This window comes from Brevibacillus sp. FW301-21C12A, from assembly GCF_058788915.1.
This window is the reverse complement of sequence record NZ_JBYTBG010000038.1, coordinates 1-47,044: the sequence shown is the minus strand read 5'-3', so window position 1 is coordinate 47,044 and position 47,044 is coordinate 1. Positions and strand designations below refer to the sequence as shown.

Annotated in this window: 41 protein-coding genes and 2 pseudogenes; 32 read left to right on the top strand and 11 right to left on the bottom strand. The window is 54.6% G+C overall.

Annotated features, from left to right (window positions below; all coding sequences use genetic code 11):
• Nucleotides 1-560 precede the first annotated feature (560 nt).
• The gene (locus AC3WQH_RS19885) at nucleotides 561-1,226 is read right to left on the bottom strand and encodes a response regulator (protein WP_005832629.1); all 666 of its coding nucleotides are present in this window, start codon (nucleotides 1,224-1,226) and stop codon (nucleotides 561-563) included.
• 185 nt (nucleotides 1,227-1,411) lie between these two features.
• Here AC3WQH_RS19885 and AC3WQH_RS19880 point away from each other — a divergent pair, with 185 nt between their 5' ends.
• Nucleotides 1,412-1,777, top strand: a complete 366-nt coding sequence (locus tag AC3WQH_RS19880; RefSeq protein WP_492332225.1) for a hypothetical protein — start codon at nucleotides 1,412-1,414, stop codon at nucleotides 1,775-1,777.
• Nucleotides 1,778-1,802: 25 nt separating this feature from the next.
• Here the strand turns inward: AC3WQH_RS19880 and AC3WQH_RS19875 are convergent, their stop codons facing one another.
• On the bottom strand, nucleotides 1,803-2,294 hold the full coding sequence (locus AC3WQH_RS19875; protein WP_005832633.1) for a MarR family winged helix-turn-helix transcriptional regulator: 492 nt from the start codon (nucleotides 2,292-2,294) through the stop codon (nucleotides 1,803-1,805).
• Nucleotides 2,295-2,451: 157 nt separating this feature from the next.
• On the opposite strand from AC3WQH_RS19875, the gene AC3WQH_RS19870 reads away from it, so the two are divergent.
• Nucleotides 2,452-2,880, top strand: coding sequence for an SgcJ/EcaC family oxidoreductase (locus AC3WQH_RS19870; RefSeq protein ID WP_007779438.1), 429 nt, complete (start codon nucleotides 2,452-2,454; stop codon nucleotides 2,878-2,880).
• Here the strand turns inward: AC3WQH_RS19870 and AC3WQH_RS19865 are convergent.
• The 3 genes and pseudogenes from AC3WQH_RS19865 to AC3WQH_RS19855 all read right to left on the bottom strand — a co-directional run bounded on the left by AC3WQH_RS19865 (nucleotide 2,828) and on the right by AC3WQH_RS19855 (nucleotide 5,372).
• Entirely contained in the window at nucleotides 2,828-3,178 is a 351-nt protein-coding gene (locus AC3WQH_RS19865) for an Ada metal-binding domain-containing protein (RefSeq protein ID WP_025847242.1), read from the bottom strand. The genes AC3WQH_RS19870 and AC3WQH_RS19865 overlap by 53 nt on opposite strands.
• An 87-nt stretch (nucleotides 3,179-3,265) precedes the next feature.
• On the bottom strand, nucleotides 3,266-4,384 hold the full coding sequence (locus AC3WQH_RS19860) for a deoxyribonuclease IV (protein ID WP_005832638.1): 1,119 nt from the start codon (nucleotides 4,382-4,384) through the stop codon (nucleotides 3,266-3,268).
• Between the two features lie 20 nt (nucleotides 4,385-4,404).
• A pseudogene (locus tag AC3WQH_RS19855) lies at nucleotides 4,405-5,372 on the bottom strand (DNA-3-methyladenine glycosylase family protein).
• 148 nt (nucleotides 5,373-5,520) lie between these two features.
• Here AC3WQH_RS19855 and AC3WQH_RS19850 point away from each other — a divergent pair.
• The 4 genes from AC3WQH_RS19850 (at nucleotide 5,521) to AC3WQH_RS19835 (ending at nucleotide 8,849) form a co-directional block, all read left to right on the top strand.
• Nucleotides 5,521-6,084 (top strand): bifunctional transcriptional activator/DNA repair enzyme AdaA, encoded by a 564-nt coding sequence (locus AC3WQH_RS19850; protein WP_026558543.1) that lies wholly within the window; start codon nucleotides 5,521-5,523, stop codon nucleotides 6,082-6,084.
• Between the two features lie 110 nt (nucleotides 6,085-6,194).
• A complete protein-coding gene (locus AC3WQH_RS19845; protein WP_026558544.1) occupies nucleotides 6,195-7,295 on the top strand; it encodes a threonine aldolase family protein in 1,101 nt (366 codons plus the stop codon).
• 119 nt (nucleotides 7,296-7,414) lie between these two features.
• Nucleotides 7,415-7,801 carry a VOC family protein gene (locus tag AC3WQH_RS19840; RefSeq protein ID WP_429782715.1) on the top strand — a complete coding sequence of 129 codons (387 nt, stop codon included), beginning with the start codon at nucleotides 7,415-7,417 and terminating at the stop codon, nucleotides 7,799-7,801.
• Nucleotides 7,802-7,910: 109 nt separating this feature from the next.
• Entirely contained in the window at nucleotides 7,911-8,849 is a 939-nt protein-coding gene (locus AC3WQH_RS19835; protein WP_025847233.1) for a coiled-coil domain-containing protein, read from the top strand.
• A gap of 69 nt (nucleotides 8,850-8,918) precedes the next feature.
• Here AC3WQH_RS19835 and AC3WQH_RS19830 read toward each other — a convergent pair whose 3' ends face one another.
• Nucleotides 8,919-10,013: a helix-turn-helix transcriptional regulator gene (locus tag AC3WQH_RS19830; protein WP_429777535.1), complete on the bottom strand. Its 1,095-nt coding sequence runs from the start codon at nucleotides 10,011-10,013 to the stop codon at nucleotides 8,919-8,921.
• Between the two features lie 403 nt (nucleotides 10,014-10,416).
• Here AC3WQH_RS19830 and AC3WQH_RS19825 point away from each other — a divergent pair, with 403 nt between their 5' ends.
• From AC3WQH_RS19825 to AC3WQH_RS19790, 8 genes and pseudogenes are all read left to right on the top strand, one after another.
• Complete coding sequence (locus tag AC3WQH_RS19825; RefSeq protein ID WP_492332224.1) at nucleotides 10,417-10,935, top strand: class I SAM-dependent methyltransferase; 519 nt, start codon at nucleotides 10,417-10,419, stop codon at nucleotides 10,933-10,935.
• Nucleotides 10,936-11,116: 181 nt separating this feature from the next.
• Nucleotides 11,117-11,834 (top strand): annotated as a pseudogene (locus AC3WQH_RS19820) (hypothetical protein).
• Between the two features lie 250 nt (nucleotides 11,835-12,084).
• On the top strand, nucleotides 12,085-12,744 hold the full coding sequence (locus AC3WQH_RS19815) for a nitroreductase family protein (RefSeq protein WP_005832654.1): 660 nt from the start codon (nucleotides 12,085-12,087) through the stop codon (nucleotides 12,742-12,744).
• Nucleotides 12,741-13,688 (top strand): ring-cleaving dioxygenase, encoded by a 948-nt coding sequence (locus tag AC3WQH_RS19810; RefSeq protein ID WP_492332223.1) that lies wholly within the window; start codon nucleotides 12,741-12,743, stop codon nucleotides 13,686-13,688. Before AC3WQH_RS19815 ends, AC3WQH_RS19810 begins: the two co-directional genes overlap by 4 nt.
• Nucleotides 13,688-14,299: an alpha/beta hydrolase gene (locus AC3WQH_RS19805; protein WP_005832657.1), complete on the top strand. Its 612-nt coding sequence runs from the start codon at nucleotides 13,688-13,690 to the stop codon at nucleotides 14,297-14,299. Before AC3WQH_RS19810 ends, AC3WQH_RS19805 begins: the two co-directional genes overlap by 1 nt.
• A gap of 462 nt (nucleotides 14,300-14,761) precedes the next feature.
• Nucleotides 14,762-15,442, top strand: coding sequence for a response regulator transcription factor (locus AC3WQH_RS19800; RefSeq protein ID WP_448792833.1), 681 nt, complete (start codon nucleotides 14,762-14,764; stop codon nucleotides 15,440-15,442).
• Nucleotides 15,439-16,833, top strand: a complete 1,395-nt coding sequence (locus AC3WQH_RS19795) for a sensor histidine kinase (protein WP_005832661.1) — start codon at nucleotides 15,439-15,441, stop codon at nucleotides 16,831-16,833. The genes AC3WQH_RS19800 and AC3WQH_RS19795 overlap by 4 nt, the downstream gene beginning before the upstream one ends.
• A 174-nt stretch (nucleotides 16,834-17,007) precedes the next feature.
• A complete protein-coding gene (locus tag AC3WQH_RS19790) occupies nucleotides 17,008-17,694 on the top strand; it encodes a sulfite exporter TauE/SafE family protein (RefSeq protein ID WP_007779401.1) in 687 nt (228 codons plus the stop codon).
• Between the two features lie 14 nt (nucleotides 17,695-17,708).
• Here the strand turns inward: AC3WQH_RS19790 and AC3WQH_RS19785 are convergent, their stop codons facing one another.
• The gene (locus tag AC3WQH_RS19785) at nucleotides 17,709-18,152 is read right to left on the bottom strand and encodes a FixH family protein (protein ID WP_492332222.1); all 444 of its coding nucleotides are present in this window, start codon (nucleotides 18,150-18,152) and stop codon (nucleotides 17,709-17,711) included.
• Between the two features lie 138 nt (nucleotides 18,153-18,290).
• On the opposite strand from AC3WQH_RS19785, the gene AC3WQH_RS19780 reads away from it, so the two are divergent.
• Complete coding sequence (locus tag AC3WQH_RS19780; protein ID WP_431809498.1) at nucleotides 18,291-20,477, top strand: heavy metal translocating P-type ATPase; 2,187 nt, start codon at nucleotides 18,291-18,293, stop codon at nucleotides 20,475-20,477.
• Nucleotides 20,478-20,490: 13 nt separating this feature from the next.
• On the opposite strand, the gene AC3WQH_RS19775 is transcribed toward AC3WQH_RS19780, so the two are convergent.
• Nucleotides 20,491-20,856: an ArsR/SmtB family transcription factor gene (locus AC3WQH_RS19775; protein WP_007779391.1), complete on the bottom strand. Its 366-nt coding sequence runs from the start codon at nucleotides 20,854-20,856 to the stop codon at nucleotides 20,491-20,493.
• A 276-nt stretch (nucleotides 20,857-21,132) separates the two neighbouring features.
• Between AC3WQH_RS19775 and AC3WQH_RS19770 the strand changes: the two genes are divergently transcribed.
• The 3 genes from AC3WQH_RS19770 (at nucleotide 21,133) to AC3WQH_RS19760 (ending at nucleotide 24,228) form a co-directional block, all read left to right on the top strand.
• Nucleotides 21,133-22,341, top strand: coding sequence for an NAD(P)/FAD-dependent oxidoreductase (locus AC3WQH_RS19770; protein ID WP_429782704.1), 1,209 nt, complete (start codon nucleotides 21,133-21,135; stop codon nucleotides 22,339-22,341).
• A gap of 40 nt (nucleotides 22,342-22,381) precedes the next feature.
• Entirely contained in the window at nucleotides 22,382-23,797 is a 1,416-nt protein-coding gene (locus AC3WQH_RS19765; RefSeq protein WP_492332221.1) for an MBL fold metallo-hydrolase, read from the top strand.
• A 134-nt stretch (nucleotides 23,798-23,931) separates the two neighbouring features.
• Nucleotides 23,932-24,228 carry a hypothetical protein gene (locus tag AC3WQH_RS19760; protein WP_005832674.1) on the top strand — a complete coding sequence of 99 codons (297 nt, stop codon included), beginning with the start codon at nucleotides 23,932-23,934 and terminating at the stop codon, nucleotides 24,226-24,228.
• Nucleotides 24,229-24,412: 184 nt separating this feature from the next.
• On the opposite strand, the gene AC3WQH_RS19755 is transcribed toward AC3WQH_RS19760, so the two are convergent.
• Nucleotides 24,413-24,955, bottom strand: coding sequence for a hypothetical protein (locus AC3WQH_RS19755; protein ID WP_025847200.1), 543 nt, complete (start codon nucleotides 24,953-24,955; stop codon nucleotides 24,413-24,415).
• Between the two features lie 67 nt (nucleotides 24,956-25,022).
• Entirely contained in the window at nucleotides 25,023-25,742 is a 720-nt protein-coding gene (locus tag AC3WQH_RS19750) for a hypothetical protein (protein ID WP_025847198.1), read from the bottom strand.
• Between the two features lie 738 nt (nucleotides 25,743-26,480).
• Between AC3WQH_RS19750 and AC3WQH_RS19745 the strand changes: the two genes are divergently transcribed.
• On the top strand, nucleotides 26,481-28,712 hold the full coding sequence (locus tag AC3WQH_RS19745; RefSeq protein WP_492332220.1) for a heavy metal translocating P-type ATPase: 2,232 nt from the start codon (nucleotides 26,481-26,483) through the stop codon (nucleotides 28,710-28,712).
• A gap of 90 nt (nucleotides 28,713-28,802) precedes the next feature.
• Here AC3WQH_RS19745 and AC3WQH_RS19740 read toward each other — a convergent pair whose 3' ends face one another.
• A complete protein-coding gene (locus AC3WQH_RS19740; RefSeq protein WP_122952420.1) occupies nucleotides 28,803-30,809 on the bottom strand; it encodes an ABC transporter ATP-binding protein in 2,007 nt (668 codons plus the stop codon).
• Between the two features lie 290 nt (nucleotides 30,810-31,099).
• Between AC3WQH_RS19740 and AC3WQH_RS19735 the strand changes: the two genes are divergently transcribed.
• The 13 genes from AC3WQH_RS19735 to AC3WQH_RS19675 all read left to right on the top strand — a co-directional run bounded on the left by AC3WQH_RS19735 (nucleotide 31,100) and on the right by AC3WQH_RS19675 (nucleotide 46,863).
• A complete protein-coding gene (locus tag AC3WQH_RS19735; protein WP_025847193.1) occupies nucleotides 31,100-31,999 on the top strand; it encodes a phosphotransferase family protein in 900 nt (299 codons plus the stop codon).
• Between the two features lie 45 nt (nucleotides 32,000-32,044).
• Nucleotides 32,045-33,241, top strand: a complete 1,197-nt coding sequence (locus AC3WQH_RS19730; protein ID WP_005832688.1) for a DUF3880 domain-containing protein — start codon at nucleotides 32,045-32,047, stop codon at nucleotides 33,239-33,241.
• Nucleotides 33,242-33,269: 28 nt separating this feature from the next.
• Entirely contained in the window at nucleotides 33,270-34,892 is a 1,623-nt protein-coding gene (locus tag AC3WQH_RS19725; protein ID WP_492332219.1) for a DUF3880 domain-containing protein, read from the top strand.
• Between the two features lie 234 nt (nucleotides 34,893-35,126).
• A complete protein-coding gene (locus AC3WQH_RS19720; RefSeq protein WP_492332218.1) occupies nucleotides 35,127-36,776 on the top strand; it encodes an ABC transporter substrate-binding protein in 1,650 nt (549 codons plus the stop codon).
• A 109-nt stretch (nucleotides 36,777-36,885) separates the two neighbouring features.
• Complete coding sequence (locus tag AC3WQH_RS19715) at nucleotides 36,886-37,893, top strand: iron-hydroxamate ABC transporter substrate-binding protein (RefSeq protein ID WP_309479543.1); 1,008 nt, start codon at nucleotides 36,886-36,888, stop codon at nucleotides 37,891-37,893.
• A 20-nt stretch (nucleotides 37,894-37,913) separates the two neighbouring features.
• Nucleotides 37,914-38,921 carry a FecCD family ABC transporter permease gene (locus tag AC3WQH_RS19710; protein WP_005832560.1) on the top strand — a complete coding sequence of 336 codons (1,008 nt, stop codon included), beginning with the start codon at nucleotides 37,914-37,916 and terminating at the stop codon, nucleotides 38,919-38,921.
• Nucleotides 38,914-39,933, top strand: a complete 1,020-nt coding sequence (locus tag AC3WQH_RS19705) for a FecCD family ABC transporter permease (RefSeq protein ID WP_007779360.1) — start codon at nucleotides 38,914-38,916, stop codon at nucleotides 39,931-39,933. The genes AC3WQH_RS19710 and AC3WQH_RS19705 overlap by 8 nt, the downstream gene beginning before the upstream one ends.
• A gap of 99 nt (nucleotides 39,934-40,032) precedes the next feature.
• Nucleotides 40,033-40,599 (top strand): nitroreductase family protein, encoded by a 567-nt coding sequence (locus AC3WQH_RS19700; protein WP_026558561.1) that lies wholly within the window; start codon nucleotides 40,033-40,035, stop codon nucleotides 40,597-40,599.
• Nucleotides 40,600-40,880: 281 nt separating this feature from the next.
• On the top strand, nucleotides 40,881-42,110 hold the full coding sequence (locus AC3WQH_RS19695) for an MFS transporter (RefSeq protein WP_007779357.1): 1,230 nt from the start codon (nucleotides 40,881-40,883) through the stop codon (nucleotides 42,108-42,110).
• A gap of 114 nt (nucleotides 42,111-42,224) precedes the next feature.
• A complete protein-coding gene (locus AC3WQH_RS19690) occupies nucleotides 42,225-42,617 on the top strand; it encodes an MmcQ/YjbR family DNA-binding protein (RefSeq protein WP_197187049.1) in 393 nt (130 codons plus the stop codon).
• A gap of 128 nt (nucleotides 42,618-42,745) precedes the next feature.
• Entirely contained in the window at nucleotides 42,746-44,128 is a 1,383-nt protein-coding gene (locus AC3WQH_RS19685) for a sigma-54 interaction domain-containing protein (RefSeq protein ID WP_492332217.1), read from the top strand.
• A 503-nt stretch (nucleotides 44,129-44,631) separates the two neighbouring features.
• Nucleotides 44,632-46,014, top strand: coding sequence for a GntP family permease (locus AC3WQH_RS19680; protein WP_005832570.1), 1,383 nt, complete (start codon nucleotides 44,632-44,634; stop codon nucleotides 46,012-46,014).
• A 63-nt stretch (nucleotides 46,015-46,077) separates the two neighbouring features.
• Entirely contained in the window at nucleotides 46,078-46,863 is a 786-nt protein-coding gene (locus AC3WQH_RS19675) for a 3-hydroxybutyrate dehydrogenase (protein ID WP_005832572.1), read from the top strand.
• Nucleotides 46,864-47,044: the final 181 nt, after the last annotated feature.

Here is a 47,044-nt window from a genome sequence, read left to right as displayed (position 1 = left end):
CTCAAGCTCCGTCTCTGCTATTCCTTCGCATTAATTCGCTTCTGCTTACGCAAGCATACAAAAAAGGCCCTCGCATTAGCGAAGGCTATGTGTTTCAACCAGATTTTTTAGCATTTTTAATATGTTTGCAGAGCAATTGCTGACTTCCGGCTATAAATGCCAATAGACTCCCCGACACAACGAGCAAAAGCAAAGCTACAACCATACCATTAAGTTCTTTAGTTGATGTAAATATTTTCTCTTGCAGCGGTTAACCGCTTGCTGGGATACGTAAAAATACAACAACCACTACAAGTTTTTTGGAGAAAAAAGCAAACGCATGTTCTGTTTTACCAGACTTTGGCGATGCAAACTTCTCTTTTTTGTCCTTTAGCAGAAAGTTTTATGTGCTAGAATTCGCTCATTCAATGCTCGTGCTACGTATTACGGCCAATATAAAAAAGCCTTTACATAGGGGCGAAGGCTTAGGACAAGGATTTACATTTGAGGTGGAACCCGGCTGTCTTTTGCTGTGACAAGCCGGGCTTTTACCTGTGCATCTGTTAAGAAAAGCTCTACTGCTAGACAAGCGGCTGGTTGTCTGTCTCTGCCAAGCGATGGCGGACGGCGTAGGAGGCGAGCTGTACCCTGTTTTCCAGTTGCAGCTTGTCCAAAATATTGCGGATGTGGTTTTTGACCGTATTTTCCCGGATCGACAAGGCATTGGCGATCTGCAGGTTCGTCTTCCCGTGCGCCACGTATTTCGCGATTTCCTGCTCCCGGTTGGTCAGCAGAGAGGGGGGAGGCTCGTCGCTCGTGGACGTGTCCATGAAAGGATAGAGCATTTTTCCGGCAAGCTTGCGCGAGTGGCGGGATTCACCGGAGATCAGCTCCTGCAAATACGATATCCAGTCCTCGTGGTTGGTGTTTTTCAGCAAGTAGCCTTGGGCGCCGTATTGGATTGCCGTAAACAGGTCGACAATGTCGTCGGAGACACTCAGCATGACGATTTTGATAAACGGGTATTGCGCTTTGATGATTCGGGTCGCTTCCAGTCCGTTGCACTGCGGCATGGAAATATCCATCAGGACGAGATCAGGCTGATGCAAGCGGCAAAGCTGGATTGCATGCTGGCCATCTCTTGCTTCGTCCACCAGTTCGAATATGGGATGCTCCGCGAGCACGCTTTTAATCGCCTCGCGCGCGTGCGGATGATCGTCTGCGATCAAAACCCGAAAAGGCATCATGGGCGATCCTTCTTTCTGAGCGTTTTTTGCATCAATAGGGATTGTTGCGGAAGGGGCACAGCCTTCTGCAAAGAATTGTAGAGGTGGCGACAACGATTGAGAATGACTCAACCTGACTATTCTGTTGCCTTTTTTTGAAGGATGTGTGAAAAGTGTCAACGATTTGGCGAGGAACGAGGGGGCGCGTGCTGCTAGCGTTGCTTGTCTTCTGCCTGCTCGCAATGGCGGCTCGCTTCGTCTACTTGCAGGCGGGGCCTGCGCTGCCTTTTTCCGGCAGCTCGGCAAGCGAGGTCAAGACGCTCCTGAACGGCTACGACGGCAAGCTCATCAAGCTGGCGACTGTGGAGGGCGTCGACTGGTACGGCGCACCCTCCGGGCAAGGCGCGGGGGCAGAAGCGATGAAGCGGGAAGTGGCGGCGGCTGGCTGGCGCTTTGTTCAGCAGGAAGGCTCGGGGTACTTTTTTGTGCGGGGCGCGGAGAAGATCGTTATCACGTTAGAGATGTGGACGGGGCGGTACGTGTTGTTTCGGATTCCGGCCAACACGCTGTAAGTCGTGAGGAAGCTGGCTCTCATTATCAAGAGCCGGCTTCTTTTTGTTTGTTCATTTCTTCCAAGGAAATGGCGTTGCAGCTTTTCAAAAAGTCGAGGATGACGCGCGTTTCCTGCTCGGTGTAACGGTCGAGCAGCGCAATCGTCTTGTGCAGGATCGAATCGAACAAAGGCGAGATGTTGTCCGGGCCATGATCGGTTGGCTTGACGACCACTTTTCTGCGGTCTTTCGGGTCTTTGGCCCGCACCACATAGCCTGCCTGCTCCAGACGGTCGATGACGTTGGTGACCGCGCCTGTCGTCAGTCCGGTCAATTCGGCAAGCTGTCCGGCTGTGACCGGACCAGACCTGTACAAAAAGTCCAGGCATTTGTGATCGGTGGCATTCAGGCCCAATTTTTCCGAGATCATTTGATGGAACATGACAGCGCGGGAGCTGTTTGTGCGAATTTCCTGGAGCAGCTCTTGCTGGATGGGGGTAAGGCTGAGTGCAGGGTGCTGGCGATCATCGCTTGACATAACTGGACCTCCGGTGTACGCTTCGAATATATCTTAATCAATTAAGATATATAATCAGTTAAGATAACTGGTTGATTAAGCTTTTTTCTGGACACAAGTATAACACAAAAAGCAAAGCGATTTTCCCCATCCTATAACGGAAAGGATTTGAGCAAAAATGAATCAGCGGGAAAAAGACGTGCACGACCTTCGCGAGGTGTTTGTTGCGCTGGTTGATGCCTGGAATCGGGGAGATGCCGCGGCGTACGGGGATTGTTTTACCGAAGATGCGGACTACGTGACGTTCATGGGGCAGCATCTGAAGGGAAGGGCGCAAATCGCCGAGGTGCATGGGTGGCTGTTTCACGGGCCGTTGAAAGGTTCGACATTGGAGTCGAGCGCTCTTGCTGAATGCAAGCCGCGGTTTCTTGCAGAAAACGTAGCTGTGGTGCACGCAACGGGCGAGGCCAGACTGGCGAATCCCGAACAGGACCCAAACGACAGAGACTCGATCAATACGAATGTGGTCGTCAAGCAACGTGGCGTGTGGAAAATTACGGCGTTTCACAATTGCCGGATTCAGGAGCTTCCGACAGGCCGGAGGTAGTGCGCTCCGCTTTCCACTGCGCATACTTTTCCGGCAAACAAACTGCGCACGGACGATAGCCCGCTGCCAGAGCCGTTTTTTCATCGGCAAAAAACACCCGCTGGGCCACATACCCGCCTTTGGCTATAGCCCGCAGAGCGGAGGGGCAATCGAGGCGTCCGTATATGTGGCGCCGCCGATATCCTCCCAGCGTACCGCGAGAGTAACTTTGGTTAGGGCGGCGGTCGGCCCCGAGAAGGGTGTAGGTTTTCAGGCCGTTCTGTTGGTGGCTTGCGCCGGGCTTTTCGCTGGCATGCATGCGGCTTCCTCCTGTTTTGGATTGTCATTTCGCCCTCGACAAAAGGAAGCCGCGCAGCCAGGTTGATGCTTTTTCGAGCAGGAGTATTTAGGAGAATTTCGGGATCGCGAACCAGGCGGTCAGGCGGTGGTTGAGCTGCTCTTCAGACAGCTCCGGGAACAGCCGTGCTTCCACTGCCATGTCGTACAGGCGCTCCATCGGCTCGCGGCTGTCCGCTTTTTTGGCTTTCGCGTCGTTTTTCAACAGCTCCCAGATGCCGACGACGTATTCGCGTCTGGTCACATCCTGTTTGCGGAAAAAGTAGTCCAGGCGCTCTACGTGGTCCATGAACTCGTCCCCGAACCGTTTTTCCACCTCGCCGCGCAGCAGCGCGATTTCTGCTTCGTACATCGGACGTTCTTTGCCTTTTTCTTTTCCGATCCACGGCGTTTCCAGCACGAGCGGCAAGTGGCGGATTTTCTCGTGGTTCACGATGTAGCTCATGGCGTCGAAGCCGATCAGTCCGGCACCGATGGGCGCGTGGCGGTCTTTTTGCGCTCCGCGGAAGTTTTTGCTGTCGTTTAGGTGGACGACGGTGAGGCGATCCAGCCCGATAATCCGGTCAAACTGCTCCAGGACGCCGTCAAAATCGTGGACGATATCATAGCCCGCATCGTGAATATGGCAAGTGTCCATGCAGACGGCGAGCTTGCTGTTGTCTTCCACTTTTTCGATGATCGCGGCGATTTCCTCGAAGCTGCGCCCGATCTCTGTTCCTTTGCCCGCCATCGTTTCCAGCGCGATTTTTACGTCGGTGTCTTTGACCCCGGCGAGCACTTCGTTCAAGCCTTCTGCGATTCGCGCAATGCCGTACTCCGCGTCCTTGTCCGTATAGGCGCCCGGGTGGAGCACGATGTTTTTGACGCCGATGTAGTCTGTCCGGCGAATTTCTTCCTGCAGGAAGCGGACGGCCAGCTCGAAGGTGTCTTCCTTGTAAGACCCCAGGTTGATGATGTACGGGGCATGGACGACGATTTCCTCGACGCCATTTTTGGCCATGACTTCCTTGCCCTCGGTGATGTATTGGTCTTCAATCGGTTTGCGCCGCGTGTTTTGCGGTGCTCCCGTGTAGATCATGAACGTGCTAGAGCCGTAGGAAGCGGCTTCCTCGGCGGCATTGAGCAGTCCTTTTCCGGAGAATGAGACGTGCGAGCCTATTTTCAGCATTCAGGTGGAACCTCCTTTGGTTAGTAAAGAAAACGCCATAAATAAAAGGTAGCGTATGACTCCCAGCTCGTCCAATGGCGGGACAGCGCAACGATTTCGGCTTTGGTCGGCTTTCTGTCCGTACCTTGTACGTATTTGATGGCATTGTGCAAGCCGACATCGTCAATGGGAAAAGCAGACGGCATCCTCAGACAGCGCATGAGGACGTAGTTGGCTGTCCACGGACCGATCCCGCGAATGTTGACCAGTGTTTTCTCTGCGTTTTGATAATCTCCTCCGTCCCATAATAGCTCCTTCGACAGTTTCCCTTCAACGATGAGTTGTGCTGCGCCGATCAAATACTCGCACTTTTTGGCAGTCATCCGCAGCACAGCGAGGTCTTGCACGGTCCGCTCTGCAATGGTTTCCGGAGCAGGAAACACCCAGTATGTTTTGCCTTCGCACACGACGGGCCGTCCGAAATTTTCCACGAGCCGCCGCTTTAATTTGTAGGCGTATGTCAGGTTGATCTGCTGTCCGAGAATCCCCAGCTCATCGCTTCAAACAGGTCGGGGATGCCCATGTTGCGCAGTCCGTAAAACGAATCGACTGCCCCTTTCAGCAGGGCGTCTTTTTGCGCCATGTCGTAAAAGGGAGCCAGATTCGTCCCCAGATCGAACCAGTCGTAGACGTACTCCGCGACCCGCGCGCGCACGTCTGCTGTGGGAGTGGCGTCGCCGAGAAAGCGAATGTGCAGGTGCGCATCTTCCTCTGCGCGAATTTCTACGACAGGCGTCTGGCCTGCGATCGGGATTGCTTTGTATAGGCGATCGTTTTCAATCTGATACAGGCACTCGTCTTTGGCGCGCGACAAATAATGCGGGTTTTGCGTAAAGGAAAAAGGTGTTGGCACGTGCAAGATGAATTCCTCTCTATTATCGACCCAAGCCCCGGCGGGTAGACCACGGCTCGGCAATTGTGCGGCTGTCTTTCTGCTTTTTTCCGTCATTAAAAAAGCCTCCCTTGTCAGTCTGGCGGCAACCTTCTTAGTTGTATAACAGGAAAGCTGGGCTGTCATTTCGTTATCTTGCTATTTTATTGGAATAGCCGTGCGGATGAGTCCGGCGGAGGATATACTGACGGTGGAGGTGGGCGAAATGGAGCTGGGTGTCACCGAAGAGAGATGGAAAGCGATCATCACCAACGATGCGTCCTATGACGACCAGTTTTTTTACGCAGTGAAAACGACCGGAATTTTTTGTCGGCCATCGTGCAAGTCGAAGCCGCCAAGATGGGGCAATGTCCGGATTTTTCAGCAGGCGAGCGAGGCGATTCGCGAAGAGTTTCGTCCGTGCAAAAGGTGCAAGCCTACGGGACAGCGTTTGCCCGATCGGGAATGGGTCGCGCAAATCACCAACTATATCGACGCTCACTACAGCGAAAAGCTGACGTTGGCCCACCTGGCAGACATGTGTCACGGCAGTCCCTATCATTTGCATCGGACATTCAAGCGGATCAAGGAAATGACCCCTGTGGAATACATTCAGCAAAAACGGATCGACAAGGCGAAGGAACTGCTGACGCGCTCTGGCAAGCCGATTGCCGCGATTTCTGCGGAGGTAGGCGTGCCGAATACGCCGTATTTTATCACGCTGTTCAAAAAAACAACGGGACAGACGCCGAGCGAATACCGCCAAAACCAACTGCACGGGAACCAATAATCAGCGGTAGGCTGCGAACAAGATGTGATATCTTGGAGAGAGAAGATCGTGCTGGCACGATCAGGCTGTTCGCAGTCTACTCAGTATGGAGAAAAAGGGGACCTGCCAACATGGGCGATCAAAAAACGCTGCTGCAAGCTTTCAATCAAACGACCTATCAAGTCGCAGGGCACAGCAAGAGGGACATCCGTCAATTGCAGCGCATTTTTCAAGAGGTGGACGGCGATCTGGCTGCGGATGTGTACGGATCGGGAGAAGTCATCGACAACTTTCAAAACAAGATGGCGAAATATTTGGGCAAAGAATCGGCCGTCTTTTTCCCGAGCGGCACGATGGCCCAGCAAATCGCCATGCGCATCTGGTGCGACGCGAAAGGAATCCGCAAAGTGGCCTACCACCCGCTCTGCCATCTGGAGATTCACGAGGAGGACGGGCTGCGGAAGCTGCATCAGATCGAGCCTGTGCTGCTTGCCGACAAAGACCGGGTGATCTCGCTTGCGGACGTTCTGGGCATGAACGAAGAGATCGCCTGCCTGCTGCTGGAACTGCCCCAGCGCGAGATCGGCGGACAGTTGCCGCCGTATGAAGAGCTGGAAGCGATCTCCCACTACTGTCGGGAAAAAGGCATTCGCCTGCACATGGATGGGGCGAGGCTTTTGGAAACGTTGCCGTACTACCAGAAAACAGCCGCCGAGGTCTGCGCCTTGTTCGACAGTGTCTACATTTCCATCTACAAAGGGATCGGCGGCATTGCCGGAGCGATTTTGGCAGGGGACGCCGCTTTCACGAAGGAAGCGATTGTCTGGAAAAGACGGCATGGCGGCGATTTAATCAGCCTGTATCCGTACATCATTCCGGCTGACGTCTGCTTCGAGGCGAGAAAGGACAAGTTCGCCGAGTATTACGAGCAGGCCAAGGAGCTTGCCGGATTGTACAACCAGTGCCACGGCATTTCCACGCGGCCGACTGTGCCGGTATCCAACATGTTTCACGTTCACATCAGCTTGCCCAAGGAGCGGTTGGAGCCTATCCTGCTCGCCGTGTGCGAGGAGACGGGAGTGGGGCTCTCGCATTATGTTCGGGAGGTAGACGAGGCTACCAGCTACTATGAGGTCAGCCTCGGCGACCGCTATGCGACGATCCCGAAGGAAAAGCTGCAAAACGTCTTTCAGGTGCTCGATCAGAAGTTAAGAGAGGCTTTGCAGGCGTAGCAGGGAGCGTTCATGAGCGAGCGAGGAATTTTTGGCAGTTGTACACGATGACAGGTAGGCAAGCGGCTTGAGTGGGGTACACTAGCGGAATAAACTTGAAAAAAAGCAGGAGGGCCACTATGCGAATCAGCTTGGCGAGTATTTTTGTAGACGATCAGAACAAGGCGCACAAGTTTTACACGGACGTCCTCGGGTTCGTGACCAAAATGGATATTCCAATGGGCGGGGGCAAATGGTTGACGGTGGTGTCTCCGGAAGACCCGGATGGTGTGCAACTCGTTTTGGAGCCAAACACGAATCCTGCGGCTTTGGCCTACCAAAAAGCCATTTTTGAGCAAAACATCCCGGCGACGGCGTTTGAAGTGAGCGACGTTCACAAGGAGTACGAGCGGCTGACCAAGCTCGGCGTCGTCTTTACGAAGGCGCCGACGGAAGCCGGAGACGTGACCTTGGCTGTATTGGACGATACGTGCGGCAATCTGATCCAAATTTATCAAATGTCTTGAGCAGGGCAGAGCGCCGATAAGGAAAAGGAACGGCCATTTTCCAAAAACTGAAACATTTGCACGTTGCTCCCGTATGAAAAAAGAAAGGGTTTGCAGGGGAGGGGTAGCCGTGTTTCAGGAATTGAACGGCCAGGTTGCACAAGTCAAAGCCCAACTGCGCCAAAAGCTTCATGCGGAGCACAATGTGAAGCTTTTGCAGGAGCAGTACAAAGAAGCCGTGCAAAAACGCGAGTTGCTGCACAAGCAATTGCAGCGGGAGCAGCGCGACGTGGATAAATTGACCGGCATGTCCTTTGGCGCGTTTTTTTACAGCCTGATTGGAAAAAAAGAAGAGAAGCTGTCCAAGGAAACGGAAGAGCTTTTGCAAGCGAAAATGAAGTACGAGGAAGCGGCCGATACCGTAAAAGAGCTGGAAGAGGAGCTTGCAGAGGTAGAGCGCAGGCTGCAGCAGATGTCGGATCTGGAAGCGCGGCTCGTCGCTCTGCTCGTCGAGAAGGAGCGGCTGATTCGCAAGCAGCGGCCTGAGCTGGCGATGCAGCTACGTGTACATACCGAGCGGGAAGCCGAACTGGGAGCGCACGAAAAAGAGCTGCAAGAGGCGATCAGCGCGGGGAGTGCCGCGATTTTGCAGCTCCGCAAGGCGATCGACAAGCTCGACTCCGCCAGCTCCTGGGGGACGTGGGACATGCTCGGCGGCGGTGCGATTTCCACCGCGATGAAGCACAACCGGATCAACGAAGCCCGCGAGTCGATCCACCAGGCGCAAAAAAGCTTGCGGCGATTCGAGCGGGAGCTGCAAGACGTGCAGCGCCAGAGCCACATTCGCATCGAGATTGGCGAAATGCTGACCTTCGCAGACTTTTTCTTCGACAACATCATTACCGACTGGATCGTCCAGGATCGTATCTCGACGTCGCTGCGCCAGGCGAAGGAAAAGCGGTCGAAGGTGGAAAGTCTGTTGAACGACCTCCAGCGGGAGCTGAAGGCGGTGGAAGCCGAGATAGCCGAGCTTCGGCAAAAATCGCTTGCTTTAATTGAAAATGCGTGAGGCAAAAAGCAAAAGCCTGATCGTCCCCAACCAGACTGGATGCGATCAGGCTTTTTGCTATTGCTGTCGCTATTCGCGGCTGCCCGCCTCCACCCCGAAGCGTGAAAACAACTGCCAGATCAGCTCGCGCCTGCTGGATACCCCCGTTTTCACGAAAATCGACTTCAAATGATCCTGCACCGTATAAGCGGAGATGTGCAACGCGCGGGCCAGTTCCTTGGTGGACGAGCCGCGGACGATCTGGCCGAGAATCTGCTTTTCCCGTTCGGACAATCCGTACGCTTCGCAGACCAGCGGGAGAATATCGGCAGGCTTGGCCGGACCGAACAAGACGGCGAGGTGGACAGCGCCGTCCATGCCGTGCATCGGGCTTGCCTGAATCGTGACATACGGGCCGTCCGGCATGCGGATGCACACTTTGGCCATGGAGGCTTTCGGGGCAGGCTCGTTCAACTGCGCCAACGCCCGGAAGCAGACGGCGCGCACTGGCCGGGGCAAAGTGTGGCGATCGATCGACTCCCACCTGCGCAACAGCGAAAGCCACCTGTCTGCGGTGGCGTTGGCCGAGTGGATAGCCAGCCGCTCAGACATCATGACGATTCCCGTCTCTTCCTCCATCCAGGAGGTGTCCTCGGCTGGCAGGGAGAGGGCTGTTTTTCGCAAATGGTAGGCGATCAGCGGTGCCAGCTCTGCCATCCACTCGCGCTCCTCCTCGCTAAAAACAGGACGCCCCTGAAAGCGAAACAGCGTCAAAAATCCCCAGCAAGCCCCATCGTACTTGAGCGCTGCTCGCAACTCGTCAGCAAAGCCTGCCGGGAGCAAGACGTTGCGGTAGCGCTCACTCTTCGCAAGCTCTCCGCCTGTCGCTTGATACAGCGTGGCGACAGGCTCTGCCGCCCTGCTCAGTTGTTCGTAACGGATGAAGTCTTCGCGTAAATATTCGTGCTCGAAAATGCCGTGGTGTATCGCTTCCACGCCGTCTTCCGTGATCGCGCCTGTCGACAGCAGCGTCTGCGGGTCGACCGCCGTGCAGCAAGCCCCGTCAAAAGGCAGGAACTCCCGCAGCAACTGCAGGAGTGCCGTCCGGTAATCCTGGGAGGAAGCGGGGTGGCGCCGGGCGAGCGCGAGCAGTTTTCGTTTGCTGGCTTCCCATTTTGCATTCATCTGCGCGTTCTCCTGTGTGGAGCGAGCGAAGGAAATCCCATATTTGTGGGATGGTACTCCCTTGGCTCATCTCTATAATTGAGAATAATTCTTAATGAATGCGGGCCAAAAGTCAACGCTCGTCGCCCGATTTCCCCGATCTATCCATTACGCAAGGAGTTGGAAAAGACCTCATGACATTTATTTACCGTCAATTTGCCCGTGTCTTCGTCGGCGGGCTCGCTGCCATGGCGCTTTTGGCAGGCTGCGCAGCCGATACGTCCAATCAGCAAAAGGAAGCGGCGAGCGCATCCAGCGACAGCCCAGCCGCCGCGATCACGCTGCTGACACCGAAGGCTCCCTCCCTGATTCCGGCCGTCTATATGGAAAACACAGCGGCAGCAGGGACGTTCAAAGTAGCCACTTGGGACTCGCTGGAACAACTGCTGGCTGGCATCCAGAGCGACGAAGCGCCGCGGCGCAGATTCTTGCGCAGGCTCAGCGCAGGACGGCCGAGGCGGGACTTGCGGCGCGTGTCACGTTGCAGGAGGGAACGGTGGACGCGCTGCCTGAGCAGCCGGCCTACGCAGCGGCGACCTGCCTGCTCGTGCTTCATTTTGTCAAAGGACTTGCGGCAAAACGAGAGCTGCTGCAGCAAATCGCGGCTCGCTTGCGGCCAGGCGCCCCGTTTTGTCTCGCGACGATTGCGGGCGATCCGCAGTCGCAGTCGTTTCGCTTGCAGACGCAAGCCTGGCAGACACATATGCTCGACAACGGCATCGCCATGGCGGAGTGGGAACGTTTTGCGGCTTCGCCCGGCAACGAGTCCGATCCAATCCCGGAATCTCACGTGCAGGCGCTGATGGCGGAGGCTGGCTTCGAGCACGCTACCCGCTACTTCGGCTCCTATCTGGTCCACGCCTGGTTCGCAGTGAAAAGGTAGCGGGGAGAACGGCCCCCCTGCCCCGAAAGGACGCGCCAGTGACAAACATCGGCCTGGGCCGAGGGCGAGTACTTGCGTCAACAAAACCAACCCGATACGACCGCTTTGCCTGCCCGCAGGCGGTCACACCCATCTTGTGAAACACGGCGGGACGTTTTTCACAGCAAAAGGACGAGAGCTTATGGATAAAGACAAAATTGTCGTAGTGGGTGGCTACGGCTACGTGGGCGCGACAATATGCAAAGAGCTGGGGAACCTATACCCCGGCCGCGTGTATGCGGCAGGGCGCAGCCTGGAAAAAGCGGAAGCGTTTTGCCGGGAAACGGCGGGGAAAGTGCGTCCGCTCCGGTTCGACCTGCGCCAGCTATGACGTGACGCTCCATCACCGCCGGGTGTCCGTCCGAAGCATGACAGACGGCAAGCTCGCCGACTTCGGGGGCCATCTGGGGAAAAAGCAGGCGTACCGCTTTCCTTTTTCCGATCAACAGACATTGGCCCGGACGCTCGGTGTCCCATCGGTATCGACGCGGCTGTGCTTCGACCAGGAGTGGGTAGCGCGGCTTGCGGCAGGGCTGTGCCGATTGCTGCGCAAGCCGCGGGTGCGCGAGGCAGCCGTAGCGGCGTTTGCGGGGCTGAAAATGGGCGATGACCGCTTCGCCGTGAAGGTCGAGGCACGGGGAAAAGCGGGAAAGCGCGCGGCCATCGCGGAGTGTCTTTTGCACGGGCACGATCAGTCGAAAATGACCGCCAAAGTGGCTGCCGCCGTCGCAAAAGCGTTGTATTCACAAGCTTTTCCGCATGGGGTGTACCATATTGAACAGTTGTTTAAACTGGAACAAATGAAGAATTGGCTCGAGCAGGAGGCTTCGCTCTGCGTCACTGTCAAGGAAAGCCGTTAGTCTGTGCAGGGTCGGGAGAACGATTCTTCCGGCCCGAGCTGTTGACAAGGAGTTATTCCCGTTTTATAATTATCTCAAATTAAAGATATTCACTGCACATACTCGCTTGCTTGTCGCCAGACTTCCTCGCGTGCAGTCAGTATCCAGCGCAATCGCAATCCAACGTTTTTGTTTCTCTAATATCTCAAATTTAAGATATTAAAAATCCAGAAAAAATGAAGCCATTCGCGACGATGAGGAGGAGTTTTTTATGAGCGAGTTTTCTGTATTGGTGAAAAAACGGCGGTCCGCCAATAAATTTGTCCCGTCCGTTCCGATCTCTACGGCTGACATCGAGGACATCATGTCGCTCGTCAAGTTTGCGCCATCTGCTTTCAATTTGCAGCACGCGCACTATGTCGTCGTCACAGACCCGGAGACGAAGGAGCGAGTATATGAAGCGGCGCAGAGACAATATAAGGTAAAAACAGCTTCGGCAGTCATCATCGTGTTGGGCGACCTGGAAGCCTACAAAAACGCAGGCCGCATCAACGAAGGGCTGCTGCACCTGGGCGTCATGGACCAGCGCGAATACGATCATACTGTTTCGTCTGTCCATTCCTTTTACGAAGCAGGGGGAGAGCCGTTCAAACGGGACGAAGCGATTCGCAACGCCAGCTTGTCCGCTATGCTGTTCATGCTCGCTGCCAAGGACAAAGGCTGGGATACTTGCCCGATGATCGGCTTCGATCCGGAGGCGGTCCGCGAGATATTGCAAATTCCTGACCGCTACGTCCCGGCGATGATGATTACGATCGGTAAAGAAGACACGTCCAGCCAACGTGTACGAGGATACCGCAAGCCAGTCGGAGAGTTCGTCAGCTACAACACTTTCCGGTCCGAATCAAAAACAGGAGGTACAAGCAAATGACACAGCAAACAGCAGGCATTCACCATATTACCGCTTTTGTGAAAAGCGCACAGGACAACGTCGACTTTTACGCAGGGATTCTCGGCCTGCGCCTGGTCAAAAAAACAATCAACTTCGACGCCCCGGAAGTGTACCATCTGTACTTCGGCAACGAGGTAGGCAGCCCGGGTACCGCGATCACCTTTTTCCCATGGGAGACAGCGCGCCGCGGCCGTGTAGGCGGCGGGCAGGTTGGCTATACGACGTTTCTGGTTCCGACAGGCTCCATGGCTTTCTGGGAAGAGCGCCTGAACAAGTTCGGCGTCGAGTACAAGCGTGTGGAACGCTTTCACGAAACGTACCTGCAATTTACCGACAGAGACGGCTTGCAGTTGGAGCTTGTCGAGCGCGAAGGCGGCCCCGCGAGCAAGTGGGCATTCGGAGGCGTCCCGGCTGACAAAGCGATCAAAGGGTTCGGGGGAGCGATCCTCTACAGTGTCGCGCCCGGCCACACCATGGCAGTATTGGAAAAACTGATGGGCCTGACCAAAGTAGGCGAAGAAAACGGCCTCGTCCGCTTCCGGGCGCACGGCGACCTGGGCAATGTCATTGACGTCAATGCCGAGCCGATGCCAAGGGGAGCAGGGGGAGCGGGTACCGTCCACCATATCGCCTGGCGGGCCAAGGACGACCAGGATCATCGCCTGTGGCAGTCGCGCGTGGCGCAAGCGGGCCTTCAGCCGACAGACATCGTCGACCGCCAGTATTTCCATGCGATCTACTTCCGCGAGCCGGGCGAAATCTTGTTCGAGATTGCCACCGATCCGCCAGGCTTTGAGCGCGACGAACCGTTTGACGCATTGGGCGAAAAGCTGATGCTGCCAGAGTGGTACGAGCCGCATCGCGCCCAGATCGAGCAAGGCTTGACCCCGATCACTGTACGCGTACTGGAGGAGGATAAGTAATGAAGCACATTTTTCGCAAAGGAACGGACCTCGCCGCTCCCACCTTGCTGCTGCTGCACGGCACGGGCGGAGACGAAAACGATCTGGTGCCGCTGGCGCAGCTCATCCATCCGGGGGCTTCTGTGCTCAGTGTCCGAGGCAATGTTTTGGAAAACGGCATGCCGCGATTTTTTCGCCGTCTGGCCGAGGGTGTTTTCGACGAGGAAGATTTGGTCTACCGCACGGAGGAGTTGCACGAGTTTTTGGATCAGGCAGCGGTCCAATACCAGTTGGACAGGGAAAACATCGTGGCAGTCGGGTATTCCAACGGTGCCAACATCGCCGGGAGCCTGCTGTTTCACTATTCGAATCCGCTGCGCGGCGCGATTTTGTACCACCCGATGGTTCCGCGGCGCGGGATTCCTCTGCCTGACATGAGCGGACTTTCGGTGTTCATCGGGGCGGGAACGAACGATCCGATCTGCTCACCGCTGGAGTCCGAGGAACTCAAGCAGCTTTTGGCCTCGGCGGGTGCCGACGTGACGCTGCATTGGGAATCGAACGGCCACCAGTTGACCAGGATGGAAGTAGAGACTTCGGCCCAATGGTTTGCGAAACAGTTTAGCGAGTGACAAAAAAAGCAGCAGAGCCGCGACGTTCTGCTGCTTTTTTGCGTGTTCCTGCCAGCCGACGCCGCTTGGGCCGAGCAGCGGCATCATGATTTCCTTACATTCCGATCGGAGGAAACGATTAGAGGAAAAGGCACAGAAGGGAGCGGCCCGAGCTTGTCGCAAGCCGCATCTACGCCGTTTTGTCAACGCTTGTTCATCTGACGTTCATACAGTTCCGCTATCATGAGGGAACCGCAAGCCATGCGGGCATGCAGACGAGCTTTAACGCCAGCAGCAGCCAACAAAGTGGCCAAAACCTACCCGCCTATCAGGTGGCGATCACATCCCAAGAAATGGCGTAACAGGCTGAAACAAAGGAGATGCTACCTTGTATAATCAGATCAGCCCGCGATTTGGCTGGCAAGCTTCAGCCCGCTGGCGCAAGTCTCTGGATACGTGCCGGAACGTAAGGAGGGGAGCCAGATGAAAATAACGATTCTCGTAGCAGACGACGATGCGCACATTCGCGAACTACTGCGATTTTATTTGGAAAAAGAAGGGTATCGGGTGCTGGCTGCCGCAGATGGCAGTCAGGCGTCGGCATTGCTTGAGCGGGAGAAGGTGCAACTGGCGATTGTCGATGTGATGATGCCAGGCAAAAACGGCTGGGAGCTGTGCAAGGAGATTCGCGACTACTACGACCTTCCCGTCATCATGCTGACGGCAAAAGGCGAGGTGCGGGACAAGGAGAAAGGGTTTTTGGCCGGAACCGACGACTATTTGACCAAGCCGTTTGAGCCGACGGAATTGCTCTACCGGATCAAAGCCTTGCTGCGCCGCTACCAGATGGTCAGCAAACAGGTCATTGTCATGCACGATACCGTCATCGACCGGGTGAGCCACGTCGTGAAAATCAAGGACGAAGCTGTACACCTCCCGCTCAAGGAGTTCGAACTGCTCGCCCAGCTCGCCAGCTTTCCCGACCGGACCTTTACGCGGGATCAACTGCTGGATTTGGTCTGGGGCGGAGACAACGAGAGCGACAGCCGCACGATTGACGTCCACATCAAGCGGCTGCGGGAAAAGTTTACGGACAAAACGGACGACTTTGTCATTTCGACCGTTCGTGGCCTCGGCTACAAGCTGGAGGTGCGCAACGGATGAAATCGCTCTACTTCCGGGTCGTCCTCCTGTTTGTCGCGATTGTCCTCATCAGCGGAACGCTCGGCTTTTTGCTCGCCAACGAGTACTACCAGCGCAACATGCGCGCCTACAACGAACAGAAAATTGCGCGGATCGGGCAGGAGATCGTTGCTTTGTACACGGACAAATCCGGCATGGATCTGCACGCGTTTATGACACATGTCGCCAACCTCAATTTTCAGTTGTACCTCGTGGACGAGCGCGGACAAGCGACATCGTTCGGCGCGCCTTTTCGCGACCACCAGCTCGCACGAGAGACGGTGCAAAAGGTGCTGGCCGGGGAAATGTACAGAGGGATCACGGAAGAACAGCACGGGTTGTTCGTGACCGGATTTTTCGAGAATACGCTGAAAAACAGCATCGGCTTGCCGCTGGAAGCGGAAGGGAAAACATACGCCTTGTTTGTGCGGCCCAGCATCGAGCAGCAATTTGGCGAAGTCCACGTAATGTTTGCCGTGCTCTTGGCTGCGATGTTTCTGCTCAGCCTGCTGTTCATCCTGGTGTTTACGCGTTATTTGGTGCGGCCGATTCAAAAGCTGAGCCACGCGACGAAAAAGCTGGCGGAAGGCGAGTACGAAATCCAGCTCGACATCGCCCGCAAAGACGAAATCGGCGAACTGGCTGCCAACTTCGCGCAAATGGCCGAGTCGCTGAAGCAGCTCGATGACATGCGCCAGGAGTTTGTGTCCAACGTCTCGCACGAAATCCAGTCTCCGCTCGCCTCCATTCAGGGCTTTTCGCAGGCGATCCGCAGCGGTGGCGTGACGGAGGTGCAGAGGGATGAGTACTTGACGATCATCGAGGAGGAGAGCCGCCGTCTCTCATCTTTGAGCAAACAGCTTTTGACGCTCGCTTCACTGGATAAAGAGACGGGCTTGTACGAGCCGACTGTCTATCGGCTGGACGAGCAGTTGCGACAGGTCGTTTTGCTGCTGGAGCGCCAATGGCAGCAAAAAAGCCTGGAGTTAGAGCTGGATTTGCCGGACACGCTCATCACGGCAGACAAGCAACTGCTGAATCAGGTGTGGATCAACCTGTTGTCCAACAGCATCAAGTTTACTCCGCCGCACGGCACGATTTCCTTGTCGATCCAGCAAGCGCCGTCTGATCTCGTCGTGACGATTCGCGATACGGGGATCGGCATTTCGGAGGAGGAGCGGCAGCATATTTTTGAGCGCTTTTACAAAGGGGACAAGTCCCGCAATCGGGAAGCGACAGGCAGCGGGCTTGGACTCGCGATCGTCCATAAAATCGTGCAGGCGGCAAAAGGCATCATCGACATCGACAGTGACATAGGAGCAGGCACGACAGTCAAGGTCAGCCTGCCCGCGCATGAACGCCCCCGGAAGTAAGACAGGCCGGGGGCGCTTTCGTTTGCTGCGGAGTCATAAATGCAGCGGCTATCCATTACGCTAGGAAAAGGATGTTGGCTTTCCGACGCAGAGGCAAATGCAAATTCGCGGAAAAGTGCCCGGACGCCGAACAGCGCAAAACCATACTTTTTTCCGACAAAGAGGGGCTGCGGGATGAATACTGGACTCTACGATTACTGGCTCGTCTTTCTGGCAGGCTTGTTCAGCGCTCCCCACTGCCTGGGGATGTGCGGCGGGATCATGTCGGCCATGACGCTTCAGTCCAAAGCGTCTCTGTTGCAAACGATTCTGGCTTACAATGCGGGCCGGATTGTGACGTATATGGCCGTAGGCGCATTCATGGGTTTCGCCGGGTCGTTTGTGAATGCGGCAGGCGTGGTCATCGGATTGCAGGGCATTGCCAATATCGCCGGAGGGCTGTTCATCATTCTCTGGGTCGTCAAAAAGTTCGCTTTGCCCTTGGACAAATACAGCCCGCTCCAGCTTTCGTCCGCGCAAAAGTTGTTGCACCTGCTCAAATCACGGCAAGGAATCGCGCCAGTGCTGGTCAGCGGGCTTTTGCTCGGCTTTTTGCCGTGCGGGCTGACCTATACGATGCATATGAAAGCAGCCGCGACCGGAAGCATGGCGCAAGGGATGGCGACTTTGGGCGTGTTTGGCCTTGGCACGTTGCCCGCGCTCGCGGCGATTGGCCTGTTTTCTTTTGTCCTGACCAAAACACTGCGTGTCAAGGTGCTCTTCGTCGGCAATGCGCTCGCGCTATGTATCGGAATCTTGTCTGTGTTGCGCGGCCTGGCGATCAACGGCTGGATTCCTACCGTCAACCCGTGGCTGTGGTAGGTGAGGCGGCGGGCTCATGGCTCGACGCGAAAAGGATAGGTGGTGCTCATGGCTTTGCCGTCAAGCTCAAATGTAATCGTAGCCAGCCAATCGCCCAGCATGGTCGGTATGATTTGCGCGACGTATTCACCTTCCTTTTCCTTCACGGCTTCGAAGACGATTGCCCCGTGGTCCATGTTCGGCATGGTCAGGGAGACGGATACGGTAGCAGTTTCCAGCTTGGCTGCATGTTCGGCCGGAACGGTTATGTGCAGCGCGTTTTCCTGCACATTTCTGGCCGGAGACGGTTCGAGCGTTACTTGCAAGGGAATGGACAGTTCCTCAAGCATCGGCGTGTTCGTTTGCTGTGCGGCAGCGGTACTGGCGTGCCCGACATGGTCCTGGGGGGCACAGCCAATGAGGGTAAATGGAGCCAGCAGCAGGCACGACAGCCGAAGGGCGACAAATTTGCGCATCATGTTCACCACTTTCCCATAAGTTACAAGCTTCCCTATCGTATTCACGGCCGCTGCCGTTCATACTTCATCTTCTACGAAATTGTCCTGGCGCATAGGTTGGACATGAGGACATGTTCGGAAGCTGAAGGGGAGTTTTTCATGACCATCCACCAAACGTATCAGGTTACAGGCATGACCTGCGCCGCCTGTGCCAATCGGATTGAGAAGCGGCTGCGCAAGGTCCAGGGTGTGCAGGAGGTACACGTCAATCTGACGACCAACAAGGCGCGGGTAGCCTTTGACCCTTCGCTGACCAACGATCAGGAGATCATGACGAAAATCGAACAGCTCGGTTTTTCCGCGAGCTTGAAGCAGGAAGAGACGCACGGGGAAAAAAGAGCGCTGCTCTGGCGGTTTATTTTCTCGGCCATTCTGACGATGCCGCTGTTGTGGGCGATGGCGGCGCATTTTTCTGTGACGTCGTTTCTATGGGTGCCGCCTTTGTTTCTGGCGCCTTTGTTCCAGTTCGCGCTGACCCTGCCGATTCAGTTGTTCATCGGGCAATCGTTTTACATCGGGGCGTGGAACGCCTTGAAAAACCGCTCGGCCAACATGGACGTGCTGGTCGTGCTGAGCACCTCGACCGCTTTTTTGTACAGCCATTACTTGACCTTTACGACCATCGGGCAGGCGAATCACGGCCTGACTGTCTACTACGAGTCTTGCGCGGTAATCTTCACGTTTTTACTGCTGGGCAAATATTTGGAGGCGATGGCGAAGGACCGGACGAAACATGCCATCGGACAACTGCACGAACTGCAACCGGCGCTGGCGCATGTGGTGCGCGGCGAAGAGGTGTGTACGGTTCCTGTCGAGCAGCTTGCGGTGGGCGATATTTTTCTCGTCAAGCCAGGCGAGCGGGTACCGACGGACGGGATCGTGCTGGAAGGGCACGCGAGCGTCGACCAGTCGATGTTCACGGGGGAAAGCCTGCCTGTAGAAAAATGGAGCGGGCATTCCGTAATCGGGGCGACGCTGAACCAGAGCGGCTGGCTGAAGGTCAAGGCGACGAAGGTCGGGGAAGACACGGCGCTGACGCAGGTGATCCGCACGGTGGAGGAAGCGCAGTTGTCGAAGGCGCCGATCCAGCGGGTGGCGGATGAAATTACCGATGTGTTTGTGCCGATCATCATTGCGATTGCCGCTGTGACGTTTTTGGCCTGGTACTACGTCTTTGCGCCTCAAGACTTGGGCGGGGCGCTGGAAAAGGCGATTGCCGTCCTCATTATCGCTTGTCCGTGCGCACTCGGGCTGGCTACTCCCATGTCGATCCTAGTCGTATCCGGCAGAGCGGCGCAGATGGGCATTCTGTTCAAGCAGGGAAAGTATTTGGAGGCGTTGCAAAAGATCGACACGATTGTGTTTGACAAAACAGGCACGTTGAGCAGAGGGGCGCACGAGGTCGTCGGCGTCAACACGCGCGGATGGAGCGAGGCGGCGTTTTGGCGCCTGGTGGCCGGGGCGGAAATGACCTCTGAGCACCCGTTGGCGGCAACGATTGTGGCCCATGCGAAAAAACAGGGGCTGTCCATCCCGACAGCCACGTCCTTTTCCTCGCTGCCCGGCTATGGAATCGAAGCGATAGTGGAAGGGCATGCAGTGGTGGTGGGTTCCCCCAAGCTGCTGACCCGAAACAACGTGGACATCGGCACTGTGCTCGATCAGTTGGTGCGGCACGGAGCGGAAGGGAAAATGGTGCTGCTCGCAGCCATCGACGGGCGGCTGGCCGGGTATGTGGTGCTGTCGGACCAGTTGAAAAGAGACGCGAAAAAAGCGGTCGCCCAACTGCGAAAAATGGGCAAGGACATCATCATGATTACGGGAGACAACCCATATACGGCGAAAAGCGTGGCGAGACAGGCGGGAATCGAGCAAGTGTACGCGGGAGTGCTGCCTGCCCAAAAGGCGGAGTTGATCTTGCGCCTGCAAGAAAAAGGGAAAAAAATCGCCATGGTCGGCGACGGGGTCAACGACGCGCCTGCTCTGACCGCAGCGAGCGTCGGCATTGCGCTGGGAACGGGAGCGGACATTTCCAAGGATTCAGCCGATGTCGTCATCATGCACGGCGAGGTAAAAGGGGTGGTCCACGCTATCCGGCTCAGCCAAATGGCGATGAAAAACATCCGGCAAAACTTGTTTTGGGCTTTTTTTTACAATGCGATCGCAATTCCGGCGACAATGCTCGGCTTTTTGGCGCCGTGGCTGGCAGGAATCGCCATGGCGTTCAGCTCGCTGTCGGTCGTGCTGAATTCCTTGCGCTTGCGAAAAGGGCGCATGGAAAAATAAAAAAACCGAGCGATCACGTAGCTCGGACAGTCGATCTCTGTTCTTTGGCATGCTCTACTCCCGCTGAGATCAGATGGCGCACGTGGTCATCGTCCAGCGAATAAAAGACGAGCTTGCCTTCTTTGCGGTATTTGGCCAGGCCCATGTTGCGCAGAAGCCGCAAATGATGCGAGGTGTTGGCGATGGAGCTGCCGATGATGGCTGCGACGTCACAGACGCACAGCTCGTCTTCCATGGACAAAATATGAATGATTTTCGCCCGGGTGTCGTCGGCGAGCGCCTTGAAAATTTTCGCTACCCCTTCGGATTCTGTAGCGTACGGCTTCAAGCGACTGACTTTTTCTTCGTCATAGCATTGAATCTCACAGATGTCGTCCACCGTAAAAATCACCTCTTGCTTACTTCAATGTCCTACTATTATAGACATTCGCGCGAAAAGAGAAAAGGCATTTTGCAGTCCCGGCTGGCCAGAATGCGGACTCGGCATACAACTCCAGCGATCAGGCTCATTTTCCGCGGGCGATCGTCATAGCTCTTTGATAGGGGGTTTTTCCTGATTATTCCAGACAACCTCAAGGCTGCTGCCTGCCCGTGGCAGGGCGAGCGGCTAAGCGCCCCTTCTAGCACAGTGTCAAAAGAGATGAGGTGGAGGACTATGCCAAAGACGGGTCAACAGACGCGTTACAAGCTGGTAATTGTGGGAGGCGGGAGTGCAGGCATCACGGTCGCAGCGCAACTCCTGCGCAAATCGCGCGAACTCGCGGGGCAGATTGCCATTGTCGATGATGCGGCCAAGCACTACTATCAGCCGTTGTGGACGCTTGCAGGTGCCGGAGTTGTCAGCAGGGAGGTGACCGTACGCGACGAAGCGGCGGTCATTCCGAGAGGCGCGATATGGGTCAGAGAGGCCGTCACGCAATTTTTGCCAAAAGACAACGCCGTCATGACGGCGTCCGGAAACAAGCTGCACTACGACTATCTGGTTGTCGCAGCCGGAATCCAGCTCGATTGGGACAAAGTAAAAGGTCTCAAGGAGAGCATCGGCAAAGCAGGCGTGTGCAGCAACTACTCGTACGACTACGTCGCGAGCACATGGGAGAGCATCCGCCAGTTTCAGGGCGGGACGGCGATCTTCACCCAGCCGAATACCCCGGTGAAATGCGGCGGCGCTCCGCAAAAAATCATGTACCTGGCGGACGATTACTTTCGCCGGTCGGGTGTGCGCTCGCAATCCATCGTCCGGTTTGTTTCGGGGGCGTCGACTATTTTCGGCGTGCAAAAGTATGCCGATGCCTTGCAGAAGGTCGTCGACAGAAAACAGATTTATACAAGCTTCCAGCACAACCTCGTGGAGATTCGCGCGGACCAAAAGCAAGCGGTCTTCGAAAACGTGAATACCCGCGAGCTCGTGCCGATGGCCTACGATATGATTCACGTCGTGCCGCCGATGAGCGCCCCTGATTTTATCAAAAAAAGCCCGCTCGCCGCTGCTGACGGCTGGCTGGACGTGGATAAGCATACGCTGCAGCACACGCGTTTTGCCAACGTTTTCGGGCTCGGGGATTGCGCCAATCTGCCGACCTCCAAAACAGGCGCGGCCATCCGCAAGCAGGCTCCGGTCGTCGTGCAAAACCTGCTGTCGCAAATCAACGGCAAGCCGGACTATCGGCAATACAACGGCTATACTTCCTGCCCGCTCGTAACGGGCTACGGCAAATTGATTTTGGCGGAATTTGATTACGAGCAGATTCCACGGGAGACGTTCCCGTTCGATCAATCCCGTGAACGGCGTAGCATGTACTGGTTGAAAAAAGAGCTGCTTCCCGTCATGTATTGGCACGGCATGCTCAAAGGCAGGATGTAGGACAGACAAACGCGGATAAGTAATGAAGGAGGGCGACGGTATGCTGCTCAAATATTTTTACGACGACAAATTGGCCCAGGCTTCCTATCTGGTCGGCTGCCAGGCGGCAGGCGAAGCGATTGTGATTGATCCGGCGCGCGACATCGAGCAGTATGTGCAGACGGCAAAAGCAAACGGCGTGCAGATTGTCGGCGTGACGGAAACCCATATCCATGCCGACTTCCTCTCCGGTGCGCGGGAACTCGCGGCCAGACTCGGAGCCGTCCTCTATTTGACAGACGAAGGAGGGCCGCAGTGGCGCTACGCATACGCCGCCGGGTACAGCCACCGCTTGCTCAAAGACGGGGATACATTCCAGATCGGCAAGCTGGCCTTCGAGGTGCTCCACACGCCAGGACATACGCCGGAGCATATTGCGCTGCTCTTGACGGACGTCGGCTCGCCAGCGAATGAACCGATTGGCATTTTTACCGGGGACTTCGTGTTTGTCGGTGACGTCGGCCGCCCGGACCTGCTGGAAAAAGCGGCGAACGTGAGCGGCTCCGCCGAAGAGCTGGCGCGCCAAATGTTTCACTCGCTGACGCGCTTCAAGCAGCTCCCCGACTATTTGCAAGTCTGGCCGGGGCACGGGGCCGGCAGTGCGTGCGGCAAGGCGATCGGGGCCGTCCAGTCGTCGACGGTCGGGTATGAGAAGCGCACGAATTGGGCGTTGCAGCATGAAAATGAACAGGAGTTCGTGCAAAGCTTGCTTGCGGGCCAGCCTGAGCCGCCGACTTATTTTGCGACGATGAAGCATTGGAACAAAGTAGGGCCGCGGCTGGTGCAGCAAATAGCCGCACCTGTGCATGCAGAAGCCTCCATCAGCGTAGTGGAAGCGTGGACGAAACGGGGCGTTGTCGTGGATACCCGTCCGCCAGGCTTGTTTGCCAAAAAACATGTGCCGGGAGTCATCAACCTGCCGTACGACAAATCTTTTCCCACGTGGGCGGGCTGGCTGCTGGACTATGAACGCCCCGTGTACCTGCTCGCCGACCAGCAGTCCGTTCCTGCTGTTTTGAAAGATTTGCAGTCGATTGGGCTGGATCAGGTAGCGGGTGTGATGGACCCTGCTGTCTACGAGCTTGCTTGCGATTCGCGGTTGGAATCCTACGCAGAAATCACGCCCGGGGAGGCGCGAGAGCAGGTGCAGGCAGGACAACTGTACGTGCTCGATGTCCGTTACCAAAAAGAGTGGGAGGCAGGCGCTATCCCGGGAGCGAAGCACATCATGCTCGGCTACTTGCCAGAGCGCATGCAGGAGCTGCCGCGCGATACTCCGATCCTGGTTCAGTGCAAAAGCGGGCGACGATCCGCGGTAGCCGTGAGTTTGCTGCGGGCCAACGGCTTTTCCCGTGTGCAAAATTTGCTCGGCGGCTTTGACGAATGGGCGAGACAAGGCTTTCCGATCGCAAGGTAGCGGGAGCCAGCGCCCGAGGACGATCAGCGCCTCGCGAGCAATTGCAGAGGATAGCAGTAGTGCCCCTCCCTGTTTTCGTGTAAGATGGACATGATTGCATTTGTACGTGATTGTGAAAACAGGGAGAGAAAGCGATGAGTTTCCAACAAAAATGCGCAAAGTGCCGTTCCAAGAAAATCGACTTTACCGAAACGATCAACCGACCTTTATATATTTCCATCTACGCGGCTGTACTGGTGGTGCTCGGGGTGATCGGCGTCTCCGTGAAAGGAACGCCTGTCATTTTCCTGTTTCTCGGTCTGATGGGCGCATTCGTGCTATTTGCCGTTCGCATGCACCTGGAAAAGAAAAAAATTCTCAAATGCGTCTGCCTGGACTGTGGCGAGCGTTGGCAAACGGCTGCCAACGCTGCACAGAAGCAGACGAAGTAACGAAAAAAAGGCTCTAGCTCCGCCGCAGTGTCGTTTGCAAAGTTCCAAAAGTCGTGCTGTCCATGCTAGAAAAGAACTGTTTCAACAAACTGGCGATCGTTCCCGGTTCTATACGGTAGAGCGATCGACAGTTTGCGTTATGGCTGGAGACCACCACAGCGGATGGGAAGTAAGGATAATTCCGTTACTTCGGAAATTGTTGGATAACCAATTCCAGATCTTTTTTATATGATTCGATTTTTGATTTATCATTGCTGAAAAGCCGATCATCATTTATTTTCGGCATAAGAGTGCTTAGTTTCTTTAGTTCATCTCGCTTATTTTGAATTTCCGTAAGATCATTCTGTTCAATTAGCGATTGTAATTTTTTCAGATAATCTCTTTTATACTGATATAATGTTAAAACTCCAGATTGCAATTGTTCATCGGCTATTATTTGTTTTGTTTCATCATTGGTTAGGATAATCGCTGGAAGGAAGGCGGGATTATCTATTAGATTACTATCAATCATTCCTGAAATATACGCTAGTTTTTCTTTGTCTTGTGCATTAGATAATTCTTCGGTAATTTTTTCAAATTGATAGAGTGAACATGAGTGTTGATGTTTAAATACATCCGTTAACGTAATTTGATATTGAACATGTACATGGTCTGGTGAAGCGGTGGTGCAAGAGGCTGTCATGAGAGACAAACTAGCAAGCAAAAGGAACATTGACATTCTTTTCATTTTTCTCTCCATCCTTTCATGATAAAAGAGCATCCGGCTGTCCGAATGCTCTTCTTAAATTTTTAAACTACCATTCCAAAACGTCATCTACCCAAACTTGCCAACTTTTCTCTGTCTTGGTTGGCGTAAGTTTAAATTGTAAGCCACCAGTTGGCCCCGTTTTTGCGTAACTAAAGTTTGCTTCGAAGCTGGTTCCCCATGTTCTAGTGTCAAAAGTGTGGACATATCTTGCACCAAAATCTAACTTTTCGTTTTTCTTTTTGGTTACATAGACTGCAGCATAAGAACCGAAGTCTAATTCAGTGTCATGTACATTAAACAAGTAAATTCCCTTTTTCCGTTCTGATCCATCCCGAGCAGTTACATACTTTGTATCTCCCACGTTACTGCTGTAATATTCCCCCACAGTAGGATCCCATTCAATAGAGAGTAAGTCATAAGTCGCAGGGTAAAACTCGTTATCTTTTGGATTCCAAGAAGCAATTAGACGATAGTAAGATTGACCAGCTCGTTTGGCGGTTGAAAGTTCGAGGTTGATGTCTCCAGCCTGCATTGCCGTAGGACCAATTTTACTGTTTTTCTTTGTTTCCAACTCTACTCCGAGCGGCTTTAGTTTATCCGACAATTCTTCGTCAGTTCCGTTATTTTGCATGACTAAGTTGTGGACAAAAGAATCAAACTCTTCGTCAGAAAGGTTGGCAATCGCCGACTTTAACGAATGCTGTTGCGATTTTGTTTGAGTGTCGCTTAATGAAAGAACCTTTTTTGCCAGCTCTTTACTGCTCAAACTCGAATAATCCACTTTTGCTGCATTCGCTGCTGGCACCACTAAGACAGAGGCTAGTAGAACTGTGCAAGTAATCGTAGAGAAAAGATTAATTTGGTGTTAGTCCGGGAAGGACCTTTCACAATATTAAAATTATCAGAAAGTGAATGAAAATGTTGTCGTATTTTGTAATATATTAAAAAAAAGTAAAAATATAACATATTTCAACGACTGCGATAATCCACAAAACACGTAACAGAAGTTTTGGCTGCATATGCCCCTGGAAACAGGCCTTGTATAAGACAAATGTAGAGATGAGAATATAGGTGGAAAGGGATCGAAACGCCACTTAATGCGCATGCGCGGCTGAAGTGTGATTAGGAGATTGTGAGTGTGTGATTTGTCTAAAGTGCTATGCCGGGAGGAGTTGATCCTCGTAATAATGGATAGCCTGCTGGATCATCATTTTTTCCGAATGCTGAAAGCTGTACTTGGCCCATATTGCGTTCTGCAGCGATCACTCATTGGACATTAGGGGATATCATCTGACGAGAGCCAATTTTATATTGTCAGGTCAGCCAGCGTTTTCTGGTTGGCCTTTTTTCATGGGGAACAAATAGGCGCAAAACTTTAAAAATCTTCACTTGAACCAGAAACTGGTATCCGATAATATAATAATTAAATATTTGTTTGAATGTTTGTTGGATGGACGCGGAAGCAGTTGGGGAAAATAGATGCCTGGGAAATAGGTGAGAGCATATGTCAAATCAACCAAAACAAGGCGGGTGCTGCAGCGGGCACCATTGCAGCTCGGAGCATACCCATGACAAAAAAATTCTCACGGTGCTGGAGCCAGCCGCCGCGATCGCTTCGGACGGCGCGGGCGTTTTGTCTGCGCAGGCGATTGTGTATCGCGTGCACGGCATGGACTGCAGCTCGTGCGCGAAGTCGTTGGAGCGGCACATGAAGTCGCTGCCTGCGGTAAAGGAAGTGAGCGTCAACTTTTCCACCGGAAAAATGCAGCTTGTCTCCGACGGACTGCAGGACGAAGCCGTCATCAAGGAAGTCGCCAAGGCAGGCTACAGCGCCAAACGGCTTGAGCGGCGAACAGCCCGCGAAGCGGTCCAAAACGATCGTGCAGGCACCGTCCTCACATCACTGTCCGGCGCGTTTCTGGCGCTTGGCTTTTTGGTTTCGCTGACCAGCGTCTCTCCGTCGGTCAGCACGATTTTGTACGCCCTGTCCATTATCAGCGGCGGCTACCGCCCGGCGCGCAGCGCTTTTTACGCGATCAAGAGCAAGTCGCTGGACATGAACGTCTTGATGTCCATTGCGGCGCTCGGCGCAGCGCTGATCGGAGAGTGGCTGGAGGGAGCGACAGTTGTCTGGCTGTTTTCCATCGGCAATCTGCTACAGACCAAGTCCATTGAGAAGACGCGCGATTCGATCCGCAACCTGATGGATTTGGCTCCGCCTGAAGCGTGGGTGAAAAAAGGCGATGCGCTGACGAGAATGTCCGTAGAAGAGATTGGCGTAGGCGACGTGATCGTGGTCAAACCGGGGGAGAAAATCCCGCTCGACGGCGATATTTTGTCCGGACATTCCAGCGTGAATCAGGCCCCGATTACCGGGGAGTCCATCCCGGTCGACAAGCAGGCGGGCGACGCGGTGTTCGCAGGCAGCGTGAATGAAAGCGGCGCTCTGGAAATCAAGGTGACAAAGCTCGTCGAGGATACGGCGATTGCGCGCATCATTCATCTGGTGGAGGAGGCCCAGGAGAAAAAGGCTCCGACTCAGGCGTTCGTCGACAAGTTCGCCGCCATGTACACGCCAATCGTGCTTGTTCTCGCTTTGCTCGTGATCGTGTTCCCTCCCGTGCTCGGCATGGGCACGTGGGGAGAATGGTTTTACAAGGCGCTGGAGCTGCTTGTGGTCGCTTGCCCGTGCGCATTGGTCATCTCGACGCCCGTTGCCATCGTATCGGCGATCGGAAACGCAGCGCGAAACGGCGTGCTGATAAAAGGCGGGACATTTCTGGAGCGGGCCGGAGCGATTGAGGCGATTGCCTTTGACAAAACAGGCACGCTGACAGAGGGCAAGCCGCGCGTGACGCAGGTGGTGGCCGCAGGCGAGACGGAGGAAGCCATCCTCGCGATTGCCAGAACGATGGAGGAGCGCTCCAGCCATCCGATTGCCCAGGCGATTGTGGCATACGCCAAGGAAAAGCAGGTGGCGGCGCTCGCGGGCAAGGACTTCCAGGCGCTGGTGGGAAAAGGCGTTCAGGCGACGATTCATGGCGAAGTGTACTACGCCGGAAAGCCCGCGCTGTTTGCCGAGCTGGGCGTAGACATGAGCGCCTGGCAGGAGCAGATCGCGTCTTTGCAAGCGGAAGGCAACACGCTGATCGTGATCGGCACCCGCCAAAAGCTGCTTGGCATGATCGCAGTGGCCGATACGATCCGCGAGATTACCGTCGGCGCGATCAGCAAGCTGAAAGCGGCCGGGATCAGCGAGATCATCATGCTGACAGGCGACAATGCGGGAACGGCGAAAAAGGTAGCGGCCCAGACGGGCGTAGACCGTTATTTTGCCGAGCTGCTCCCGCAGGACAAGGTGGAAGCGGTGAAAAAGCTGCAACAGGAGGGCAAAGTCGTCGCAATGGTCGGGGACGGCATCAACGACGCGCCTGCGCTGGCAACTGCCGACCTGGGCATCGCGATGGGCGGAGCAGGGACGGATACCGCGATGGAAACAGCCGATATCGTCCTGATGGCCGACAATCTGGAAAAGTTGCCGCACACCGTCAGAATCAGCCGCAAAGCGCTGGTGATTATCAAGCAAAACATCTGGTTTTCCATCGTGGTGAAGCTGGCCGCACTCGTGCTGATTTTTCCGGGCTGGCTGACCTTGTGGCTGGCAGTCTTAAGCGACACGGGCGCTGCTTTGCTGGTCATTTTAAACAGCATGCGCCTGCTCAGAATGAAGCCTTGACAGATGAAAAAGCAAAAGGGAGAAGAGCCAAGGCTCTCTCCCTTTTTGGTATGGCATGCGTGTACGCGTTTGCACGTTTTTGCACGAGTCTTACACCAGCACGCCGCCGCCGTAGCGTTCAAATTCTTTCTGGGTGCAGGCGACATAGTGGCCTGGCTCGATTTCCCGCAGCACTCTTTCCTCGTCCTGGTTTTGCAGGTACTCCTGATCGTCGAACACAATTCGTTTGCGGTTGCGCTCGTAATCCGGGTCTGGCAAAGGAATCGCAGAGAGCAGGGACTTGGTGTACGGGTGAATCGGATTTTCGTACAGGCGGTTGCTTTCCGCCAACTCGACGATGCGGCCGCGGTACATGACGCCGATGCGGTCGCTGATGTATTTCACCATCGACAGGTCATGGGCGATGAACAGATAGGTCAGCCCTTTTTCTTTTTGCAGACGTTTGAGCAGGTTGATGACCTGCGCCTGGATGGATACGTCCAGTGCGGAGATCGGCTCGTCGGCAATGATAAACTCAGGATCGACTGCGAGAGCGCGCGCGATACCGATGCGCTGGCGCTGCCCGCCGCTGAACTCATGCGGGTAACGGTTGGCGTGCTCGCGGTTGAGACCGACCGTTTCCAAAAGCTCATGTACTTTCGCAATGCGCTGCTCTTTAGTAGCGAGCTTGTGGATATCCAGACCTTCCGCGATAATATCGGATACAGTCAGACGAGGATTCAGGGACGAATACGGGTCTTGGAAAATCATCTGGATTTTGCGGTTCAGCCATTTTTTCTCTTCGCCTGATTTTTTGCCGTGGACGTTTTTGCCTTTGAACAGCACTTCGCCGTCAGTGGCGTCATACAGGCGCAGGATCGTCCGGCCCGTAGTGGATTTTCCACACCCGGATTCGCCTACGAGTCCGAAAATCTCGCCTTTGTAGATGTCAAAAGTAATGCCGTCGACAGCCTTCAAGACTTGTCCGCCGCCAAGGTCGAAATGCTGCTTCAAGTTTCTGACTTCCACGATCTTCTCGCGCTGGTCGTACGAGATCGTTGCTTTCGGACGCGGGCTTTCGACTTTCTTCGCCTCTGCAGAAGCAGTCTTGCGTCGCACAGCAGAAGCGGGCGGGTCGATCTGTGGAGCCATTTCGTGCAGCAGCCAGGTTGCCGCATAGTGCGTGTCGGAAATTTTGAACATCGGCGGCTCGTATTCCAGATCGACTTTCAGGGCGTACGGATTGCGCGCAGCAAACGCATCGCCGACAGGCGGCTTGAACATGTCTGGCGGGGAGCCAGGAATAGACATCAGCTCTTCGTCGTCCGTATCGAGGCTAGGCATCGAGCCGAGCAGGCCCCATGTGTACGGATGCTTGGGATCGTAGAAAATCTCGTCGACTTTTCCGATCTCGACGATTTTTCCCGCGTACATGACAGCTACGCGGTCAGCCATGTTGGCTACGACGCCGAGGTCGTGGGTAATGAAGATGATCGAGGTGCCCATTTTTTTCTGAATGTCTTTGAGCAGCTCCAAAATTTGCGCCTGAATGGACACGTCGAGCGCGGTCGTCGGCTCGTCGGCAATGATGACTTTAGGATTGCAGGCGAGGGCGATCGCAATGACAATCCGTTGGCGCATCCCGCCGGAGAATTGGTGCGGGTATTGATCGACGCGTTCTTTTGCGAACGGAATCCCGACCAGCTCCAACAGCTCGACGGCGCGGGTGCGCGCTTCGGAACGGCTCAGCTTTTGGTGCTTGATGAAGCTCTCCATGATTTGGTTCCCGATCGTCATGGTCGGGTTGAGAGAGGTCATCGGATCCTGGAAAATCATCGAAATATCGCGGCCGCGAACGTCCTGCATTTCTTTTTCCGACAGGGTGACCAAATCTCTTCCTTCGAACAGGACTTGTCCTTTCGGAATACGTCCCGGAGGAGAAGGGATGAGTCGCATGAGAGCTTGCGAGGTAACCGATTTTCCGGAGCCGGACTCGCCCACGATGGCCAGAGTCTCTCCTTTGTGCAAGTCGAAGGAAACCCCCCGCACCGCTTTTACCTCACCTGCATACGTATCAAAAGACACGTGTAAGTCCTTTACTTCCAAAACTTTTTCCATAGAATCCTCCCTTTCTCTATATATGTTTTTGTGAGTAAACAACCCGCCATTTATGTGTAACAATCTCTCTAGTATGAATTTTTACGAAAATGAAAATCATTATCACCATTATACTATATTTGCTGAGTATTGTTAAAAAATTTTTTTCCATGAGCACATCTATATCGGCAAAGCCCCAAATGTTGCTAGGCAGGCTTCATTAGGGGCTTTTTTATCGTTGCCTTTCGTGAGCCAAGTCATACAATACATCAACTGAGTTAGAACGCAGTCTGGAAAGGGGCGTATTTCGTGTGCAACTCGAGCCTTTGCGCAAGCTGCTGCAAGAGCGATATCCAGAGCTACGTAACGAAACATTCCGGGTGGACGATACAGGCTGGAGCAATTTCGTCGTCATCGTGGGAGAAAAAATGATTTTTCGCTTCCCCAAGACCGAAGAAGCCAAAGCGATTATCAGCCGGGAGACGCAAATTTTGCCACAGCTTGAGTCGATGGTGCCTGTGGCGATTCCGCAGTTTGTCTATTCTTCTGCGCCGACCGACGACATCAAGTACGTAGGCTATCCGATGATTTTCGGCAAGCCGCTTTACCGCGAAGAGATGAACGGGCTGTCCGGGCAGGAGCAAGAGAAGGTAGCGGAGGCGATTGGCGGCTTTCTGAGCGGTCTGCATGCCTACCCGCTGGAAAAGTCGTTCGACAAGGCGATTGATCCGGGGTTGACCCGGCTCTTTTACGAGAACTTTCTGGCACGGATCGAGCGGAAGGCTTTTTCCTACATGCCTGTCGAGCTGCAACGGTGGACCCGGCAAACCTTTCAGTCGTTTTTGGCGAACCCGGACTACTTCCGGTTCAAGCCGGCCTTGCTGCACAACGACTTGAAGCCGGAGCATCTGCTCTACGACTTTGAAAAAAGGCAACTGAGCGGGATTATCGACTTCGGAGCGATGGGGGTAGGCGACCCTGCCTATGATTTTGTCGGCATATACCGGGCGTACGGCGCGGCTTTTACCCAAAAAGTGCTGAGCCATTACACCCGGGAGATTGACGCCAGATTTTTGGAGCGGATCACAACGTTTTACGTCAAGACCATCAGCTTCTGGACGCTCTTTTACGGCATTGACAGCCAAAATGAAAAGCTCATCCAGTACGGGCTTGGAAAGCTGCAGGCATTTGCCAAACCAAAAAGGACGTAAACCGTAATCGGGTGGAAACAGAAGGAAGGACGGCGAGGTGAGGAAATGCGCGTACTGTTTTTGGAAAGTCATCCGATGTGGATTCACGGGCTGCCAAACGGGTTTCGCGACTCTGGACACGATGTGATGATCTCGGGGCCGCTGACGGAGCAAAACATTCCCGAGATGCTGGGAGAGTTTCAGCCGGATTTGATCGTCATGATCGGCTGGGGGCCGGAGCAGACACCCGTCAAGCTGGACTGGATTTTTCGGCATGTCCGGCAAACAGAGGTGCCGCTCGTTTACTGGGCGACAGAAGACCCTACGTTTACAGAGAGCTTTACGATGCCGCTTATTCAAAGAGTGCAGCCCGATTTCGTCTTTACCATTTGCCCAAAGCGCCTGGATTATTACGCGGAGCGGGGGATCAAGGCGGCACACATGGATTTCGGATTTCACTCCAGCATCCATTGTCCCGTTCCGGCCGAGGAGGCGTATCGCACCTCCATCGCCGTTGTTGCCAACGCTTATCCGCATGTATTTGAGCAGTATAGCGGCCATTATCGGCTTGTTTCGCTGTTTACACTGATTCGCCCTCTGCTTCACGAGGGCATGCGCATCGACTTTTACGGGCGGGACTGGGATAAAATGAAGCCGTATTTGGGCATGGACATTCCATCAGAGTGGATTCACGGCTATTTGTCTTACCCGGATGCCCACAAAGTCTACAGCTCGGCAGACATCATGATCGGCCTGCAAAACTACGAGACGCAGTTCACACAGCGGACATATGAGATTTTAGGCTCGGGCGGTTTTCTCGTCACCCAGGATACAGAGGCCGTCCGCAGCATGTTCACGTCCGGAAAAGAACTGGTCGCGGCTGCTTCTGCCACAGATACGCTGCAAATCATCGAGCATTACTTGCAGCATCCAGAGAAGCGAAAAGAAATCCGCGAGCAGGGAAGACGGGCTGTGAGCCACGCCAACTATCAGCATCGCGCCGACTACATGGTGCAGGTGCTGCAAGAGCAAGGGCTTTTGCCGCAAACGCTCGCCACTGCGGCAGGGCAAGGCCAGTTGATCTCGTACGCGGACCTGATTCGCGAGCGGTACGAGGTGCACGATGTCCGCCCCGGCGATACGCTGTGGAAAATTGCCCAGGCTTACGGCGTGACCATCGAGCACATTATGAAGGAAAACGGGCTGACTTCCTATGATATATACGTCGATCAATATTTGAAAATCAGGGAGCGACAGCAGTAAAAGCAAACTGACGTGGTGGAGGGAGCACATGAGAATTTTGTTTTTGGAAAAGTGCCAGGCGCTCCTTCACGGTTTGCCGTACGGGTTTCACGACGCCGGCCATCAGGTGCTGATTTCCGGGCTGTTGACCGAGCGGCATCTGCCTGCGTTGTTGCAATCGTTTCGGCCGTCCCTCATCGTCATGACAGGCTGGGGGCCAGAGCTGACCTTGACGCAGCAAGCGTACTTGTGCGAGCAGATCAAGCAGGCGCAGGTGCCCTTGGTCTACTGGGCGGAGGAAGACCCGGCTTTTGTCCACATCTGGTCACTGCCTGTCGCGCTGCGCATGCAGGTTGATTTTGTCTTTACCGTCTCGCCGGAAACGGTTTTGGTCTATCGGGAGGCCGGAATCCGCGCTGCGCATATGGACTTCGGCTACGACGAGCAGTTGTATCAGCCTGGCGAGAGCGGGAACGGCCCACGCCTGCCTGTGGCAGTCGTATCTCCAGCTTGCCCGTACATGTATCGGCATCAGTTGGAGCACGATCTCGCGGGTTCTTTGCACACGCTCATCTGGCCGTTGCTGGCGCTGGGGATTCCCGTCCGTTTTTACGGCAAGGAATGGGGGCAGATGAAGCCTATTTTTGGCTTGAACATTCCGCGCGACTGGATTGTGGAGCAGCCAGGCCGGATGGAGGCACGGCAGGTCTATCGGCAAGCCGATATCGTCATCGAGGTGCAGTCTTTAGAAAAGCCAATCTCGGAGCGGATGCTGCAAGCAGCAGGAAGCGGCAGTTTGCTGCTCGCGCGCGACTCTATCGGGCTGAGGCGTATTTTTACTCCCGGCCATGATATGCTGGCATCGTCCTCGCCGATACAGACAGTGGATTTGCTCCGGCACTATCTGGAGAGGCCAGACGAGAGAAAAACGCTTCAGGCGCACGGACTGCGGACGGCTCGTTCTCATACTTACGGGCAACGCGCGCGATTTATGCTTCGCACGCTCGTGGAGGAAGGGATTTTGGCTTCCGATGCGGCCGATTGCGTGCCTGGTGCCGGGGAGCATGGCTGTCCGGGACAGCCGCTTTGCGTGAGCGACGCACGGCATACAGTCAAGTCGGGAGAAAGCCTGTGGCAAATTGCCTGTGCGCACGGCACGACGATCGGAGCGCTTCAGCAGGCAAACCGGTTCGTTTCCGACGTGCTTCATGTCGGTCAAATTTTGCGCATTCCGCATAGAACGGCAGAGGACGGGGAGCAACTTCCGAAAATAAAGAAGTGGCTGGATAAGGCAGCCCGCCTGTTTCAGCTCGATTCGCTGCTGCTTTACGGGATCGCCTATGCGGAATCTGATTTTGGCCAAAATGCAGGCATGAGCAGGGCGGGGGCGCTCGGGATCATGCAGCTCAAGGAGAGGACCGCCCGCGGACTCGGCGTGGATCGAACGGATCCGTGGCAAAACATTTTGGGCGGCGCCATGTACATCAAGGAGATGCTGTATGAATTTGACGGCGATCTGCCGATGGCGTTGGCTGCGTACAACTGGGGGCTGAACCACGTCTGGCACGCCGTTCGCCAGGGGGGCAAGCAGTGGCTGACGCTCGCCCCGGAAGAAACCCAGCATTACTTCATCAAAATCATGAAGTACATGAGCGAGGCAGGCAGACGGTGAGCAACCCGCTAGAAGCCTGATATCGCGACGGAAAAGCTCGGCCTTTTTGGAGGTGGAGCTTTTTTCATTTCGGGCGCTGCTAATAATTGAAGATAGGAAGCTCGGCCCTATTTTGATATACTTTTAGCACGATATTGAGAATTATTATCAAAATGAATAATTAAAGAAACGATTCGTTTTTACATAAAAGCAGTCCGTTGTGAACTATTCCGTAAGGCAAAAGGTGTGACAATGATGAGCGATAGGCAAGCCTTGTTTCAGGAGTTTACAGAGCATGTGATGGCGGATGTCATTTTCAAGCTTCGCGATATTGCCTGGGTAAAAGGGGACGAGCATGAGCGTCTCCGCCAGCAGTTTACGAACGCGCACATCTTGCTGGTCGTCACCGGGGGGCGAGGACGCCTGCGTTTGGAAAACGTGGAGCATCAACTGCGTCAGGATGCCATCTACGTCTGCCCGCCGATGAGCACCTTCGGCATCGACCCGGACTCCGTAGACGACCTGCGGATGTACGTGTTGCGCTTCGATGTTTTTATGGAGTCCAGAAAGCGGAAAAGACATTTGCGCGCTTTGCGGGAGGAACACGAGTTTCCTTTGGTGGGCGAGGTTTCCGTCCGATCCGCCGGGCAGCTTGTCATGCATTGCGATTCGATCGCGGAGCAGTGGCAGCAGGATGGGGGAATCGACCGTTATCGCAGCCAGATTTTGTTTCAGGAGCTGTGGTACCACATCGCGAAGTCCGTCGATTTTACTGCCCAGGACTCTGCTACGGCGCTGGAGCGGGCCCGCGCCTACATGGAAGAGCATTACTCGCAAAACATTACGATCGAGCAGTTGGCGCGCATCGCGGAAGTAAGCCCGAAATATTTTGTGGACTTGTATAAAAAAACGTACGGCGTGTCCGCGATGGACTACGTCACCGAGCTGCGCATCAGCCGGGCGAAGCAACTGATGGCGCAATCTCACGCAAAGCTGCGGGAAATCGCGCACCAGGTAGGCTACAGCGACGAGTTTTACTTCAGCCGCAAGTTCAAAAAGGAAGTGGGCGTTTCTCCTACTGTTTATATGAAAAGCCGCAATCGCAAAATCGCCGCCTACAGGTCGCCGCTCATCGGCCAGATGCTCGCGTTGAAGATGATTCCGTACGCGGCGCCGCTCCACCCGAAATGGACGGCCTATTACCATCAGAACTACCGCTACGACATTCCCGTCCATCTGAGCGCCTTTCGCCAAAATGAAAATTGGAAGGCGAACATCGAGATGCTGCAGGAAGCCAGACCAGACGTCATCCTGTCCTTGGACAAGGCCAACGCGCAGGAGCGAGAGCAGCTTGGCCGGATCGCGCCGACGCTGTTTGTGCCGTTTGAAGCGCTGGGGTGGCGGGAGCAGTTGCAGATGATTGGCGATTTTTTGGGCGAATCGGCAGAAGCGGAGCATTGGCTCGCCGCGTATGACGAAAAGCTGGGCAGAGCGCGGGAAGGACTGCGGCAAAAGCTGGGCGACGAGAAGTTCCTCATTTTGCGCGTGTTCAAACACGAGCTGGCAGTGCACTGCAACCGCAGCATGAACGACGTTTTTTACAACGGCCTGCAAATGAATCCCGCCTACGTCACGCAAGCGAAGGTGTACGACCAGCCTGTGACGCTGCAGGAAGTAGCAGCGCTTGACCCGGACAGGATTTTGCTGCTCGTGTGCCAGGAAGCAGAGACGCTGGAGCATTTCCGGCTGCTGAAGCTGTCGGTGCATTGGCAAGACTTGAAGGCCGTCCGCAACAATCGGACGCATCTGATTACGTCAGACCCGTGGCGGGAATATTCGGCGATGGCCCATGAACGGATTATCAATCAATGCGTGAAGCTGCTTTCAGGAGATCGTCCATGTTGATTCTGGATATCGTCCATGGTCGAGGATACGCAGATGCTTTATAATCACGAATGATAATCGTTATCAATCACAAATATTACACAAATATGTGAGAGGGGCTTTTCAAAGGATGAAAAAGATATATCTTGGTTTTAGCGTCGCCATGCTGGCAATGGCACTGACTGCGTGCGGCGGACAGCAAGCAGCGAACTCCAACGCTGCAAACAACAACGCAGCACCTGCTGCAACTACCGCAACGGCAGAAAAACCTGCAGCAGAGGCAACCCAAGCGGAAACGCGCACGCTCAAATATCTCGATAAAGAATACACCGTTCCAAGCAAAACCGAGCGCATCGTCATCACAGGCAGCATGGAGTCCATGGAAGACGCGCTCGTGCTCGGCGTAAAACCGGTAGGGGCAATTTCCGTCGGCGGCAAATTCCCGGAGATGTTTGCACCAGTAACCGGGGAAGCGCAATCCATCGGGGAGAAAACCCAACCAAACCTGGAAACCATCCTGTCCCTGAAGCCAGACGTCATTCTGGGCAGCAGCAAATTCCCGCCAGAAACGATGGAGAAATTGGGCAAAATCCAAACGACTTTCCCGGTTTCCCACATCTCTACCAACTGGGAAGCAAACCTGCTCTTGCTGGGTGAGCTGACTGGCAAACAAGCGGAAGCGCAAAAAGTGATCGATGACTATAAAAAAGATGTAGAAGCAGCCAAAGTACAACTGGGCGACAGCTTGAAAGACAAAAAAGTCGTCGTGATCCGTGTACGTGGCGGCAGCATCAACATCTATCCGGAAAAAGTGTTCTTCAACCCGTCCCTGTATGCTGACCTGGGCCTGACAGCTCCGGCGGAAGTAAAAGCCGCGAAGGCACAAGAAGTCGTGTCTCTGGAAAAATTCAGCGAAATCAACCCGGATTACATTTTCGTCCAATTCTCTACTGACGAGAACAAAGACAACCCGAAAGCTCTGGAAGATTTGCAAAACAACCCGATCTGGAAGAGCATCAACGCTGTGAAAAACGGCAAAGTATTCGTAAACGTAGTCGATCCGCTCGCACAAGGCGGAACAGCTTGGAGTAAAGTAAACTTCCTGAAGGCCGCTGTTGAAAAATTGTCTGCCAAGTAGGAGTAGGCGAGGTTAATCGCATGCAATCGAAAAAAGCAGTACCTATCCTCATACTTGCGGTTTCGCCCATAGCGATTGTGCTCGTGATCGTGCTCTCCGTTTTGTACGGGGCCAAGCAGATCGACGCGTACACCATCTATCAGGCTCTCTTCCAGTTTGACGAAGGGAATGTGGACCACCAGATCATCATGCACTCCCGCCTGCCGCGAGTGTTGGGCGCACTCATGATCGGAGCGTTTTTGGCAATATCGGGGGCACTCATGCAGGGGATGACGAGGAACTACCTCGCGTCCCCCTCTATTATGGGGGTCTCTGACGGATCGGCTTTCGCCATTACGCTTTGCATGGTGCTGTTGCCTGCTGCATCGAACACGACGATGATCTTTATGTCGCTCGCCGGATCGGCAGCAGCGGTAATGATGGTACTTGCTTTGTCCAGGTTGCTGCCAAACGGTTTTTCGCCTGTTGCGTTGGCTGTGATCGGGACGATCACGGGAACATTTTTGAGCAGTGTCTCGGCGGCAATCGCTTCGTACTTTCAAGTCTCGCAAAACGTCAGCTTCTGGTACAACGCCCGGCTTCACCAATTGGAGCCAGGGTTGATCTCGCTTTCGATTCCGTTTGCAGTCGTCGGCATTGTCATGGCCTTGCTTTTGTCCAAGTCCATCACGATTTTGTCGCTGGGCGAGGAAATCTCGCTCAGTCTGGGACAAAAGACGATGCTGGTCAAAGTGCTGGCTACGGCGGCCGTCGTCATTCTCACGGGCATTTCGGTCGCACTGGCCGGAAAAATCGGCTTTGTCGGCCTGGTTATTCCGCACATCACCCGTTTTTTGGTCGGGCTCGATTATCGCTGGATCGTTCCGTGCGCAGGCGTCTTGGGCGCCGTTTTCCTCGGGCTGGCGGACGTGCTCAGCCGCTTCCTGAACAGCCCGTTCGAGACGCCGATCGGAGTGGTGACTGCGTTTATTGGCGTACCGTTCTTCCTCTATCTGATTTACAAGAGAGGGGGAGGCAAGCATGCCTGAGAAAAAAAGCAGGTTTCGTCTGCTGCTGACAGTGAACATTCTCCTGATTGTTGCGGCGATTTACATCAGCCTGACAAATGGGGTGTTCGACATGTCGGTGATGGATGTGGTTCGCACTTTGCTGCGCATCGAACCGTCCGCCGATCACGATCTCGTCATTTTCGATTTTCGCTTGCCGCGCATCGTCATTGCGGCTTTGGTAGGCTTTGGCCTGGGCATTGCCGGGGCCGTCATTCAAGGCATTACCCGCAATGGCCTGGCAGACCCCGGGATTTTGGGGATCAACGCCGGGGCAGGTGCGGCGATTGTAGCGTTCATGTTTTTCTTCCAAGGAAAGTTTACGGAGGCAAGCTGGTTTTCGATCATGGCGATGCCGCTTTTCGGTCTGACCGGGGGCTTGCTCGCCGCAGCGCTGATCTACATGTTCGCCTGGCGCAAAGGAACGCTTGACCCGCAACGGCTGATCCTGGTCGGAATCGCCATCGGCTCAGGTTTGGGCGCTGTGTCGCTGTACCTGTCGCTGAAAATGAATCCGAACGATTTCGAAATGGCAACGGTGTGGCTGACAGGAAGCATCTGGAATGCGAACTGGACCCACATTACGGGCATGCTTCCGTGGCTCATCCTGTTGTCCCCGGTCCTCTTGCGCAAGGCGCACGTACTCGATTTGATGCAGCTTAGCGAGGAATCGGTGAAAAGTCTTGGGGTGTCGGTAGAAAAAGAGCGCAACCGGTTGCTGCTGTCCAGCATCGGGATCGTCAGCGCGTGCGTCTCTGTGTCCGGCAGCATCGGCTTTGTCGGCTTGATGGCGCCACACATCGCCAAGCGCTTGACGGGGATTGCGCACAGACACGTCCTGCCGCTGTCCGGTATGATCGGGATGTTGATGGTGGTGGCCGCAGACTTTATCGCCAAGACCGTGTTTACCCCTGTCGAGCTGCCGGTGGGGATCGTCATCTCGATTATCGGCGTGCCGTATTTCTTCTATCTGCTCAGCAGAGCGAGAAGGTAGCATACATGTAAAAAAGCCATTTTCATAAAGCGAAAAAGAGAGCGCCACTTATACGAGGGGCGCTCCTCTGGCTTTAGGGGAGAAAAGGGAGGAACAAAAATGGAACTGGCAAAATTGATTAAGGAGCGCCGCTCGATTCACCGCTTTGAAGATCGCGAGGTAGACCCGGCGCTGGTTGCCGAACTGTTGGACACAGCCGTTTGGGCGCCGAATTACCACATGACCCAGCCGTGGCGCTTTATCGTGACGTACGGCGAAGGGCGCAGAAGAATCGCCGAAGCGGTGCGGATCATGAAGGAAAAACGTGAGCTGGACCCTGTGAAAAAGAAAGAAGTAGGCGAGAAGTTTTACAACAAAATCATGGCGATTCCGATGATAATGACTGTCATCATGACGGAAAGCCCGAACCTGATCGAGCGTCAGGATGATTTTGCCTCGACGAGTATCGTCATCCACAACTTCAGCTTGCTTGCCTGGGAAAAAGGCATCGGGCTGACCTGGGAGACGTATCCGTGGATTCACGAGCCGGAATTTCGCGAAGCGATGGGCATTGCTCCTGGCGAAAGAGTGCTGGGGAACCTGCACATCGGCTACCCGGCGGCGATTCCCAATCCGCAGCCGCGCGTTCCGGCAGCGGAGCGAATTACATTTGTAGACAAAGCATAGGACAAGATTTCCAGATTTTTTCTTGTCACGTTATAACTTTTTGTGGTACTCTTGGATCATTCTACAAGGAAGGGTGACCATCAAGCCAATGATCTACTAACTCCTATTTCCACAAAAGCAATCGGATAATGACGATGCGTTTTTTGGATGGGAGTAGTATGTGCATATTGGCGAATAGATGGTAGAGCCTTTGTCTTTCTTGCAGAAGGTTTCTATGTCTTTTTGGTGTCAGTATGTAATGCCTCCTGTCCAGATCGCAAAATGGATAAGGAGGCTTTTTTATGTCTAATATGCTGCAGAACCGCTATGTCAGGGCCATTTTGTTGTCGGGCCTGTTTTTGCAAATCGGGATTTGGGTGCGCAACTTTGCCATCCTGCTTTACGTGATGGACCATACCGGAGGCGACCCGTTCGCCGTGTCCATGATTTCGGTAGCGGAGTACGCGCCGATTTTCCTCTTCTCGTTTCTCGCCGGGACGTTTGCTGATCGCTGGCGGCCGAGACGGACGATGGTCTGGTGCGATCTGCTCAGCGCCTTGTCGGTGGTCGCGGTGCTCATCACGTTTATGCTCGGAACGTGGAAGGCGATTTTCTTCGCTACGCTGATCTCGGCTGTGCTCTCCCAGTTTTCCCAGCCGTCAGGGATGAAGCTGTTCAAGCTGCATGTGCCTGCTGAGCAGTTGCAAGCCGGGATGTCCGCCTATCAGACGATCTTTGCCATTTTCATGGTGCTCGGCCCGATTGTCGGCACATTCGTGTTCCAGCAATGGGGAATGGAAGCATCTATGGTCATTACGGCCATCGCATTTCTGGCTTCTGCTGGCGTGCTGTACCTGCTGCCGCCTGACCGCGTGGAGACAGAGGAGAAGAAAGACTCGGCTCTGCTTGCGGAAATGGCGAGCGGAATCCGCTACGTGCTCTCCAACCGGGTGCTGTCGCTGCTTGGCGCCTGTTTCATGGCAGCAGGGCTCGGCATTGGGATGGTGCAGCCGTTGGCGATTTTCCTGGTGACAGAACAGCTCCATCTGCCGAAAGAAAGCCTGCAATGGCTATTGATGGTGCAAGGTGTGGGCATGATTGTAGGAGGGGCGCTGACGATGGCGCTGGCAAAAAACGTTCCGCCGCAAAGGCTGCTCGTCATGGGCATGCTAGGGAACGCAGTTGCCCTGGGCATTTGCGGGGTGTCTACGCATCTGTGGCTGACGCTTTTGGCCCAACTGGTTGCTGGATTGCTTTTGCCGTGCATCCAGATCGGGATCAATACGATGCTGCTCAAATATACGGAAAGCTCCTTCATCGGGCGGGTTAACGGGATTTTGACCCCGCTGTTTACAGGTTCTATGGTCATCATGATGAGTATAGCCGGGGTGTTGAAGCTGCACCTTCCCCTCGTCGCGATCTATACGATTTCGGCAGCGCTGTTCATTATCGGCTTGAGCTTTATTTTGCCGCTGTATCGCATGAAAGAAGGAAAGGCCGGAGCTGATGCAGAACAGATTGGATCATATTGAGGCTGCATGAGGTTGGCAGCGTGTGCTGCGGTAGCGGCAAATGCTCTGGCCTTGTCCCAGGCGCGAGCGAGGCTTGAGCCAGAGCATTGGAAAAAAGAGCGGGGGTGCGGTCAGGTGGCGCATGAGCGGATTTCATCTAAGGAAGGTCTGGCTATGGAAGCGGCCGTGAGAAAGCTGGCGGTCCGTCTGCCGGAGGTAACGGAACAGGTGGATGGTTTTGGGCACACGTCGTTTCGGGTAAGCGACAAGCCGTTTGTCATTATGGGCGAGGGCGGTGCTGACGGGCCAGCCTTGTCCTTCAAGGTGCTCAAGACGACGCAGGAAATTTTGCTTGCGCAGGAGCACTTTTACAAGACGCCTTACATCGGCCATCATGGCTGGGTGTCCATCCGCGCCAAAAATATCGCGGACTACGACATGCTCGCCGACTATTTGCTGGAAGGCTATCTGTGCGCAGCCCCCAAGCGCCTGGTCAAGCAGGTGCAGGCGAACGCGCAGGCACAGTAGAGCGGGCTTGTGGGTGCTTTTCGCGGGAAAAGGCAGGCTTCCCCTGATGTCTCCTGCTATAATTCATAAGTAACGAGCTGTGAACGACCGTTCGGCACAGCGATATTCCAGGCAAAGGGGGAGCCGTGTTGGATTTGAATCTCCAGCAAATCAGCAAGCTGCTCGAGGTCGTCTTCGAGAATGCCCATGAGCCGATGATTGTGACGGACAGGGACGGCAAAATCCTTTTGATGAATCGGAGCTATCGGGAATTTTTGAATGTGCAGGACGTCATCGGCAAGCCAGTGACGGACGTCATCGAAAATACGCGCATGCATATCGTCGGCCAGGCGGGCGTAGCGGAAATTGCGGATATCCAGCAAATCAAAGGGCAGAAGATGATCGCCCACCGCATCCCGATCATGGACGAGGGCAAGGTCATTGCCGTGCTCGGGACGGTGCTGTTTCAGGATGTGCAAGAGCTGACTGCCCTGGCCGCAATGGTCGATCAGTTGAAGGACGAGCTGACTTACTATAAAAAAGAACTGCGGCGCAGGATGGGGGCGACCTATCATTTTGACCAGATCGTCGGGTACAATCAAAAGCTGCAGGAGCTGAAAAAATTCGCCCAAAAGGTGGCGACGAGCGATTCGACGGTGCTGATTACCGGAGAGAGCGGCACGGGCAAGGAGCTGTTTGCCCATGCGATTCATGCGCAGAGCAAGCGGAAGATGGGGCCGTTCATCCGCGTGAACTGTGCGGCGATTCCTGATTCATTGCTGGAGTCCGAGCTGTTTGGCTATGAAGAGGGAGCGTTTACCGGAGCAGTGCGCCGCGGGAAAAAAGGAAAGTTCGAGCTGGCCAATCACGGAACGATCCTCCTGGACGAGATCGGAGACATGCCGCTGCCGCTGCAAGCCAAGCTGCTGCGGGTGCTGCAGGAAAAAGAAGTGGAGCGGGTCGGGGCCGTGCGGACGACGCCGATTGATGTGCGGGTCATCGCCTCTACCAACCTGGATTTGCCGCAGCGCATCAAGGAAGGCAAGTTCCGCGCCGACCTGTACTACCGCTTAAACGTAGTCACCCTGTCGATTCCTCCGCTGCGAGAGCGGCTGGAGGATTTGCCGGAGCTTGTTTCCAACCTGCTCAAACAACTGAGCGAGTCCACGGGCGTCACGGTCAAGGTGATCGACGAAGACGTGTGGACGGTGCTGCGCGGCTATTCCTGGCCGGGAAATGTACGGGAGCTGCGCAACGTGCTGGAGCGGGCGCTGCATCTGGTGGAGGACGATGTGCTGAAAAAGGAGCACATTTGGCTGCCGGCTTCTGACGAGGTCGCGCCAGTTGCTGCTATTTCTCCGTCCGGCAGGGAGTTGCGGCCGCTCAAGCAGTTGGTGGAAGAGACGGAGCGGGAAGCGATTTTGCTGGCGATGCAGCAGGCCGGAGGCAACAAGCTGGAGGCGGCAAAGCTTTTGCAGATCAGCAAGTCCAGCTTTTATGAAAAGTGGGAGAAGTATCAGCAGAAGAAATAAAGGCAGTGCTTTTAGAAGCTGGGACATGTCGGACAAGCCGCGGTCCCGGCTTTTTTTGATCGAGAGAGGCGCTGTCGCTGTGGAGGCCGGAGGGGCTGGAGGGGCAGGCGACGTTCACGCGAGAAAGCTGGACGGAGCCAGGTGGTGTGCTAACTGTCGTCCCTTGTCGCATTTTGCTAGATTCCGCGTTTCCGGAAAGAGAAAAAGAGAGAAGGCGGACAGCGGCAGAAGGTTTTGACTTTTCGGGCAGATGGATTTCGCGGTGATTTTTGCTAGATTCCATAAATGCGGACGCGTTTTTCCGGAAATCCGGAAGTTTTTGCAAGCGCTATCATTTTACTGTTGCTGTCCGTTTGGCGCAAAGCCGCGTCTGATCGCGATTTGTCGGAATTTGGCCCACGTTGGCACGATCCATGCAATTCAAGAGAGGATGTAAGCGATTTCTTTTGGTGGGTACACACACTATGCTCTCCAGGCGGAGGGCCATTCGAAAGGAGAATTGTATGATTATTGAAGTGTTGTCCATCGTGATCGCGCTTGGTCTGTTGATGTTTTTCGCGTACCGGGGCTACCCTGTTATCGTCTTTGCCCCGATTTTTACGCTGCTGGCAGTCGTGATGTCGGGAATTGCGCTGCTGCCCAGCTACACGGAAACATTCATGACCAACGCAGCCAACTATGTGAAATCATTTTTTCCTATCTTCCTGCTTGGTGCGATTTTCGGAAAAGTGATGGAGCTGAGCGGTGCCGCTTCGTCGATCGCGCATACGATCGTGAAAGCGCTTGGCTCCAACCGGGCGATTTTGGCAGTCGTTCTGGCATGTTCGATTTTGACGTATGGCGGGGTGTCGCTGTTCGTCGTCGCTTTTGCCGTTTATCCGTTTGCCGCAGCGATCTTCCGTGAAGCAAACATTCCTAAGCGCCTCATTCCGGGAACGATTGCGCTCGGGGCATTCACCTACACGATGGATGCTTTGCCGGGAACGCCGCAAATTCAAAACATCATTCCTACGACGTATTTCGGTACGGACGCCTATGCGGCTCCGGTTGTGGGGATTATCGGCGCCATCATCGTTTTTGTCGGCGGGATGGCGTGGCTGGAACGCAGACGCAAACAGGCGGCTGCCGCCGGAGAAGGCTATGGCGAAGGACATTCGAACGAGCCGGAGTTGGTGAAAACCGAAACGTACATGAACATCTGGGTAGCGATTCTTCCGCTGGCGCTCGTGCTCGTCGGCAACTACCTGTTCAGCCGTGGCATCTGGACGGTCGAAAACTGGTATGACGCTACGATGCTCAAAGATTCGTTCAAAATTGAAAAAGTGAAAAACGTCGTGTCGTCTTGGGCACTGATTATTTCTCTTAGCCTGGGGATCATTGCAGCGATGCTTATTAACGTGAAGCAGGTCAAAACGAAGCTGGCAAGCGGTTTGACCGCAGCAGCCATGGGTGCTTTGCTGGCGATCTTCAATACAGCGTCCGAAGTTGGCTTTGGAAACGTCGTGAAAACATTGCCTGGCTTCAAGCTGATTCAAGACTGGATTTTGGGTGCGAGCGACCATCCGCTCGTCTCGGAGGCTGTAGCGGTAAACGTGCTGGCAGGTGTGACCGGATCGGCCTCTGGCGGGATGTCGATTGCACTTGAGGTCATGGGCAAGCAATACCTGGAGATGGCCAACGCCGCCGGGATCAGTCCAGAGCTGTTGCACCGGATTGCTTCCATGGCTTCCGGCGGGATGGATACGCTGCCGCACAACGGAGCGGTCATCACGCTGCTCGCCATCACCGGCTTGACGCATCGCCAGTCGTACAAGGACATTTTTGCCATCACCATTTTGAAAACAGCCGCCGTATTTATACTGGCCTTCGCTGTTTCCATTTTCTAGGTTCGCAACATAACATCCCGCATGGACGGGGATAGACAGCATGCCGGAGAGGAGACAAACCATATGGAGAAACTATTGAACAATCAAGTGGCATTGGTAACAGGAGCAGCGAGCGGGATCGGGCTTGAGATTGCCCGGACGTTTGCGGCAGAGGGCGCCAAAGTCATGCTGCTGGACTTGAACCGGGACGCTGCGGATGCAGCTTCTGCCCGCTTGCAAGAGGAAGGCTATGAGGCGATGAGCTTGAGTGCCGATGTCACGAACGAGGAGCAGATACAAAAAAGCATCCAGCAAGCCGTGGAAACTTTCGGCAAGCTCGATATTTTGGTGAACAACGCAGGCCTTCAGTTTGTCTCGCCGATTGAAGAGTTTCCTACGGCCAAGTTCGAGCAGATGATCGCCATCATGCTGACAGCGCCGTTTATCGCGATCAAGCACGCCTTTCCCGTGATGAAACAACAGGGCTACGGGAGGATCATCAACATGGCTTCCATCAACGGCTTGATCGGCTTTGCGGGGAAAGCTGCGTACAACAGCGCCAAGCATGGAGTAATCGGCTTGACCAAGGTGGCGGCGTTGGAGGGGGCTGCAGACGGCATTACCGTCAATGCGATCTGCCCAGGGTATGTCGATACGCCTCTGGTTCAAAACCAACTGGCTGATCTGGCCAAAACGAGACAGGTGCCGCTGGAAAAGGTCATGGAAGAAGTGATCTATCCATTAGTTCCGCAAAAGCGGCTGTTACAGGTGCAGGAAATCGCCGACTACGCTGCGTTTTTGGCGAGCAAGAAAGCGCAGGGCATCACCGGCCAGGCCGTCGTAATTGATGGCGGATATACGGCGCAATAAGCTTCATACAAGGAAAGCAGGGGCCTCTTGTTTATGGAGGCCCTGTTTCATTGTCCAAAGTTTTTTTGATAAACTAGCAAAAAGCTCTTGTATTCTATTTTTAGATGTGATAGATTATTCCTTGTCGCCAAGAACGACGACAAAACACGAGAAAAGATAACAACTTTCGATAAAAAAGTTC

Excerpts from the sequence above, each read along its gene's own strand:
- AC3WQH_RS19730 (WP_005832688.1), top strand. The coding sequence starts at position 32,045 with ATGCGCGTACTGTTTTTGGAAAGTCATCCGATGTGGATTCACGGGCTG.
- AC3WQH_RS19840 (WP_429782715.1), top strand. The coding sequence starts at position 7,415 with ATGCGAATCAGCTTGGCGAGTATTTTTGTAGACGATCAGAACAAGGCG.
- AC3WQH_RS19805 (WP_005832657.1), top strand. The coding sequence starts at position 13,688 with ATGAAGCACATTTTTCGCAAAGGAACGGACCTCGCCGCTCCCACCTTG.
- AC3WQH_RS19800 (WP_448792833.1), top strand. The coding sequence starts at position 14,762 with ATGAAAATAACGATTCTCGTAGCAGACGACGATGCGCACATTCGCGAA.
- AC3WQH_RS19755 (WP_025847200.1), bottom strand. The coding sequence starts at position 24,955 with ATGAAAAGAATGTCAATGTTCCTTTTGCTTGCTAGTTTGTCTCTCATG.
- AC3WQH_RS19765 (WP_492332221.1), top strand. The coding sequence starts at position 22,382 with ATGCTGCTCAAATATTTTTACGACGACAAATTGGCCCAGGCTTCCTAT.
- AC3WQH_RS19770 (WP_429782704.1), top strand. The coding sequence starts at position 21,133 with ATGCCAAAGACGGGTCAACAGACGCGTTACAAGCTGGTAATTGTGGGA.
- AC3WQH_RS19885 (WP_005832629.1), bottom strand. The coding sequence starts at position 1,226 with ATGATGCCTTTTCGGGTTTTGATCGCAGACGATCATCCGCACGCGCGC.
- AC3WQH_RS19795 (WP_005832661.1), top strand. The coding sequence starts at position 15,439 with ATGAAATCGCTCTACTTCCGGGTCGTCCTCCTGTTTGTCGCGATTGTC.
- AC3WQH_RS19695 (WP_007779357.1), top strand. The coding sequence starts at position 40,881 with ATGTCTAATATGCTGCAGAACCGCTATGTCAGGGCCATTTTGTTGTCG.
- AC3WQH_RS19725 (WP_492332219.1), top strand. The coding sequence starts at position 33,270 with ATGAGAATTTTGTTTTTGGAAAAGTGCCAGGCGCTCCTTCACGGTTTG.
- AC3WQH_RS19870 (WP_007779438.1), top strand. The coding sequence starts at position 2,452 with ATGAATCAGCGGGAAAAAGACGTGCACGACCTTCGCGAGGTGTTTGTT.
- AC3WQH_RS19810 (WP_492332223.1), top strand. The coding sequence starts at position 12,741 with ATGACACAGCAAACAGCAGGCATTCACCATATTACCGCTTTTGTGAAA.
- AC3WQH_RS19875 (WP_005832633.1), bottom strand. The coding sequence starts at position 2,294 with ATGTCAAGCGATGATCGCCAGCACCCTGCACTCAGCCTTACCCCCATC.
- AC3WQH_RS19830 (WP_429777535.1), bottom strand. The coding sequence starts at position 10,013 with ATGAATGCAAAATGGGAAGCCAGCAAACGAAAACTGCTCGCGCTCGCC.
- AC3WQH_RS19860 (WP_005832638.1), bottom strand. The coding sequence starts at position 4,384 with ATGCTGAAAATAGGCTCGCACGTCTCATTCTCCGGAAAAGGACTGCTC.
- AC3WQH_RS19740 (WP_122952420.1), bottom strand. The coding sequence starts at position 30,809 with ATGGAAAAAGTTTTGGAAGTAAAGGACTTACACGTGTCTTTTGATACG.
- AC3WQH_RS19745 (WP_492332220.1), top strand. The coding sequence starts at position 26,481 with ATGTCAAATCAACCAAAACAAGGCGGGTGCTGCAGCGGGCACCATTGC.
- AC3WQH_RS19715 (WP_309479543.1), top strand. The coding sequence starts at position 36,886 with ATGAAAAAGATATATCTTGGTTTTAGCGTCGCCATGCTGGCAATGGCA.
- AC3WQH_RS19705 (WP_007779360.1), top strand. The coding sequence starts at position 38,914 with ATGCCTGAGAAAAAAAGCAGGTTTCGTCTGCTGCTGACAGTGAACATT.
- AC3WQH_RS19700 (WP_026558561.1), top strand. The coding sequence starts at position 40,033 with ATGGAACTGGCAAAATTGATTAAGGAGCGCCGCTCGATTCACCGCTTT.
- AC3WQH_RS19760 (WP_005832674.1), top strand. The coding sequence starts at position 23,932 with ATGAGTTTCCAACAAAAATGCGCAAAGTGCCGTTCCAAGAAAATCGAC.
- AC3WQH_RS19815 (WP_005832654.1), top strand. The coding sequence starts at position 12,085 with ATGAGCGAGTTTTCTGTATTGGTGAAAAAACGGCGGTCCGCCAATAAA.
- AC3WQH_RS19710 (WP_005832560.1), top strand. The coding sequence starts at position 37,914 with ATGCAATCGAAAAAAGCAGTACCTATCCTCATACTTGCGGTTTCGCCC.
- AC3WQH_RS19845 (WP_026558544.1), top strand. The coding sequence starts at position 6,195 with ATGGGCGATCAAAAAACGCTGCTGCAAGCTTTCAATCAAACGACCTAT.
- AC3WQH_RS19785 (WP_492332222.1), bottom strand. The coding sequence starts at position 18,152 with ATGATGCGCAAATTTGTCGCCCTTCGGCTGTCGTGCCTGCTGCTGGCT.
- AC3WQH_RS19720 (WP_492332218.1), top strand. The coding sequence starts at position 35,127 with ATGAGCGATAGGCAAGCCTTGTTTCAGGAGTTTACAGAGCATGTGATG.
- AC3WQH_RS19675 (WP_005832572.1), top strand. The coding sequence starts at position 46,078 with ATGGAGAAACTATTGAACAATCAAGTGGCATTGGTAACAGGAGCAGCG.
- AC3WQH_RS19780 (WP_431809498.1), top strand. The coding sequence starts at position 18,291 with ATGACCATCCACCAAACGTATCAGGTTACAGGCATGACCTGCGCCGCC.
- AC3WQH_RS19865 (WP_025847242.1), bottom strand. The coding sequence starts at position 3,178 with ATGCATGCCAGCGAAAAGCCCGGCGCAAGCCACCAACAGAACGGCCTG.
- AC3WQH_RS19850 (WP_026558543.1), top strand. The coding sequence starts at position 5,521 with ATGGAGCTGGGTGTCACCGAAGAGAGATGGAAAGCGATCATCACCAAC.
- AC3WQH_RS19680 (WP_005832570.1), top strand. The coding sequence starts at position 44,632 with ATGATTATTGAAGTGTTGTCCATCGTGATCGCGCTTGGTCTGTTGATG.
- AC3WQH_RS19790 (WP_007779401.1), top strand. The coding sequence starts at position 17,008 with ATGAATACTGGACTCTACGATTACTGGCTCGTCTTTCTGGCAGGCTTG.